Origin of the sequence: Chitinophaga sp. CC14 (assembly GCF_048957795.1) — a bacterium.
In the GTDB taxonomy this organism is placed as follows: Bacteria; Bacteroidota; Bacteroidia; order Chitinophagales; family Chitinophagaceae; genus Chitinophaga; species Chitinophaga ginsengisegetis.
Map to the genome: position 1 here is coordinate 519,043 of NZ_JARBFY010000006.1, position 57,671 is coordinate 576,713.

General features: G+C 48.3%; 45 protein-coding genes (2 of these 45 only partly in view). 29 read left to right on the top strand and 16 right to left on the bottom strand.

The genetic code is table 11. The features are described 5' to 3' along the window. From PV783_RS32585 to PV783_RS32650, 14 genes are all read left to right on the top strand, one after another. A protein-coding gene (locus tag PV783_RS32585; protein ID WP_363436620.1) for a RagB/SusD family nutrient uptake outer membrane protein crosses the window boundary here: on the top strand, positions 1-848 show its end. The gene continues 1,051 nt to the left of window position 1, outside the view; the window shows 848 of its 1,899 coding nt (coding positions 1,052-1,899); its start codon lies off the left edge, out of view; its stop codon occupies positions 846-848. A gap of 24 nt (positions 849-872) precedes the next feature. Then, positions 873-1,880 (top strand): DUF5017 domain-containing protein, encoded by a 1,008-nt coding sequence (locus PV783_RS32590; RefSeq protein WP_420990929.1) that lies wholly within the window; start codon positions 873-875, stop codon positions 1,878-1,880. An 8-nt stretch (positions 1,881-1,888) separates the two neighbouring features. Further along, a complete protein-coding gene (locus PV783_RS32595) occupies positions 1,889-4,525 on the top strand; it encodes a glycoside hydrolase family 2 protein (protein WP_420990930.1) in 2,637 nt (878 codons plus the stop codon). Between the two features lie 3 nt (positions 4,526-4,528). Next, complete coding sequence (locus PV783_RS32600; RefSeq protein WP_420990931.1) at positions 4,529-6,403, top strand: hypothetical protein; 1,875 nt, start codon at positions 4,529-4,531, stop codon at positions 6,401-6,403. Continuing rightward, positions 6,400-8,325, top strand: coding sequence for a beta-L-arabinofuranosidase domain-containing protein (locus PV783_RS32605; protein WP_420990932.1), 1,926 nt, complete (start codon positions 6,400-6,402; stop codon positions 8,323-8,325). Before PV783_RS32600 ends, PV783_RS32605 begins: the two co-directional genes overlap by 4 nt. A 19-nt stretch (positions 8,326-8,344) precedes the next feature. Then, positions 8,345-10,579, top strand: coding sequence for a glycosyl hydrolase family 28-related protein (locus PV783_RS32610; protein WP_420990933.1), 2,235 nt, complete (start codon positions 8,345-8,347; stop codon positions 10,577-10,579). A 119-nt stretch (positions 10,580-10,698) separates the two neighbouring features. After that, a complete protein-coding gene (locus tag PV783_RS32615) occupies positions 10,699-12,096 on the top strand; it encodes an alpha-L-fucosidase (RefSeq protein ID WP_363436638.1) in 1,398 nt (465 codons plus the stop codon). Between the two features lie 10 nt (positions 12,097-12,106). Further along, entirely contained in the window at positions 12,107-13,369 is a 1,263-nt protein-coding gene (locus PV783_RS32620; protein ID WP_420990934.1) for an SGNH/GDSL hydrolase family protein, read from the top strand. Then, positions 13,369-15,378 carry an FAD-dependent oxidoreductase gene (locus PV783_RS32625; protein WP_420990935.1) on the top strand — a complete coding sequence of 670 codons (2,010 nt, stop codon included), beginning with the start codon at positions 13,369-13,371 and terminating at the stop codon, positions 15,376-15,378. Before PV783_RS32620 ends, PV783_RS32625 begins: the two co-directional genes overlap by 1 nt. A 79-nt stretch (positions 15,379-15,457) precedes the next feature. Continuing rightward, positions 15,458-15,997 carry a sigma-70 family RNA polymerase sigma factor gene (locus PV783_RS32630; protein ID WP_079472223.1) on the top strand — a complete coding sequence of 180 codons (540 nt, stop codon included), beginning with the start codon at positions 15,458-15,460 and terminating at the stop codon, positions 15,995-15,997. 41 nt (positions 15,998-16,038) lie between these two features. Beyond that, complete coding sequence (locus PV783_RS32635) at positions 16,039-17,169, top strand: FecR family protein (RefSeq protein WP_420990936.1); 1,131 nt, start codon at positions 16,039-16,041, stop codon at positions 17,167-17,169. Between the two features lie 82 nt (positions 17,170-17,251). Then, a complete protein-coding gene (locus tag PV783_RS32640; RefSeq protein WP_420990937.1) occupies positions 17,252-21,322 on the top strand; it encodes a glycoside hydrolase family 2 TIM barrel-domain containing protein in 4,071 nt (1,356 codons plus the stop codon). A 40-nt stretch (positions 21,323-21,362) separates the two neighbouring features. Beyond that, positions 21,363-22,130, top strand: coding sequence for a hypothetical protein (locus tag PV783_RS32645; RefSeq protein WP_420990938.1), 768 nt, complete (start codon positions 21,363-21,365; stop codon positions 22,128-22,130). 62 nt (positions 22,131-22,192) lie between these two features. Next, complete coding sequence (locus PV783_RS32650; protein WP_420990939.1) at positions 22,193-22,936, top strand: hypothetical protein; 744 nt, start codon at positions 22,193-22,195, stop codon at positions 22,934-22,936. A gap of 76 nt (positions 22,937-23,012) precedes the next feature. Here the strand turns inward: PV783_RS32650 and PV783_RS32655 are convergent, their stop codons facing one another. The 5 genes from PV783_RS32655 to PV783_RS32675 all read right to left on the bottom strand — a co-directional run bounded on the left by PV783_RS32655 (position 23,013) and on the right by PV783_RS32675 (position 25,288). Then, positions 23,013-23,390, bottom strand: coding sequence for a DoxX family membrane protein (locus tag PV783_RS32655; protein ID WP_079472230.1), 378 nt, complete (start codon positions 23,388-23,390; stop codon positions 23,013-23,015). A 73-nt stretch (positions 23,391-23,463) separates the two neighbouring features. Next, positions 23,464-23,967, bottom strand: a complete 504-nt coding sequence (locus tag PV783_RS32660) for an SRPBCC family protein (protein ID WP_420990940.1) — start codon at positions 23,965-23,967, stop codon at positions 23,464-23,466. Next, the gene (locus tag PV783_RS32665; protein ID WP_079472232.1) at positions 23,964-24,284 is read right to left on the bottom strand and encodes an ArsR/SmtB family transcription factor; all 321 of its coding nucleotides are present in this window, start codon (positions 24,282-24,284) and stop codon (positions 23,964-23,966) included. Before PV783_RS32665 ends, PV783_RS32660 begins: the two co-directional genes overlap by 4 nt. Positions 24,285-24,413: 129 nt before the next feature. After that, complete coding sequence (locus tag PV783_RS32670; RefSeq protein ID WP_420990941.1) at positions 24,414-24,845, bottom strand: SRPBCC family protein; 432 nt, start codon at positions 24,843-24,845, stop codon at positions 24,414-24,416. Positions 24,846-24,916: 71 nt separating this feature from the next. Continuing rightward, positions 24,917-25,288, bottom strand: coding sequence for a hypothetical protein (locus PV783_RS32675; protein WP_336388318.1), 372 nt, complete (start codon positions 25,286-25,288; stop codon positions 24,917-24,919). Positions 25,289-25,349: 61 nt separating this feature from the next. Here PV783_RS32675 and PV783_RS32680 point away from each other — a divergent pair, with 61 nt between their 5' ends. Beyond that, a complete protein-coding gene (locus PV783_RS32680; protein ID WP_111578423.1) occupies positions 25,350-25,664 on the top strand; it encodes a hypothetical protein in 315 nt (104 codons plus the stop codon). 8 nt (positions 25,665-25,672) lie between these two features. Here the strand turns inward: PV783_RS32680 and PV783_RS32685 are convergent, their stop codons facing one another. After that, positions 25,673-26,425 (bottom strand): SDR family NAD(P)-dependent oxidoreductase, encoded by a 753-nt coding sequence (locus PV783_RS32685; RefSeq protein WP_079472236.1) that lies wholly within the window; start codon positions 26,423-26,425, stop codon positions 25,673-25,675. A 140-nt stretch (positions 26,426-26,565) separates the two neighbouring features. Here PV783_RS32685 and PV783_RS32690 point away from each other — a divergent pair, with 140 nt between their 5' ends. From PV783_RS32690 to PV783_RS32710, 5 genes are all read left to right on the top strand, one after another. Beyond that, on the top strand, positions 26,566-26,934 hold the full coding sequence (locus PV783_RS32690) for a winged helix-turn-helix transcriptional regulator (RefSeq protein WP_079472237.1): 369 nt from the start codon (positions 26,566-26,568) through the stop codon (positions 26,932-26,934). Positions 26,935-27,275: 341 nt separating this feature from the next. Continuing rightward, entirely contained in the window at positions 27,276-27,665 is a 390-nt protein-coding gene (locus PV783_RS32695) for a hypothetical protein (RefSeq protein ID WP_420990942.1), read from the top strand. Between the two features lie 159 nt (positions 27,666-27,824). Next, positions 27,825-28,907: an efflux RND transporter periplasmic adaptor subunit gene (locus PV783_RS32700; protein ID WP_079472240.1), complete on the top strand. Its 1,083-nt coding sequence runs from the start codon at positions 27,825-27,827 to the stop codon at positions 28,905-28,907. A 21-nt stretch (positions 28,908-28,928) separates the two neighbouring features. Further along, positions 28,929-32,096, top strand: coding sequence for an efflux RND transporter permease subunit (locus tag PV783_RS32705; RefSeq protein ID WP_420990943.1), 3,168 nt, complete (start codon positions 28,929-28,931; stop codon positions 32,094-32,096). Then, positions 32,089-33,522, top strand: a complete 1,434-nt coding sequence (locus PV783_RS32710; RefSeq protein WP_420990944.1) for a TolC family protein — start codon at positions 32,089-32,091, stop codon at positions 33,520-33,522. Before PV783_RS32705 ends, PV783_RS32710 begins: the two co-directional genes overlap by 8 nt. A 342-nt stretch (positions 33,523-33,864) precedes the next feature. On the opposite strand, the gene PV783_RS32715 is transcribed toward PV783_RS32710, so the two are convergent. After that, positions 33,865-34,245, bottom strand: coding sequence for a DUF7674 family protein (locus PV783_RS32715; protein ID WP_420990945.1), 381 nt, complete (start codon positions 34,243-34,245; stop codon positions 33,865-33,867). Between the two features lie 391 nt (positions 34,246-34,636). Here PV783_RS32715 and PV783_RS32720 point away from each other — a divergent pair, with 391 nt between their 5' ends. Next, complete coding sequence (locus PV783_RS32720; protein WP_420990946.1) at positions 34,637-35,491, top strand: hypothetical protein; 855 nt, start codon at positions 34,637-34,639, stop codon at positions 35,489-35,491. A 188-nt stretch (positions 35,492-35,679) separates the two neighbouring features. On the opposite strand, the gene PV783_RS32725 is transcribed toward PV783_RS32720, so the two are convergent. Then, a complete protein-coding gene (locus PV783_RS32725; protein ID WP_420990947.1) occupies positions 35,680-36,075 on the bottom strand; it encodes a barstar family protein in 396 nt (131 codons plus the stop codon). A gap of 98 nt (positions 36,076-36,173) precedes the next feature. Between PV783_RS32725 and PV783_RS32730 the strand changes: the two genes are divergently transcribed. The 5 genes from PV783_RS32730 (at position 36,174) to PV783_RS32750 (ending at position 40,253) form a co-directional block, all read left to right on the top strand. Further along, positions 36,174-36,758: a Crp/Fnr family transcriptional regulator gene (locus PV783_RS32730; RefSeq protein WP_420990948.1), complete on the top strand. Its 585-nt coding sequence runs from the start codon at positions 36,174-36,176 to the stop codon at positions 36,756-36,758. A 71-nt stretch (positions 36,759-36,829) separates the two neighbouring features. Further along, positions 36,830-37,384: a cysteine hydrolase family protein gene (locus PV783_RS32735; RefSeq protein ID WP_420990949.1), complete on the top strand. Its 555-nt coding sequence runs from the start codon at positions 36,830-36,832 to the stop codon at positions 37,382-37,384. Between the two features lie 113 nt (positions 37,385-37,497). Beyond that, positions 37,498-38,403, top strand: a complete 906-nt coding sequence (locus tag PV783_RS32740) for an NAD(P)H-binding protein (RefSeq protein WP_420990950.1) — start codon at positions 37,498-37,500, stop codon at positions 38,401-38,403. Positions 38,404-38,469: 66 nt separating this feature from the next. Continuing rightward, complete coding sequence (locus tag PV783_RS32745; RefSeq protein WP_420990951.1) at positions 38,470-39,384, top strand: helix-turn-helix domain-containing protein; 915 nt, start codon at positions 38,470-38,472, stop codon at positions 39,382-39,384. Between the two features lie 17 nt (positions 39,385-39,401). Beyond that, a complete protein-coding gene (locus PV783_RS32750; RefSeq protein ID WP_420990952.1) occupies positions 39,402-40,253 on the top strand; it encodes a hypothetical protein in 852 nt (283 codons plus the stop codon). A gap of 4 nt (positions 40,254-40,257) precedes the next feature. Here PV783_RS32750 and PV783_RS32755 read toward each other — a convergent pair whose 3' ends face one another. The 8 genes from PV783_RS32755 to PV783_RS32790 all read right to left on the bottom strand — a co-directional run bounded on the left by PV783_RS32755 (position 40,258) and on the right by PV783_RS32790 (position 54,571). Beyond that, positions 40,258-43,791, bottom strand: coding sequence for a hypothetical protein (locus tag PV783_RS32755; RefSeq protein WP_420990953.1), 3,534 nt, complete (start codon positions 43,789-43,791; stop codon positions 40,258-40,260). 3 nt (positions 43,792-43,794) lie between these two features. After that, the gene (locus PV783_RS32760; protein WP_420990954.1) at positions 43,795-45,951 is read right to left on the bottom strand and encodes a T9SS type A sorting domain-containing protein; all 2,157 of its coding nucleotides are present in this window, start codon (positions 45,949-45,951) and stop codon (positions 43,795-43,797) included. A gap of 18 nt (positions 45,952-45,969) precedes the next feature. Next, positions 45,970-47,358: a RagB/SusD family nutrient uptake outer membrane protein gene (locus PV783_RS32765; RefSeq protein WP_420990955.1), complete on the bottom strand. Its 1,389-nt coding sequence runs from the start codon at positions 47,356-47,358 to the stop codon at positions 45,970-45,972. Positions 47,359-47,369: 11 nt separating this feature from the next. Continuing rightward, complete coding sequence (locus PV783_RS32770) at positions 47,370-50,705, bottom strand: TonB-dependent receptor (RefSeq protein WP_420990956.1); 3,336 nt, start codon at positions 50,703-50,705, stop codon at positions 47,370-47,372. Between the two features lie 170 nt (positions 50,706-50,875). Next, positions 50,876-52,069 (bottom strand): FecR family protein, encoded by a 1,194-nt coding sequence (locus PV783_RS32775; protein ID WP_420990957.1) that lies wholly within the window; start codon positions 52,067-52,069, stop codon positions 50,876-50,878. Positions 52,070-52,145: 76 nt separating this feature from the next. Beyond that, positions 52,146-52,739 carry an RNA polymerase sigma factor gene (locus PV783_RS32780; protein ID WP_159454418.1) on the bottom strand — a complete coding sequence of 198 codons (594 nt, stop codon included), beginning with the start codon at positions 52,737-52,739 and terminating at the stop codon, positions 52,146-52,148. 97 nt (positions 52,740-52,836) lie between these two features. Further along, positions 52,837-53,757 (bottom strand): helix-turn-helix domain-containing protein, encoded by a 921-nt coding sequence (locus tag PV783_RS32785; protein ID WP_079472256.1) that lies wholly within the window; start codon positions 53,755-53,757, stop codon positions 52,837-52,839. A gap of 16 nt (positions 53,758-53,773) precedes the next feature. After that, a complete protein-coding gene (locus PV783_RS32790) occupies positions 53,774-54,571 on the bottom strand; it encodes an SDR family oxidoreductase (protein WP_420990958.1) in 798 nt (265 codons plus the stop codon). Between the two features lie 205 nt (positions 54,572-54,776). Here PV783_RS32790 and PV783_RS32795 point away from each other — a divergent pair, with 205 nt between their 5' ends. The 3 genes from PV783_RS32795 to PV783_RS32805 form a co-directional block, all read left to right on the top strand. Further along, positions 54,777-55,331 (top strand): RNA polymerase sigma factor, encoded by a 555-nt coding sequence (locus tag PV783_RS32795; RefSeq protein ID WP_159454419.1) that lies wholly within the window; start codon positions 54,777-54,779, stop codon positions 55,329-55,331. 41 nt (positions 55,332-55,372) lie between these two features. Continuing rightward, complete coding sequence (locus PV783_RS32800; protein ID WP_420990959.1) at positions 55,373-56,539, top strand: FecR family protein; 1,167 nt, start codon at positions 55,373-55,375, stop codon at positions 56,537-56,539. 232 nt (positions 56,540-56,771) lie between these two features. Next, positions 56,772-57,671, top strand: the start of a protein-coding gene (locus PV783_RS32805; RefSeq protein WP_420990960.1) for a SusC/RagA family TonB-linked outer membrane protein. 2,487 nt of this gene lie beyond the right edge of the window; 900 of the gene's 3,387 nt are visible here — the first part of the coding sequence; the start codon lies at positions 56,772-56,774; the stop codon falls past the right edge of the window.

The window sequence follows — 57,671 nt, forward strand, 5'->3', positions numbered from 1 at the left end:
GGGATTGGGCCGTTGCGCCTTATGTGTATAAAAGCGCCGCCACTACCCGGTATTACACACTCACCGTAAACATCAGCGGCGATGGTACCGGCGCTACCGCCACCGCCTATACGAATGCACAGGGCGCTATCACATCTGTGGTGATAGACAATCCCGGCAGTGGCTACACTTCGGCGCCAACTATCAGCTTTACTTCTTACGGCACCAATTCATCTACCAACCCATCTGTTACTGCGCCCAATGAAGCCGTAGCTACCGCCACCGTAAGCGGCGGCAAACTCACCGCTATCAATGTGGTATCCGGTGGAGTGGGTTATCCAACAACCTACGACCGCTGTGTAGGTAAATGGAGAAGGGAATATGAAATTAACCTGCCGCCAAGCCGCCTGCAGAATAATACTTCCTGCAACTTCCCCATCGTGCGTTATGCAGATGTACTATTGATGGCAGCTGAAGCGGAGCTGAAAGCCAATGGCAGCGCAGGCGCTACCGCGCTGGAATATTATAACCAGGTAAGACGACGCGCTTACGGCTACCCGCCCAACACACCTGTGCCGGGCTTTGATGCCACCACGCTCACCATGCAGGATATCATGGATGAACGCTCCCGTGAACTGTGCTTTGAAGGCATACGCCGGCAGGACCTGATACGCTGGGGCAGGATGACGCAGGCCATGCAACAGGTGCTTACCAACAACGACAACTACGCGCCCACCAACTACGTTACGCCCGCAGGCGTGGCTGCTACCAATTTCCTGGTTGATCCTCAAAAGTATTCGCTGTTGCCGATTCCCGGCGGTGAAATAGTACTGGACCAGGTATTAACACAAAACCCCGGATGGCAATAAAAAAAACTGATTAAACAAAATAGTATGAGATCCATTATATATTACTTCCTCGCTGCTGTTATGTTTACCGGCTGCCGCAGAAACGAAGCAACCATGCCGGAGTTCAACGTGAACACCGATCAGCTGGCCTACAAGGCAGGCGACACCATTACATTTTATCTGTCCGGTAACGCCGGCGCTATTGTTTTCTTCTCCGGCGAAGCCGGTAAAGCATATGAGAACCGTAACCGGAAGTCGATGCCCGGAGTGGAACGCCTCGTATTCCAAACATCCATGCAGCAAGGCCCGGTGCCGCCAAAGCCTTGCCCGGATTCCCTGCAGCTGCTGATTTCTACCAACCTGGAAGGCTATGACGCGGAACATATCAGCAAAGCTACCTGGACAAATATCTCCAGCCGCAACAGCAAATGGCCCAAGTCGCTGGCCACCAGCTTTACCACCTCCGACTCTATCGATATATCAGATTTCAATAAGGCAGATAAAGTGAACATCGCCTTCCGCGTGCTGAATAAAAAAACCGGCGTGATGCCGCAAAGAAAATGGGTGATACAAAGCTTTTCCCTCTATAATTTCTTACCCGACAGCACCAGCACACCATTGTTTACAAATTTTGCCAACACCGGCTGGGTACAGGCCAGCCTGCTTAACAACAACGAACCGGGAACCGCTGAAAACAACTATGTAGGCTTCAACGCCTGGAACGTAGGCACCTGGGGCGTTTCTGCGGCCGACAGCGTACGGAACAGTAATGGCATTCCTATCAGGAACGGCTACCCGGTTACGTTCAATCCCGGTACTAATATTGATAATGATGATAACGACGACTGGCTCATTACTTCGTCTATCGACTTAAAAACTACCAAACCTGATGTGGGTGTGGTAGTGCAGAATGAAGTAGCACTGAAATCGGCCACCTACAAATATGCTTTCAAAAAAGCAGGTACGTACCAGGTGACCTTTGTTGCTACTAATAACAGCCTGGAAGACAGTAAGAGCCAGGTGAAACAGCTGACATTAAAAATTCTACCCTGACAGAAAATATGAACCGATCTTTTCTCCCGGCCATCGTGGCGCTGCTGCTTTTTTCGCAAACACTCTTTGCACAGGTAACACCCACTGCCAACTGGCAGCTGCAGGACGCTTCAAAAGTGCCGCAGCCGGGCGCAGCAATAGCACAACCCGGTTTCTCCACCAATGGCTGGTATCCTGCTGTGGTACCCGGAACGGTACTCACCACGCTGGTACATAACAACGTATACCCGGAGCCGTTATATGGCGAAAACAACCGCCCTGGCAGGATTCCGGAAAGCCTTTGTCGCACTAACTGGTGGTACCGCACGGAAATAAAAATACCGTCATCTTACAAAAACAAAAACAGCTGGCTGCACTTCAATGGTATTAACTATACCGCACGGGTATGGGTAAACGGAAAAGATATCGGGGAGATACGTGGCGCCTTTGCCCGGGGCATCTTTGATATTACAAGCGCCGTAAAGCCCGGAGAAACGGCCGCCATAGCGGTATTAGTATCGCCGCAACCCAATCCCGGCGAGCCACACGAGCACACCATTGCGCAAGGCATGGGTAAAAATGGCGGCATTACCGCAATGGATGGCCCCACGTTCCTGTGTTCTATGGGCTGGGACTGGATTCCCGCCATCCGCGACCGGAACACCGGCATTTGGCAATCCGTATATCTTAACGCTACCGGTCCGGTACTTGTAAAAGATCCGCTGGTAACTACCGATCTTCCACTACCAGCATTGAATACGGCAGATGTAAAAATTGCTGCCACCGTACAAAATATAACCGGCCAGCCGCAGCAAGGCATATTAAAAGGCGCCTTTGGCAACGTTGCTTTCAGTGAACCCGTGCAGCTGCCTCCTCACAGCAGCAAGCGGATCACCTTCGACCCCGCCACACTGCCACAGTTAAAAGTAAAGCAACCCAAACTCTGGTGGCCCAATGGCTATGGCCCGCAAAATTTATACACCCTGCAATTACAGTTTAATATCCAGGACAAAGTATCAGATGAACAACAACTTGATTTTGGTATCCGTGAAATCAGCTACACCACGCCCTCTTCAGAAGATCTTACTATTTCAGTAAATGGCGTAAAGGTTTTCTGTAAAGGCGGCAACTGGGGCATGGATGAAGCCATGAAACGTATTCCAAAAGAAAGACTGGAAACACAGATCCGCATGCATCAGCAGGCGCATTACAATATCATCCGCAACTGGGTAGGCCAGAGCACCAGCGAAGACCTGTATGCACTCTGTGATAAATATGGCCTCATGATATGGGATGAGTTCTTCCAGCCCAATCCCTCTGATGGCCCCAACCCGGCGGATATCAATTTATACCTCGCCAACGTAAGGGAAAAAATACTGCGCTTCCGCAATCATCCGTCTATTATACTCTGGTGCGCACGTAACGAAGGCAACCCGCCTAAAGTAATAGATGATTCATTGCGCAATATCATGGCCGAACTGGAGCCGCTGCGGCTGTACCAGCCCAGTTCTACCTCCGGGCGCGGCGTACACTCCGGCGGTCCGTATTATACCCGTAAACCGGCGGAGTATTATGTTTTCACGGAGTCGTTCAAAACAGAGATCGGCAGCTTTTCTATTCCAACACTGGAATCGGTGCAGGGCATGATGCCGCAGCAGGACTGGGAAGTGATCAACGACGACTGGGCCGAACACGACCTGGCTACAAAATATTACCGTAACATGATCGCCAAACGCTTTGGCGAAGTAGCCAACCTGGCCGACTTTGTAAGAAAATCACAACTCGCTAATTATGAGTCGTACCGCGCTATGTACGAAGGCCGTAACGCAAAAATGTTTAACCCCTCCACCGGGGTTATTACCTGGATGAGCAATCCCGCACAGCCCAGCTTTGTATGGCAGCTTTATCACCACGACCTGGAGCCTAATGCTGCGCTGTTTGCCGTTCAAAAAGCCTGCGAGCCCATACATATCCAGCTGAACGAAAAAGAAGGAAATATACAGGTGATTAATAACGGGCCAGCCACCTTAAAAAACGCACGCGCACATCTTACTATATTCAATACAGATGGTACAGCAGTGCTCAAACAGGATTATAACGTTACGGCCTTACCAGCCGTGGCAACGGATCTTGGGCTGGTGAAATGGCCCGCGGATTTATCACCGGTGCATTTTGCGAAGCTAACGCTGCACGATGCCACCGGCACGCTGCTTTCTGATAACTTCTACTGGAACACGCTTCCGTTAGGATCAGACCAGTTAACAGGACTCGAAAAGATACCCGTGGTAACCCTCACGGCAACGGTTAAACGCCGGCAGGTACAAAACAACTGTTTGCTGGAGGTGAGCCTCCATAACCCATCTACGCACATCGCGGTAATGGCGCACCTGCAGCTGCACCGGCAAGGTGGTGACCGGGTACTGCCCGTTTTCTATTCAGATAATTATGTTTCGCTGACTCCCAATGAAACAAAAACAATTACGATAGAAGCCAGCGAAGCAGCCCTGCAAGGCAGCAAGCCACTGGTTTTAGTAGATGGCTTCAATGTAAATATAAAAGCACACAACGATCCGGATGCAGCCATTGCGCTGAATGAAAACGCACAGGTAAGCCATTGGCCCATCACACATTTACCCAGGCCCGACAGCACCACACAAAAAAAATAACCCATGTTTACATCGAGGCGCGACTTCCTGAAAATAACCACCCTCGGCAGTGCAGGCTTGCTGTTACCGCCTGTCAGCGCATGGGCGGGCGTTTATAAAGATGAACTGACTACATTGAGTGAGCAATTGCTGGAACAATGGGGCGAAAGTTTACTGGCGCTACAGGTAAACCAGCCGCAGGTAAAAGGATTGCATGGCGGCATACTGTGCCCCGCCTGCGCCACCATACATGGCCGCTGCGGCGATGCTATCTTCCCGCTATTATATCTTGCCAACAAAAGAAAAGAACAACAGTATGCAGATGCGGCCATCCGCTTGTACAACTGGATGGAAAACATGGTGAGCACGCCCGACGGCGCCTGGGTAAACGAAGTAAGCGTAAGCGACTGGAAAGGCATCACGGTGTTTGGCGCTACCAGCCTGGCAGAAGCGCTGATCCACTTTGAACAGCTGCTGGATAAGCCTACACAACAGCAATGGAAAAACCGTTTACAAAAAGCAGGTGATTATCTCTATAAAAATTTTACGATCAACACCGGCAATATCAATTACCCCATCGCCGGCAGTTATGCTTTGTGCCTGATAGGTACCTATCTCCAACAACCCCATTTTATTACCAAAGGTAAAAACCTCGCAAAGGAATGCCTCGCCTGGTTTACTGCCAATGGCCTGATATATGGCGAAGGAAAACCGGTGCCGGAGAAAAGTGCAAAAGGCTGTTATTCCGTGGACCTCGGCTACAACGTGGAGGAATCCCTTCCTTCACTGGTGCTGTATGCAAAACTAATGAATGACACTCCCCTGCTGGACAAGCTGACGCACTCCTTAAAAGCGCACCTGGAATTTATGCTGCCCGACGGCGGCTGGGATAACAGCTGGGGAACCAGGAATTTTAAATGGACATACTGGGGCAGCAGAACCAGCGATGGTTGTCAGCCGGCCTATGCCCTGATGGCTGACACTGACCCTGCCTTTTACAAAGCAGCCCTGCAAAATACCCGGCTGCTGGCACAATGCACGCACAACAAGTTATTACATGGCGGTCCTCATTATGTGCAACACGGGGTATTGCCCTGTGTAAGTCATTCGCTGGCGCATAGCAAAGCATTAGCCACGGTTTTGCTTCAGGCTCCGGCTATAAAAGAGCGTACCGGGTCGCTCCCACGGGAAGGTATATACGGTGTAAAGTCGTTTCCTGAAATCAATACCTGGCTGATCTCCACTTATAAATGGCGGGGCACCATCACCGGGTACGACCAGGAGTATTCCATGAAAGGCGGCCATGCTACCGGCGGCGCTTTATCCATGCTCTGGCATGAAGATACCGGTCCCCTGCTTGTTGCAAGCATGAACCGGTATCAGATGGTAGAGAGCTTCAACATGCAGCGGGATAACGATCCGCAATCTGTTTGCTTTACACCTGGCTTTAACATAGTGTCAGGTACGCAGCTGTACCAGCACACCAATGATCTGAAAGCAACCGTTGATTATAAGGAAAACAACGGGCAGATAATGTTTAACACGCATTCATTACTGGTAGATGAAAACCAGTTGCCCGCTGCTTCGCCGGAATGTACGATCAGTTATATTTTTGAGAAAGAGGTGTTTCATATTCACGCTACCGCGAAAAACGAAAAGGCCGTTTATAGTTTACCCGTTATCAGTACGCACAACGAACCCGTTACACTTCTCTCTGAAAACAAACTGGAAATACGCAAAGCGGGTAGTATTGTGGAGATAAGCAGCAGCGCTCCCATAAAAATAACCCGGGCATTAACGGATCGTGCTTTCAATTTTGTACCCGGGCTCGAAGCCATTCCACTACTATTTGAAACGAATAATATCGACATAAAAATTTCCGTAAGACCACGCACATGAAAAAAGTATGCTTACTCATCAGCGCTGCCTTGTATGTTGTTATGCCCGCAATGGCACAGCAAGGCCCTGCCAGGTTCGATAAATTCAGGGAACAGGCCATCACGGATGTTCGTCCGCAGGGCTGGCTGAAAGAATTCCTGCTCCGGCAGCGTAGCGGTCTTACCGGGCATCCGGAAGTATTATCGTATCCGTTCAACTCCTCTTTATGGGCAGGCGTTATTGACCGGGTAGGCGAACAACACGGCGCCAACTGGTGGCGATATGAACAAACCGCTTACTACAGTGATGGCATCCTGCGGTTGGGTTATTTATTAAATGATACGGCACTCGTAAATAAAGCGCGCGCAGGTATTCACTATACACTGGCGCATGTACAATCCAATGGCCGCCTGGGCCCGGAACTATTCGCCAGTCAGTGGCCTATCGCTGTTTACTTCCGGGTGTTGCAGGCGGAATATGCCGCTACCGGTGATCAGCGGATTATTGCTGCCCTGCACAAACATTACCTCAGCTATACGCCCGAAGAAATAGGCAATGCCAAACGCGCCATTGTAAACATTGAAGGTATGCTGTGGACCTATGGTAAAACCAACGATCCCCGCCTGCTGGCGCTTGCGGAAGCAGCTTATGCCAAAGGCAGTTTTGAACTGAATATGCAAACGGCTTCTTCGCCGGATACCCTGGTGCTGCACGGCGTTACCTATATGGAAATGGCGAAGCTGCCTGCCATCCTGTACACTTACACCGGTAAAAAAGTATATCTCGATGCAGCGTTGAATGCCCTGTACAAACTGGATCGTGATCATATGCTGCCGGATGGCATCCCCAGCTCCAACGAATTCCTAGCGGGCAAAGATCCGTTGCAGAGTCATGAAACCTGCGATATCACCGACTATACCTGGGCAGTGGGTTACCTGCTGATGGCCACCGGCGATGGCCGCTGGGCCGATAAACTGGAAAAGGCCATCTTCAATGCCGGTCCGGGCGCGGTGTCCAAAGATTTTAAAAATCTCCAGTATTTCTCCAGCGTTAACCAGGTAATCGCCACGGGACAATCCAACCACAACAAATTTGCGCATGGCTCTACCTGGATGGCTTACTGGCCCTGTCATGAAACGGAATGCTGCGCCGGTAATGTACATCGCTTTATGCCCAACTATGCCGCGCGCATGTGGCTGCGCGATACCGCGGGAGGCCCCGTGGCAGCGCTTTACGGGCCATCCGTTGAAACGCTTGACTACAAAGGAAACCAACTCACCATTACCGAAAGTACCCGATACCCTTTTGCAGATCAGTTGCAGTTTACCTTTCAGATGCAGCAGGACATCACCATGCCTTTCACCTTCCGCATCCCCGGCTGGTGTACATCAGCTATCGTGAGCATCAATGGAAAAAGATACAATGGCGCATTAACGCCTGGTTCCTTTGTAACCCTGCATCGCAAATTCCGTAACAACGACCAGATCAATATACAATTCCCTATGCAGCCTCAGCTCGTACAATGGGGCCAGTGGGGCGTTACCGTGGAACGCGGCCCTTTACTATACGCTTATCCCGTTCCGGAAAAAGTAACCACAGATACCGCCACTTATGCAAATCTCGGTGGCAAAAAGTCAGCAGATCCTGGTTTTCCCGCATTGGATATCCGCCCTGCGGGCGACTGGAACTATGCGCTGCTGGCGCATCCCGCGCAATGGCAGGTAACAGAAAACAACAGCAATACTTATCCCTTTGAAACAGCCGCTGTTACCATTAAGGTACCGGCCAGGAAAATTAACGACTGGCATTTATCAGAGAACCGTTACACGCCCCCTTTACCAATACCAGGTTCCTTCCACTATGAAACAACAACCGATACCATCACCCTGGTGCCGTATGGCATTACCAGGCTACGCATGACGGTATTCCCGGTGATCCCTTAATACATTAAACCCTTTAACTATGACTATCACAAACATCTCCCTTTTAGAAACTACAGCGGGTACTACCGCCAATGAACTTTGCAATCTGCTGGGATATTATACGCCGGGCGACGGCGGCGGCGGAGACTTTTACTGGCAACCCACCAATACTACCGGCGACAACCGCGGTACCATCATCGTAGTGGCCGGCGCCGGCAGATGGCTCCGGGTAGACACCAATCTCTTCAACGTAAAATGGTTTGGTGCAAAAGGCAATGCCTCCACGGATGATACCGTAGCCATTCAGAAGTGCATTGACACCGCCGCCACCGGCAGGACCATTTATTTCCCAAAAGGTAATTACAAAGTAACCGCGCAGATCAATCTTAAAACAGGACAAACCTACACCGGCGAACAAGGCGACTACGGCATTGTAGATTCCCCTACTCCTACCATCCTGGACTTTACCACCGCCACCGGCAACATTCATTGTCTCAACTTCGACGCCACCATCGGCGCTACTGGTCCCACTATCAGGAACCTCACCCTCAATTGTGGCGAAGCACTTACCGGCATCCGCTATTACAGTACCAACTATTCCAACTGCTACCGCCCTACCCTGCAAAATGTAGATATACGGCTGAAAGAAATTGCCGATCCTGCACAAACCTGCATATGGTGGGAACCAGTGTATCTCGGTACCATCGACAGATGCCTGCTCCGCGGCGGCAGGATAGGCATAAAGCTGATCGGCTGTTTTATGAACCGCATCATCAATGTAACCACGCAGCAAGGTATTTATAACAACGGCAATCCGCCGGTAGCAGCCATCTATACCAGGCAAACCAGGGCCGGCAAAACAGGCTCCTATATAGGCGGCAGGAACTTAATAGAAACATCCGAACCACTCATCATTTCGCCCGATGCCAACAGCGTGATGATTGATACCGACGGCGGCCTGATCATCCGCGACACCGCACTGGAAGTAAACAATGGCAGCAGCACCGGCACCGCAGCCAAAGCATTGATATGGATGCATAAAGATGGTACACAGTCGCCCTTCCGGTCGGACCTCCTGCTGGAAAGAGGCGCTGTACTGAATACCGCCGCCGCTACCGGCGCCAACAACGGCAGGGCGCAATACGGCATCCTCGTGGAAGCGGGCATGTTTACGCGGATCGTGGCCAGGGGCGTTTCGTTTAAAGATAACCCCGTGGTGATCACGAACGCCGGCAACACCGGGCTTGCTACCTCCGGCACCGACTTCCAGCGACTCGATGTACAAGGCAACGATTTCGCTACGGCATATTATTCGGAGTATACCGGGTGGAAGCCTGCTACTGCTTATGTTGTGGGGCAAACCGCACAAAACGGGTTGAATGTATACATCGTAACAACCGCCGGTACTTCTGATGTTGCGGGCGGCCCCACCGGAACAGGCGCTGGCATCACCGACGGTACCGTGATCTGGAATTTTGTAAAAGAGAACACCGGCCCCTTCCCGTTAAAACGTTACCGCGAAACCAACAACGACGTATACATTGTTGGAGATGCCAGGGGCGTGAAAGATAACCAGTTCATTAACGCCAACGGCTCTACGGAAAGATTCGGCGCCGCCTGGGGATTTTTCAAAGCAACCGTTGATCCCGGCAGCATCAGCGATAACCAGTCGTGCATAAAACTGCGGTACGACAACGCCCCGCCTTATAACACCCCCATGAAAGCCACGGTGGTATTACGCCGGCTGGCAGCAGGCGCTTCTGCAGGCAGGTTCAGCATGCAGTGTTCTTCCAGCGGTGGTACTAATTTGTTAGGGAGATGGGACTTCAGTAACATCCCGCTTAACGAAGATAAACAGTACGTGGTAACCGGCTTTGCCATTCCTTCCACTATGCCGGTGGCAGACTTTTCCGCCTGGTTCCGCGACAATGCCAATCAGCCGCTATGGGACAACATTGCCGTAAGGTCCGTACGCGTGGAAAAAGCCACTACCTTTTCCGGTACCGTTACCATCAGTGATATGGACACCTTTGCAGATGTTACCGCATCCAGTTTTCAGAGCAACGATGTAACGCTGGTCAGCTACCCTAACTTTTTACTGCCCGGCACCGCTATCATCTCCCTGGGACTGCCCGTGGTAACAGCCGGTATGCCGCTGCTGCTCATCAATACTCCTTATATCAGTAACAGAACTACCAGCGGTTTTACTATCAACCTGTTTCTGAAACCGGGTACCGGCAATAGTGTTACGATACCCTATACCATTACCTATTAAACCATTCACCACAGGCGAACCCTGCCTGTGGTGGATAATTTTCCGGGCATTCACCCGTTTTAAGAAAGAATCTGTCTATAAGATTTATATACCAGCGTGCAGGAAAAAAGAAAACAATAATGGGGAAGCTATCAATTATCCGGAATACGCTGTTAGTCATGTTTGGGTGCAGCAGTTATTTATCCGCCAGCAGTCAGGGTACACAGGCATATGACCCTGAAAAAACCTATGCCGCGCCAACCGAAGAAGCCGTGAAAGCCAATTTATCACATTGGCAGGATCTGAAGTTTGGCCTGTTTATGCATTGGGGTACCTACAGCCAGTGGGGTATCGTGGAATCATGGTCGCTTTCCCCGGAAGACTATCCCTTTACCAAACGTACAGGCCCCTACGCAGCAAACTGGTTTCAATACAAACAGGCATACGAAAACCTGCAAACCACTTTCAATCCCATCCACTTTAATCCCGATAAATGGGCCGACGCCGCAAAAGCAGCCGGGATGCGCTATGTAGTGTTTACCACCAAACATCATGATGGCTTCTGTATGTTTGATACGAAGTACACCGACTATAAAATTACCAGCGCCAAAACACCATTTTCATCCAATCCACGCAGCAATATTTCCCTGGAAATTTTCAACGCCTTCCGTAAAAAAGATTTTATGGCCGGCGCCTACTTTTCAAAACCCGACTGGCACTCGGAAGATTACTGGTGGTCTTACTTCCCGCCGAAAGACCGCCACCAGAGCTATGATAAGAAGGCATATCCCGAACGCTGGCAACGGTTCTGCGATTTCACCTATAACCAGATCGAAGAACTGATGACCAACTACGGCAAACTGGATCTCCTCTGGCTGGACGGCAGCTGGGCGGGCATGGATATGAAGCCCATTGTAACAATGGCGCGCAAACACCAGCCCGGCCTGATTGTGGTAGACCGCCACGGCGCAGCAGCATATGTAAACTATCTCACCCCGGAACAAAAAATCCCGGACCATTATATCCCCGTTCCGTGGGAAACCTGTATGACGCTGGGCCGCTCCTGGTCGTACATCGTAAAAGAAAATTATAAACCATCGCGGCAGCTGATACAAATGCTGGTAGACATTGTAGCCAAAAACGGTAACCTGCTGCTCAACATCGGCCCCGGTCCTGATGGCGACTGGCACGCAGAAGCCTATCAGCGGTTAGCCGATATCGGTAAATGGATGAAAACAAACAGCGAATCTATTTACGGCACCAAACCTGTTGCTCCTTACCGCCAGGATAAATGGGCTTTTACAAAAAGTGAGAAAGCCCTTTATCTTTCCTATCTCCCGGCAGAAAAAGAAAATACTTTACCAGCCGCTATCAGCGTGCCTTTGAAAGAAGTGAACCAGAAAGCAGTCGTCACTTTGCTGGGCGTTAAAAAACAACTGACATGGAAACAAACGGGCGATTCCATCACCATCAGCATTCCGGAAGCCGCGCGTGAACAGCTGGCCGGGGAGGCAGTATGGGTTTTTAAAATGAATTAACTATATAGATATGCCGCTAAGATTGACAGGTGTAGTGTTGCTTTTTTTTGTATCACTATCATTGCATGCACAAACAGATTCGCTTAATTCCATGCAGGAATACCGCATCCGCCAGGGCTTACCCAACTTTTTTGCGAAGTTGAAATCCGGCGGACCGCTCACCATCGCTTACTTTGGCGGCAGTATCACCGCCGCTTCCGGTGGCTGGCGCGACCAATCCGTAAAATGGTTTCAACAGCAATACCCGCAGGCGCAAATAAAACAGATCAATGCCGGCGTAGGCGGCACCGGTTCCGACCTCGGCGTTTTCCGCGTGCGCCGCGATGTGTTGTCGCAACAACCCGATCTTGTGTTCGTGGAATTCGCTGTAAACGACGGCGGCCCCTATGTACATCAAACAATGGAAGGAATTGTGCGGCAGATCTGGAAAGCCAATCCATCCACAGACATTTGCTTTGTATACACCGTGGCCGGTAATATGCTGCCGGTGCTGCAACAGGGACAACTATGGCCCACCATGCTGGCAATGGAACATATTGCACAGCACTATGGCATTCCTTCGGTACAACTGGGCATGCAGGTATTGGCGCTGCTGAAGGAAAACAAACTGGTGTTCCAGGGCAAACCGGATCAGTACCCGGACAAACTCGTTTTCTCCGGCGACAACATTCACCCCAACACCACCACCGGCCACCGCCTGTACACCGAAGCGCTGGTGCGCGCCATGCAGCAGCTAAGGAACAATGATCAGCCTTTTAAACACCCCCTTATTGATCCCTATACCAAAGATAACTGGGAAGATGCACAGCTGGTTGCTGTGAAAGACCTGCCCCGGACCGGGCAGTGGACTGATCTTTCCAACAGTAACGACTCCGTAGCGGTTCAATTCCGCCAACGCTTTCCATTGCTTGTTAAAGCCACACAACCCGGATCATCGCTGCAGATAAGATTCAATGGGCGCCTGGCAGGTTTATACGACCTGGTAGGCCCCGGTTGTGGGCAGTACGACGTAACGATAGATGGACAGGCGGCCAAATCATATCCCCGCTTCGACCGTCACGCCGTGTACTACCGCTCACACTACTTTTTCCTGCCCCTGCTCGATGCCGGACCACACACTATTAACCTGGAAGTATCCGCAAAAAAATTAGACAAAATGGCCATCCTGAAAACAGGCGACAACCAGCCCGGCAACCTGGATAAATATAAAGAAGATGCCTGCTATGCAGGCTGGCTGCTGCTATTGGGCAGCCTGACAAACCAAAACAAATGATGAAAAAGATTTTAGTGCTGCTATTTCCGTTCTTTAATACAGTACATGCCGCACCACCGGCATACGATATCTGCGTATATGGCGGCACTTCCGCGGGGGTTATAGCTGCCTACACCGCAAAGATGCTGGGGAAGTCTGTATTGCTGATTGAGCCGGGGAAACATGTAGGCGGACTATCGGCCGGCGGACTCGGATATACTGATATCGGCAATAAATACGCGGTTACCGGTCTTGGCCTTAACTTCTACCGCCGCACCGGCAACTACTACGGTAAATTTGAATCGTGGATCTTTGAACCGCATGTAGCGGAAAATATTTTCCTGCAATACCTGCGCTCCGCCAATGTGCCGGTGCTGTATGAAAACAGGCTGACTGCCGTAAAGAAAGAAAAAGGATTTATAAAAGAAATAACGGTTGAGTATAACGGCAACCCACATACGAATACTTTGATCCGGGCAAAGCTGTTTATTGATTGCTCCTACGAAGGCGACCTGATGGCAAAAGCAGGCGTGTCCTATGTAGTAGGCCGCGAAGCCAACAGCGTTTACAGGGAAACATTCAACGGGGTGCAGGTAAAAGAATCGCAAACGCCACAGCGGGGCAACCAGATCCCCGACGGCATCGATCCCTATAAGATACCCGGAGATTCCACCAGCGGCCTGCTCTGGGGTATCAGTAACGCCAGCCTGCCACCCACCGGCAGCGGCGACAACAAAGTGCAGGCGTATAACTTCAGGATTTGTCTTACCAACGATCCGGCTAACCGTATTCCTATCACAAGGCCCGCCCGGTACGATTCCACGAAGTATGAACTGTTGCTTCGCTATATCAGCAAGCTACCCAATGCATCCGTGCGCGACTTTATGAAATTTGACAGGATGCCTAACCATAAAACAGATATCAATAATAACGGTGGTTTCTCTACCGATATGATCGGCATGAATTACGACTACCCCGACGGAGATGCAAATACCCGCCGGCTAATTATACAGGCGCATGAAGATTACGACAAGGGATTGTTATATTTTCTGAGTCAGGACCCGCGGGTGCCGGCATCTATGCACCAGTTCATGGCGGAATGGGGGTATCCTGCGGATGAATACCCCGACAACGGCCACTGGAGCCCGCAGCTATATATCAGGGAAGCCCGCAGGATGACCGGCGAATATATCATGACACAAGCCAACTGCCAGGGGAAAACAACCGTAAACGATGGCATTGCGATGGCGGCTTATGGCATGGATTCCCACAACACACAGCGGCTGGTGATCAATGGCATGGCTAAAAATGAAGGAGATGTGCAAAGAGGCGTGGCCGGCCCCTATCCCATTTCCTACCGGGCTATGATACCCAAAGCCCGTGACTGTAAAAACCTGCTGGTACCGGTTTGTTTATCGGCCAGTCATATTGCCTATGGGTCTATCCGTATGGAACCGGTATTTATGGTGCTGGCACAATCTGCCGCTACCGCCGCGGTGGTGGCGATAGACGGGAATAAGGCCGTGCAGGACATTCCCGTTGACAAGGTACAGCAAATGCTGAAAGACAACCCGCTGGCAGATGGCAGTACCCCGGAAATACTGGTAGACAATGCTGATAGTACGCACGTGGTAAAAACAGGCGCATGGCAACTTCAAAAGGGGGAGCATTATGGCCCCGATGCGTATATCAACCGGGCTGGCAGCGACGGGGCTGCAGCAACGGTCCGTTTTATCCCGCAGGTAAAGGAACCCGGCGACTACCAGGTGTATACCTATGTTTCTGCCAGGGAAAAAGGGATTTCAGCCAAAACATCCATCACTGTGTTTAACGGCACAGCCAGCGAAGTGCAACTGGAAACAGCCGGTATTGCCGTACAGGGGCAAACCGGCGGGGAATGGCTCCCGCTGGGAACCTATCAATTCCGGGAAGGAACCGGCGGATACGTGGAATTCAGTAACAAGGGAGCTAACGGCGCCATAGTAGCGGATGCCGTGGTTTTTGTACCCGTATCCGGAAATAAAAAATAAATGAGGGAAACTTAACAAAGAGATATTAACTTTAAGTACACGTTATAGAGATTTTTACCACGTTAATAAGTATCTCTTCATGAATAATAATGACGACGGGCTTTTATTGCACCAACTCAAGGAGGGTGATATAAAAGCGTATGAACAGTTATTTAAGAAATACTACAAATCGCTGAATGTTGACGCTTACTACCTGTTAAAAGATGAAACAGAAGCGGAAGATCAGGTACAATCCCTTTTCATCGAAATATGGGATAAACAACTGTATCTTAACATTACCTATTCCGTTAAATCTTACCTCCACACTGCTATCCGTAATAAATGCCTCAGCTTTATTGAGAAGGGAAAAAATGAGCATAAAAGATTTCACGCGTATGCCAACACACTGGAAGATAAGATCAATGAAAATATTGTCGAGAATAAAGAGACTGCACAACAGATAGACCTTCTCCTGAATGAGCTTCCCAACCAGCGCTTAAGGGCTTTCAGCCTGGTGTACCTGGAAGATAAAAAGTATAAAGAAGCAGCGGAAGAAATGGGCATCACCATTAACTCTGTTAAAACGCACCTGAAGCTGGCACTAAAAATCTTACAAAAAAAGTTTGCGGGCTACAAATAACGATCACCCGTTTTTGCGCAAAAATCGTCTTTAAGTTACAGATGGAAGTAAACAGAGAACATATAAGAGCACTACTCTTTGAGAAAATAACCGGATCTATCAGTGAAGAAGATGACCGGCTGGTGACCACTGCCATTGAAAATGATGCGGCCGTAGCTGCTATGTGGCATAACATCCGGCAGGAACTGGACAATGATAAAGGCCGGCGCTTCATAGCCGGTATTGATGAAACACGCGGCTGGAACAACGTAAAACCTCAACTGCAACCCCGTTCAAAAATATTCCCCCTGCGGAAATGGCGTATGGCCGCAGCCGTTGCATTGCTGATAATAGCTGCCGGCGGGGCCTGGTATTTTTCCGGCAGAAATATTTCTCCCGGGCCACCAGCTTTACCGCTTGCCAAAAACACACTGCAGCTAAGGTTATCGGATGGGAAGGATATTCCGCTGTCCTCGTCTGCCAGTAATATTATTACGGCCGGTTCCATGAAACTGGTTACCAATGGCGACAGTCTTACCTATACCGCGCCCGAAAACACCACAGATGAATGGGCCACGCTGATGGTACCGGGAAAACTGGATTATAAAATAGTATTGAAAGACGGCACAGAAGTATGGTTAAACTCACTGTCCAGCCTCCGCTTCCCCTATGCTTTCAGGGGTAGTAACCGGGAGGTATATCTATCTGGCGAAGCCTATTTTAAAGTAGCAAAAAATGAGCACCAACCTTTTATTGTGCATGCCGGGGAAACAACGGTGGAGGTATTGGGCACCTCTTTCAACATCCAGGCATATGAGCCCGGCAGCGTCACCACATCGCTCGTGGAGGGAGCTGTAGTAAGCAGCAGAAAGGATGTCAAAGTGAAATTATCCCCCGGTTACCAGTCGGTATATGAAGATGGGAAATTTACTACCACTTCTTTTGATGCATACAATACCCTGTCGTGGATGGACGGCACCACCCATTTCCGTGATGAAAAACTAAGCAGCATTGCCGTGATCATTTCCCGCTGGTTTGAAGTGCCGGTTATATTCGATAACCCGGCCCTGGCCAACGAAACGCTGTCCGGCGCCATAGATAAGCGTAAACCATTGGATGTATTCCTTACCAACATTGCTATTTCTTCCGGTGTTCAATATTATTACAAGGGCAATGTGCTGCACCTGAAGTAATTCATTTTTTACCGTTCACCCATATCCGTAGAATTTAAGTCCTAAAGATGCGTTGTATATTCAGCACTTAAGTTTTACTATTTTGAAGAACCGTATCATTGCCTCTTTTACCGCCCTCCTGATCACCCTTGCAGCATATGCACAGGATACCCTCCGCCTGAACGGACCCTGGAAGGTACAGCCCGCACAATCACAGGCGATAGCTCCCGATAGCAGCCAGTGGGGCTCCATCACCGCTACAGACTGGAGAAGGATCACCACCGGGAAAAACAGCGCCTGGGCAAACACGCCGCAGGATAAAGTGAACAGCCTCTGGTATGAACAACAGGTAAACGTTCCGGCTGACTGGCAGTCCAAAAATGTGATCGCTGACTTCAGGCGGATAGAAGGCGATGCGGTCATCTTTCTTAATGATCAACGTGTAGGAGAACTGCTCAGGCCCGGTGGTGAAATAAACCTGAGTCCCTTCCTGCGTTACGGCGCACCAAACACGCTTCGCGTTTTTATTACCAGGGATTATAACGGTATCTCCCGGGGTTTTACAGCAGATCCGCTTCGTTATCAGTCGAGGCACGGCAGCGGGAACATCATCCCCGTATCAGATTGGCCGATGGGCATTACAGCGCCTGTTACCATTATTGCCCGGGCGCCGCAAGCCATCACAGATGTGTTCTGCATTCCTTCTTTCAGGAATAAATCGCTCACCCTCGAAGTGGAAGTGAACGCAAAAAATATCACCGGCACTTATGATTTGCAGGCAGAGATCATTGATCAACACCATACCCGTGTGCTTACTCTTTCCAGTAAAGCATTGCAGCTGGTGAACGGGAAACAGGTGTATCGTGTAACCGCAAACTGGCAAAACCCCATCTGTTGGGAACTGGACAGTCCTTACCTCTACCAGGCAAAGGTGGTATTAATGCAGGAGGGCAAAACGCTTTGCCGCTACCCCGATGTAACGTTCGGGTTCAGGGAAATATGGACCGCCGGCAACCAGCTATTGATGAACGGTCACCTCTCCCGCTGGCGGCTTACCGATGTGTATGGCGCCAATCAATATGGCTTGTCGCTTTACCGGCTGATCGGCTACAACGTAGGACAGTTCCAGCCTCATCACAAACTGTGGTGGCTAAACGATGCAGAAACGCCGCTTCTTAATGAAGACATGCTCAATGAAATGGACCGCACGGGAATGGGCTGTACTGTGCCAGGGCCCTCGGTTTCCGTGATACGGGATAAACTGCTGCATGATCCAAAACTGCAAAACGACTACCAAAAAGAAGCCGCCTACTTTACACGGCATTACCGTAACCATCCCAGTATCCTCGCCTGGGTGATTGCCATGAACAGCGCCAACCCAAAGTCAAATATCGATCCCGCCAGGATGGGGAAACGCGATTCCGTTTACTCCACGCAGGGCAAAGTGATAGACCTTGCGTGTACCATCGTGAAAAAGGAAGATCCCACCCGGCTGGTGTTTGCCCATGCCGATGGCAGCGTGGGCGATATCTCTTCCGCCAACGTATACCTGAATTTTGTACCCCTTCAGGAAAGGGAGGAATGGCCGATGGCCTGGGCAAAAGAAGGGAATATGCCCTATTCTGCCGTTGAATTCGGGCCTCCTTACTGGAACAATTTCTGGAAAGGAAAGCAGTTCCTGCTTACGGAATATTTATCCATGTACCTCGGTGATGCTGCCTATGCCACCGAAGGAGAGAACGGATTACGGCAAACGATCGCAAAAAGCAATGCTGCCGGCAGCGCCACCTGGGAGCAAATGGACTTTCAGCAGTATCCCGGCTTCTGGCGTTTCCAGGAATTGTTTACCCGCAATACCAACCGCGCATGGCGTACCTGGGGCGTAAACGGAGGCTGGCTATACTGGCTGCTGGAAGGCTACGGCAACCCCAACGGGGAAAAGTTGAAAAGCTTTACGCAACGCTACAAATCACTCACCGCCCCGCTAACCGGCAAGCCCGCATGGGCCAATCCGCGTTACGATATTTTCCAAGAAGCTAATCAGCCATTGCTTGTTTACCTCGCCGGATCGCCGGTCCATACCGATAAAACACATACCTTCTTTGCCGGCGAAACTTTTGAAAAACAGGTAGCCGTGGTATGGGACGGTCCGCATAAGATAGCGCCACAGGCAAAATGGATGCTCAAACAAGGCGATAAAGTATTTCAGCAGGGATCAATGTCGCTGGCAGTAAACGGCGGCGAAATAAAGCTGTTCCCGCTGTCCCTGAAAGCGCCGCAGGTAACTACCCGAACAGATATGCAACTGGTGCTTACCGTTGCCGGGGCAGGCAACGATACTTTTCCGCTCACGGTTTTCCCGCGGCCCGCAGTTGCGGCTGTGAAAGTGCCGGTGTGGCTGTATGATCCCGCGGGAAAATCGGCTGCTTCACTGAAGCAGCTGGGCATACAATATTCCGCATGGAAAAAAGGCAGCCACATTTCCCCGGACGCTGTATTAGTGATAGGCCGTGAGGCCCTGCAGCCGGGCGATACGCTGCCTTATACGGAGAAGGATGTGGCCGCAGGATTACGTGTGGTGATCCTGGAACAACAACCCACTGTATGGGAAGGTATGGGTTTTGAAACGATAGAAACGATGCCGCGCTATACGTTTATCCGTGACCGGGAGAGCCCCCTCCTCGCAGGGTTGCAGCCAGCAGATATGATCAACTGGCGGGGCAGTCCCGATCTGCTGCCGGAAGGCAAACAGGCGAAGAGCTATGATACACAACATGCGCCTAAATGGACCAATCGCCACGCCGTTGCCTCCGTAGCGCTGAAAACCCCTGAGGTGGCCGGTTTCACGCCCATCCTGCAAACTGAATTTGACATGGCGTATACGCCTTTGCTGGAATGGCGCTATGGTAAAGGCAAAGTAACTTTCTGTTCACTGGACCTCACCGGCCGCGTGGGCGTTGATCCCGCTGCCACCCTGCTGGCGAAAAACCTGTTCACTTCACAACAGCCATCCCTTCCCGGGTTACGTGATGTATATTATACCGGCGACAGCACCGGCAGGCAGCTGCTCCTCAACGCAGGGGTCGCCTTCCGCGATGGACCGGCTACCGGTAATGCTATATGGGTACTGGGCCCGGATCAAACCACCACACCACCACAGCTCAATACATTTGTTGCCGCAGGAGGCATTGCATTTTATCTTCCGCAAAAACAATCATTGCTCGCCGGGCAGGGACTAAATACAGCAGCTAAAACCATGATACAGGCGCACCCCGGGAAAGGAACTCCCTTACTCCGGGCTATCGGACCTAACCTGCTGCGGTGGCGGGATACGCTACAAGTAACGGCATTTACTTCTTCCCCGTTACTCGACGGACTTCTTTCTGAAGTAAACACCCGCAAAGGGAAAAGCATCTATCTGCAACTTACTCCCGGTCAACTGGCACAACGTTATACAGCAGCCCCGGAAAAACAGGAAGCCATCCAGTTAAGCGTGATCCGCATACACCAACTGATAGCGCAACTGCTTACCAACGCAGGCGCTGCGCCTTCCCCTGCAATGGCCCGCAAGCTCTGTAAGGTGAACCGCCCGCTTTCTTTCCGCACACTCAGCTCCTGGAAAGTGCTGGGGCCTTATACTGCATCAGGCGGGGCAAAGGCGCTGGCCACCACTTTTCCCGGGCAAGAAGATGCTATTGCCGGTGCTGAAAACCCGAACCTCACCTATAAAACGGATGAGGGCAAAGTGCTGGACTGGCGGCAAACAGCAGATGCCGGTCATAATGGCTTTGTGGACCTCAGTAAAGTCTTCGGTGGCAAAGATGATAATGCCGTAGCGTATGTAACCAAAAGCGTGAACAGCCCGTCGGCACAGAAAGCCATTCTTCGTATGGGCGTCGACTACTGGATGGAAGTATGGTTGAATGGCAAATCCATCCTTCGCATAGATGCCAACCACCAGAAGCGGGAAAATGAATTTATCGTGCCCGTTACGCTTTCCGCAGGTGAAAATATGCTCACCATCAAAGTAGTCTCGGGTAAAGGAGGATTCGGTTTCTGGGCTAATATAGCATACCCCGAAGCCGGCGAGGCCCAAAGCAATGCATCGGACAAGAATAATTTTTACCCGGTGGCATATAAATTTTTTGATCCCTACCAGTTTACGTACTGGTAGGCCGGAGTTCTGTATATTTGGAAACCCAAATGCGGCAACCATGACAGAACAGCTATTTATCATTGATACCGATACAAAACTCCGGGACGTAGACACAAACAGCTACGGCAACTATATAGCGATTACTGAAAAAAATGAAATAATAGCTCCCTTCTTCCGCACCCAACTACCGGAAAACTATTTGTCTTTCAGGGTCCGGCGGCTAACGGATAACTTGTTTTTAGTGCTTTCAATACCTGCCAAAGGGGAACACAATGCCCTGATTTATGACTGCGAAGGCAAACTGCAGTTATCATTTTTTGCAGGTACCGGTATTGAAGAGGTGCTGGTTTTTAAAGACAAAATTGTATTCACTTATTTTGACGAAGGCGTTTTCGGCGACGACGGTCCTAACCTGGAAGGCTTAGCCGTTTTCAATTTCCGGGGGGAAATGTTGTATGGCTTTAACTCCAATGCCAACTGGTTAATCGCCGACTGCTACTGTGCCTGTAAGCTGGATCAAAACACCGTGTTATTTTATCCGTACACCGATTTCCAGGTGATAGCGCTGAACCTTAAAACCTTCGCCTGGAAACAATACGAAACACCGGCCGATTTTCGGGGCGCCCATTCAATGGTGTATAACCGCGGACAGGTAATTTTACATGGCACTTATGAAAACAAAACGAACTTCTTCCTGTGGAATATCGCAGGAAAAGAGGTCACAAAGTTCGGTACCTTTGACGGCGGATTGAAAGGACTTGAAGAGGGGAAATTTATGACCCTGAAAAGCAATGGCTTTAGCATCATCAATCCGCTTGAAGAATAATGATTCTTTTGACGGAATCTCGGTTAGTCATTATGTTTGAAACATTAAAACCAAGCCTATATATGTACCTCAGAACTTTAACGATAGCAGCAAGTGCCAGTGTACTTTTTGCCTGCAATTCTTCCAAAAAACAATCTAATACAGAAGATAGTACTGCTTCTCCCCAGGTAACCGGCACAACACAGGCAACTACAGCCCCACCGGCTGATACAAAAACATTTGACATTACTGCCATCCCGGTATCAGATAAACCACTTGGCGCATTCCCATATTTCAGTCTGCCGGATGGTTACCAGAACTTTTCAAATAATAAGGTATCAGACTTTGATGTTGCTTTCTTCTGGGTGAAAGATCACTTTGAAAGACCCGAAGGAAAAATATTCTATAACCGGGTCACTGCCAAAGAGGGAAAATCGTACAGCGACCTTGAATTGGCCAGAAACCTGGAAGAAGTTATTACAGGCGTTGGCGGAGTGAAAGTTTCCGAGGCCAAAGTGCCGGGGGATTCCTCTGCTGTGATTCCGGAAAACAATAAGCTGAAATATATACAGGGTTATGGTTTCCTGGGAAATGCAGTTACTACTACTTTCCTGATCCGTCGTGCCGACAGGAACATCTGGGTACAGCTTACGCCAACAGATGACGGCGCTTCTGCCGGATGGATGATCCTCGAAACAATACCTTTTAAAGCCACTGCCTCCCTTATCAAAGCAGATGAAATAAAAAAGGAGCTTGACACAAAAGGACATAACAGTAGTGAAGCCGGTAAAGCGAAAAACCGGAGAGTGGAGATCCTAAAAATATAACGGCGATAAAATCTTTAAATAAAAAGCCTCCAGGTTGTACAACCTGGAGGCTTTTTATTTATCTCAATACACCACACTAGCTTACCATCGGCAAATACTTCTTCCGGTTTTCAATAATTACCCAGATATTAATTACCAGCATCACAAGTGCAATAGGCAACCCTGATGGAGCGTTGAAAATGTTAGTTAAAACAACTCCTACCATTACCGGGAGAATAACTATTGCGCCGAGCGCCCTTGTTTTATTTGGAATAAAAAGCGCGCCGCCAACTACTTCTATTACTCCAACAAGTGGCATTAACCAGCTGATCTGCATGAAGGCGCCCATTAATTTCATCAGGCTTTCAGGCATGTCTTTGGGTACCGGCATGTAGTTAAAGAATTTGTTCAGTCCCGCGTTAATGAACATAAGTCCGAAAAGCAGACTTACTACGAATAGGATTTTGTTTTTCATAGTGTTTAATTTCCGTAAAGATACATTTCATTTTTATTTGCAGTATATCTGCAGTATCAGTTGTGAAGAAATTCTATTTTTTCAATGATGGCAGCAGTTCGTCCAATCCTTCCATAGCCATTGCCAGTCCTTCTTTGAAGCCCATTTGGATAGTGGCTTCCAGTTGAGCCAGATCCGCATAGGAAATGTGTAATTCCACCAAAGTGACCTCTCCTTTGTCAACAAAGGTGACGTTCCATTCCGCCTGTGGCAACTCTTTATTTACATTTCCGTCGGCATCTGCAAAAGCGTCAAGAACGGTGAATTTTTGCTGCGCCTGGATGTTTTTGTAGTTGGCCAGTGCCCAGTGTTCTTCACCTTCCGGGCCTACCATTGCATAGTGCCAACGTCCGCCTTCCCTGAAGTCCATCGTTTTTGTTTTTGCCTTCCAGGGCTTTGGCGCCCACCACAGATCCAGGATTTCGCTTTTCGTATAGGCGTCCCAAACCAGGGGAAGTTCTGCTGCAAATTCCCGTTTAATTGTGATGGTTTTGTTTTCCTTGTTTACAGAAAAATCAAAAGCTAAGTTCATACTCATTTCTTTTTGCTTTTTATAGTTAACAATACTTTGTCAAGTTCGTTAAATCTCCCCTCCCACAACTTCCTGAATTGTTCCAGCCATTTGTCAATCTCCTGCATTTTATTTCCATTAAGCTGATAAAAAATTTCCCTGCCCGACTGCTCCTGTTTAACCAGTTCGCATTCCGTGAGGATGCGCAGATGTTTTGAAACGGCCTGCCGGCTCATATCAAAATGTTCAGCAATGGCGTTGGGTGTCATTGCCTGTACGGCAATAAGTAATATAATGGCCCGCCTGGTCGGGTCGGCAATAGCCTGAAAAACATCTCTTCTCATTTCTCCGTTAATTTATTCGCGCAACCGTTCAGTTGCAAATATAAGCAACTAATTGGTTGCACAAAATATTTTGTGTGTTTTTTTAAGGGGGAAGCAAATATTATCTCCGGTAATCTGATAAGAAGAAGATCAACTTTCTATCATCTTTTTCATGATCCCCAGCGTACCGTTCCAATAGAAATTGAGATGCTGGTATATAGTATCCGTGGGGAAGTTAGTGAGTGTTAACGTCAACAAGGTATGCTCCTCCTGTGGCGTCAGTGCAAACCTGATAACCGTGTAGTTCTCTTTGCTATCAGGCAACCGGGATAACGAACTTAGAAAATCATAGCTCACTGCATGATCCGGTGAATACTCCAGCACCGTTCCTTTGTTCTCAAACCTTGCATGATGGAAACCGCTGATGACTAAAGGAGCACCCACCTCCCAGGTAGTAACAACGCGGAGATCCAGCGCTGCTTCTCCCATCCATTGCGTCATTAACTCAACGTCTGTAATTGCGTTCCATACTTCCGCCACAGGCGCATTGATCATTATTTTTCTCTCTATTATCTTTTCCATTCTCTGCGCTTGATAATTTTTTAAAAGCTAATCTGTTTTTTTCAGATCCGGTGACAGCGCCGTATAATCGTTTACGTTATATGCCGCCCTTCGAGATAGGCCAGCATTCCTGCCACCACTACCTGTAAAATTAAAAACGCTGTACCAAATAATGTTGTCCCGGAAATATAAAAGATCAGCAGCACCACGCTGGTGATAGTCCACAGCCAATTTGCGTAAACAAGCGCCCTGAGCTGCAATACAGAAGGCTGGCGTTGCAGCGCCAGGCTCACCGCCAGTAACGCATATGCCAGCGTAACAACCGCGATCATCGCAACAATATTCACGGGCAAACCGAGGAAAACAGCTAAGGTCCGGAACCACAATAAGCCCACTACCGCAGTACTGCCACCCAGCAGGCTATCGGCCCAGAGTATTTTTTTCAGCAAGGGCAAATCTTTCATCCTATGAATTTAGCTAAACTTTAAACGCAAATTGAATAGCTTTAAATAATAATTACGCCTTATGATGGGAGACGAAGACTACAAAGAATCATATACCCAGAAGGAAACCTTCCGGGGCACCATACGTTATTTAAAAGAAAAGGCAAAAGAGAAGGGCGCCATCGTTACTCATGCCCAGATCGCAGACCGGCTGAATTTATCCGTAGAACAGTTCAACACTTACTATGTGAGTGATGAGGTGCCCACCGAACTGTTCACGTTGCTACGCTCACAGTACGTGGATCTCGTCGGCAACGTACGGGTGCAGCGCATTATCATCACTGAAATTGTCTACCCTCCTGATCCGGAAACGCCCCCGCTTCCGGATGCAGAATAAGATAGTGATCAGAACGCATGATAACGCATTCCCCCATCCACGGTGGCAACGGAGCCAGTGATGTACCCCGCACGGGGCGATACCAGGAAAACAGCCATATTAGCCATATCCTGTGGCTGGCCAAAATCACCCAGCGGAATCTCTCGTTCTGCAAATTTCCGGCGTTCGTCGCCTGGGAAATAAGGCCGTATATTTTCCGTGTCTATCAACCCTGGCTGCAGGCAGTTCACCCGGATACCGTACTGCCCCAATTGTCCCGCAAGCTGTTTGGACCAGGCTACTACTGCTGCTTTGGCTACCGCCGACACATTGATGGTGCGCAACTCATACGTGCTGATAAGGTTCAGAATAGCCCCCTGCCTGCGTGCTATAAAATGAGGCAACAGCTGTTGGGTCAGTTGCCGCTGCCGGTCGAAGTCCAGCGTCATCGACTCCACCCACGGCTCTTCCGGCCCCACCACATCCACCGGGCGGCTACGGCCCGCATTGTTGATAAGTATATCCACCTGTCCCAGGATAGACAACGCTGCTGCTGCAATCTTTTGCGGCCCGTCCGGCGCAACCAGGTCCTGGATAAAAGTGACCGGCTCCACGCCACCTGCACCGGCTACTTCCGCTTTAAGGCTATCCAGTAAGGCTTCGTTTCTCCCTACGGCAAGGACTTTCACTCCTTCTGCAGCCAGTTCTTTTGCAATTGCCCGGCCAATGCCCTGGCTGGCGCCCGTTACTACGGCAGTTTTCCCGTTTAAATACAGATCCATACTTTTAAATTAATGCTTTGTAAAAACTGGATTTCATACCTCAAAAAACAAGGCTGAAAATTTCTTTGTAAAAGTAGCGGGCAGCATCTAATTTTACAGGCTATACAACCAATTGTACGGTACTAACAAACGTGTAAGTAATGGCAACCAGAAAGAAAAACTCCACTTATAGCCGCAACGAAAACATCATTATTGAATGTGATCTTACCTATGCGGTTAATAAAATCGGGGGCAGATGGAAAATCCTGATCCTGAGTAAACTGGAAGAGAAAAAAATGAGGTTCAGTGAACTGAAGAAGGAGTTTGACTACATTACGGAACGCATGTTAACCCTCCAGCTCCGGGCACTGGAACAGGACGGACTGGTTAAACGAACCGTGTATGCAGAAGTTCCCCCACGGGTGGAATATGAACTCACGGAAATGGCGCTGGAGTTCGGCCCCATCTTTAAACAGCTAAGCGCCTGGGGAGGCAAACACCGGAACTCAGCAAAAAAAGATGTCGCATAATGGGACTGGACAGCGTTGACCTACGCCGCCAATTTTCAAACCCTGATCGATAAAAATAATATCAAAAGCAAATATGAAGTATATGTTATCATAATGGGTATTACCGTTGCCCAAACAGGTGTTGACTACTACGACATAACCCCTGATAAATCTTTTACAAGTGATTTGGGGATCGATTAAGATCCAGCCCACCAACAGTTTCCAGACATCCCGGCAAACACATTTACATATTTAAACATATTTACAAAAAGGGCGCTGAACTAAAAATAACACTTTCTTCACAAGCCAAACGGGATGTTTTTTTCATTTGCTCTCAAACTTTTATTACTTTTGGCCCCCGAATGAGAGTAGCTATATTTTTCGCATATTTGTGTTTCCTCCTGCTCAGGGGGGAGGGCTATGCTTTTACGGCTACTCATCATAACGATGTTTCCAACTCTTTCGCCAGGAACATTGAACACAAACACCGGATTAAATTTACAGACACCAACCAGGATTATTCTGTTGTCAGCAATTTGGATAATGAAGAAGAATGCCTGATAAGTGATGACATTGAAGAGGACGATGCGGATAATTGTCTTGCCAGAAAATATAAACTGCTCACCAGGTACTATCTTGCACTCGCCGGCCCCGACGTTTTAAGTTATCTCCATAAATGCTTTAAAGCCCCCACACCTTACCTGGGGCATCTTTCCAACAGATACATTACACAAAGTGTTTTAAGGATCTGATCAATAGTGTACATCAGTCACCGAAGGTATGATCATATATGCCTGGCGGATGTATATTAATATTACTTCCTCCGGGCTCCTGCCCGGCGACTGATCCTTTTGCGTCCATAGGCATCCCTGCCTTACAAGCATCCCATCGCTTAATATCCATTTAATATCATGAGTAGAATTGTCATGTTTACGGGCTTGTTTGTCATGTTGTGCCATACAAGCTGTACATCAAAAAAAGAAGTAAAGGAAGAAGCGGGCAAGTATACGGTTACCAGCCCGGTAAGAATTGATACTTCATTTACCAACGAATATGTTTCGCAGATAAAATCTGTCAGGAACATTGAGATCAGGGTCCAGGAACGGGGTTACCTCCAGAACATCTATGTGGATGAGGGCCAGTTTGTAAAAGCAGGTCAGTTGCTGTTCAGGATCATGCCGAAAATTTATGAGGCAGAACTCCAGAAGGCAGAAGCAGAAGCCAAAGCAGCAGAGATAGAACTGCAGAATACAAAAACCCTGGTCGATAAAAATGTGGTATCAAAAAATGAGCAGGCTATGGCGCAAGCCAAACTGGATCAGGCAAAAGCCGAAATGGCCCTGGCAAAGCTCCACCTCTCGTTCACAGAAATCAGGGCGCCGTTCGATGGCACCATCGACCGTATTCCGTTTAAACTGGGAAGCGTTATCGATGAAGGCGGCCTGCTGACCAGCCTTTCAGACAACAGCCAGATGTTCGCCTATTTCAATGTATCTGAGCCGGAATACCTCGATTATGCCACCAACGCAAAAGGCCGCGGAAGCAACAAGGTAAGCCTGCTGCTGGCCAATAATCAGCCCCTCCAGTATAAAGGAGATGTGGAAACCATCGAAAGTGAATTCAACAATGAAACCGGCAACATTGCCTTCAGGGCAAGATTCCCAAACCCGGATAAGCTTTTAAAGAATGGGGAAACGGGCAAAGTCCTGATGACCATTCCGCTTAAAAACGCATTAGTCATTCCGCAAAAAGCAACCTACGAAATACAGGATAAGGTATATGTTTTTGTGGTGGACAACAGGAATGTGGTAAGATCCCGGAACATTGCCATCCGTGGCCAGATGCCCGACATGTATGTAGTTGAAAATGGCATTTCAGAAACTGATAAGATACTGCTCGAAGGTGTTCAGAAGGTAAAAGATGATGATAAGATCAGCTATGAATACCGGAAACCCGAGGAAGTTATTTCCCATCTGCGATTAAAAGCGGAATAGTTCATCTAATAGTGTAGATCAATGCTAAATAAGTTTATACAGCGACCGGTTCTGTCCATAGTAATATCGCTCATTATCGTCTTCCTCGGAGTTTTGGCCATATCTCAGCTGCCCGTAACACAATTCCCTTCCATATCGCCGCCAAAGGTGAATGTAACAGCGGAATATCCCGGCGCGAACGGTGAATTAATGATCAAATCAGTGATCATTCCGCTGGAAAGAGCCATCAACGGCGTTCCGGGAATGAAATACATTGCTTCCGATGCGGGTAACGACGGAGAGGCGTCTATCCAGGTAGTATTTAACCTGGGCACCGATCCCAACCAGGCATCGTTAAATGTTCAAAACCGTGTGGCATCCGTGGTGAATAAACTGCCGCCACTGGTAGTACGTGAAGGTGTAAAGATCACCCGTGAGGAATCCAACATGCTCATGTACATCAACCTTTACAGTGACGATCCCCAAACGGACCAGAAATTCCTTTTCAATTTCGCGGATATCAACATCTTGCCGGAATTAAAAAGAGTAGATGGCGTTGGCTTCGCAGATATTCTCGGTAACCGGGAATATGCCATGAGGATCTGGCTGAAACCGGACCGGATGCTGGCCTACAAGATCTCTGCGGATGAAGTGATGAAGGCGCTGGGCGAACAAAGCCTGGAAGCATCTCCCGGTAAAACCGGCGAAAGCTCCGGTAAAAGATCCCAGACGTTTGAATATGTATTGAAATATCCCGGAAGGTTTACGAATAAAGAAGGATACGAAAATGTTATCCTGAGATCCAGTCCGAATGGTGAAATATTACGCCTGAAAGATGTAGCCGACGTGGAGTTCGGCAGTTCAATGTATGATATCTACTCCAACCTGAATGGTAAACCTTCAGCGGCCATTGTACTGAAGCAATCGTATGGAAGTAATGCCAGCCAGGTAATCAAGGACGTAAAGGCGAAGATGAAGGAGATCAAAGCCAATTCATTTCCAAAAGGAATGGATTATGAAATCAGTTATGATGTATCCAAATTCCTCGACGCCTCCATTGAAAAGGTAATTCATACCCTGCTGGAAGCCTTTATACTGGTGGGTTTAGTGGTATTCCTGTTTCTCGGCGACTGGCGCTCTACCCTCATCCCTGCTATGGCCGTACCGGTGTCTCTCATCGGAACATTTGTATTCATGCAGTTTTTGGGTATCACGCTTAACCTCATCACGCTGTTTGCGCTGGTGCTGGCTATCGGCGTGGTGGTAGATGATGCCATCGTGGTAATTGAAGCGGTGCATGCAAAAATGGAAGAAGAACACCTCTCTCCGCTGAAGGCCACCAAAAAAGCCATGCATGAAATCGCCGGCGCTATTGTGGCCATCACCTTTTTAATGGCCGCGGTATTTGTGCCGGTAGCATTTATGTCGGGCCCGGTGGGTATCTTCTACCGCCAGTTTTCCATCACAATGGCAACCGCCATTATTTTGTCGGGTGTGGTGGCGCTTACGCTTACACCAGCGCTGTGCGCCATGATCCTGAAGAATACGCATGGAAAACCCAAAAAGAAAAACGCGCTGGCCAAATTCCTGGATGGCTTTAATAATTCATTCAACCGCACTTCCGGGAAGTATCAGAAAATACTGGGCGTCATCGTTAACAGGCGGGCCCTCACCTTTGGTATACTGGTGGCTTTCTGCGCCGGGATATGGGTCATGAATAAAACCGTTCCTTCGGGCTTTATTCCCAACGAAGACCAGGGAATGTTTTATGCCATCATCCAAACGCCTCCGGGATCATCCCTGGAAAGAACCAACCAGATAGCCGAAAAGCTGCAGAAAATTGCGGAAGGCGTGGAAGGCGTACAATCCGTTTCTTCCCTGGCAGGTTATGAAATTCTTACAGAAGGAACCGGTTCCAATTCCGGTACCTGTCTTATTAACCTGAAAAGCTGGGAAGACCGGAAACATTCTGTCCAGGAAATCATTAGTGAACTGGAAGAAAAATCCAAAGACATCACAGGCGCCACTATCGAATTTTTCCAGCCGCCCGCCGTACCGGGCTACGGAGCCGCCGGTGGCTTTGAATTACGTTTGCTTGATAAAGCCGGATCAGGTGATTATAAAAAGATGGAAACGGTGAGCAGGGACTTTGTAAAGGAACTGAGCAAACGTCCGGAACTATCCTCCGTATTCACTTTTTACAGCGCCAGCTTCCCCCAGTATATGCTGCGGGTGGATAATGATATCGCGCAGCAAAAAGGCGTGAGCATCGATAATGCCATGAACACGCTTTCCACACTTGTGGGCAGTAACTACGAAATCAGCTTTATCAAATTCGACCGGCAGTATAAAGTGATTGTGCAGGCATCGCCGCAGTACAGGGCCTTGCCTGACGATATCCTGAAGCTGTATGTGAAGAATGATCATGATCAGATGGTGCCGTTTTCAGACTTCATGAAAATGGAAAAGGTGTATGGCTTATCAGAGATCACGCGGCATAATATGTACAACGCCTCGGAAATAAGCGGCGCCGCCGCACCCGGATATAGCAGCGGCGAGGCCATTAAGGTGATCAATGAAGTGGCGCAAAAGAGCCTCCCGAGAGGGTTTGGGATCGACTGGGCCGGTATCTCGAAAGACGAGGTAGCCCAGGGCAACCAGGCTATCTATATCTTCCTGATCTGTCTTGGTTTCGTATACCTGATCCTGGCAGCGCAATACGAAAGCTTTATCCTGCCGCTGGCAGTCATTCTCTCCTTACCTCCCGGAATTTTCGGTGCATTTTTCTTATTGAAATGCTTAGGGCTGGAGAATAACATTTATGCACAGGTAGCCATGGTAATGCTCATTGGTTTGCTGGGTAAAAACGCGGTGCTGATCGTGGAGTTTGCCGTGCAGAAACACCGGGCGGGAGAAACCGTGCTGAAAGCGGCAATGGAAGGTTCTAAGGTAAGGTTCCGTCCTATCCTCATGACCTCTTTCGCATTTATTGCAGGGCTGATCCCATTGGTGATGGCCTCCGGGCCGGGCAGGGTTGGTAACCGTACCATTGGTACCGCCGCTGCCGGAGGTATGCTTTTCGGAACTATTTTCGGCGTGCTGATCATACCCGGACTGTACTACATATTCGGCAAACTTGCAGAAGGACATGCGCTTGTGAAAGACGAAGAAGAGAATCCTTTAACAGAAGAAATTGATCACAATGTATAAATTGAGGATACATAGCAGCATCGGCCTGCTTGGCATTTGCCTGGCTATTGCCAGCTGCAGGGTGCCGGCCAGCATGCCGTTGGCTGAAAACAGGCCGGTTCCCGGGTCGTATAACGGCAACGGGGATACGACGAATATGTCGGCCATTGAGTGGAGAACCTTTTTTACAGATAAACACCTGGTGGACCTGGTAGATACCGCGCTGAAAAACAACCAGGAGCTGATGCTGACGCTCCAGGAAGTTGAAATCGCCAGGAATGACATCCGCTTCAGGCAGGGGGCATTACTTCCCACCGTTACTGCAAGAGCCGGCGCCGGCGTGGAAAAAGTAGGAAGATATACCAGTCAGGGCGCCGGCGACGCCTCTACGGAGATCACTCCCGGCAAGGAAATGCCGGATCCGCTCACGGATTTGTCCATAGGCGCCTATGCCAATTGGGAAGTGGATATCTGGAAAAAACTGCATAACGCTAAAAAGGCTGCAGTAACCAGGTACCTATCAACCGTGGAAGGCAAAAACTTTGTGCTGACCAACCTCGTGGCCGAAATAGCCAATTCTTATTACGAACTGCTGGCGCTCGACAACCAGCTATTGATAGTAAAACAAAACATTGATCTGCAAAAAAATGCCCTTGAAATTGTAAAGGTGCAGAAAGAAGCCACCAGGGTAACCGAACTGGCAGTGCAGAAATTCCAGGCTGAAGTACTGAAGTCCCAAAGCCTGGAGTTCGACATTCTTCAAAATATAAAAGAAACAGAAAACAAGATCAACTTCCTGCTGGGCCGCTATCCGCAGGAGATTATCCGGGATAAAGGTAATTTCTTAAGTGCAGTACCTCCGGTGGTGAGCGCCGGCATTCCTTCACAGTTACTGGCCAATCGCCCGGATATTAAGAAGGCAGAACTGGAACTGACTGCGGCAAAGCTGGATGTAAAAGTTGCCCGTGCAGAATTCTATCCTTCCCTGGGCATTTCCGCAGGAGCAGGATTCCAGGCTTTTAAGCCATCTTACCTGTTTAAGCTGCCTGAATCATTATTGTACTCCCTCGCCGGCGACCTTGCAGGACCGCTTATTAACCGGAATGCTATTAAAGCCGAGTTTAATAACGCCAATGCACGGCAACTTCAGGCTATATACAATTATGAGCGTACTATTTTAAATGCATACTTCGAGGTGTCCAATCAACTTTCCAGCATCAGCAACCTGGAAAAGAGCTATGATCTGAAGTCGCAGCAAGTGGATGCCCTCACCCGTTCGATCAACATTTCCAACGACCTGTTCAAATCGGCCAGGGCCGATTACCTGGAAGTGCTGATGACGCAACGGGATGCACTGGAATCTAAACTCGACCTGATAGAAACAAAAAAGCAACAGCTGAATGCCGTGATTAATGTTTACAGGGATCTGGGAGGCGGCTGGAAATAAAATAAGCATCTTCATTAAAAAAAGCCGGCTGTAATAAGCCGGCTTTTTTATGTTCTAAAGAAATTGGATTACAGCTACTATTATATATAAAATCTATTATGTAACCCCGGCTCGGGGGATAGTCCCTCATAAGGTCGTTATCACCATCATTCATACTCCACTCATTACAGGGATAGTGATAAGCCATAGATAAGCCGTCTCTTTAATAGGTACAAGTTATCTACGGCTTATATACGGGTTATATACGGCTTATCTACGGCTTATCCTATAATGGGGTATGGCTGGGCCTGGTATAGGCATAGCCCTGATATGGATTTACAGACGCAAATCAGATATGATTTTTTACACTTTGTGGAAACCGTAACGGTTATCTATGATTTTTAGTGAGGAGTTATCGAGTCGTTGTTCTAAAAGCGGCCTTATTTGGTTATAGATATCACGGCTCACCCATTGGGGCATTGCATCCCTTGTTTCTATGTTATCTCCCAAATGCTCATAAAAAGCTACTCCCGCGGCGTTCCATAAATTCTTTGCCTTCTGCTTAAAACACCACTCAGCAAAATCGTAGTTCTTTTCAAGCTGCTCAATATCATTATTTCTATGTGCTGTTATAGTTGCCGGCAATAATTCAATAAAAACGCTATAGATAGAAGCGTGAGGATTCTCAAACTCTTTTTTTAGTTGTGGAAGACATGCGATCGCCTTTTTTCTCCAGGCACTCATAAACCGATATTATTAAACGGTATTAAGGATTGCGGCAGATAATTTTCCCGCCGCACTGCGGAATTACCCGTCAAACAATACAAGTTACCTGGGCAACATAACATCCAACGATGCCAACCGGTTCACATCGTAATTAAACGGCTCCGGCGCTGTATAACTCCAAAAAATATACGGTTGCGACGGCCCTGCCGGAGAAAGAAAGAATTGTATACTATGACTGCTGGCATCTACCGTAATATGAGTAACGTTTTCAAGATTAACAAACTGATAGATCTGCTCCTGGGAACATTTGAAAAGGAAAGTCATGTTGATATTTTGATACAAAATACAAAAAAAGATAACTATTTATATATATTAGCTGCATTACACCCTAAAAAACAGTACAACTCAAATGGATAAAAAAACACTGACAATATTAAAAAAAGTTTACGCCAATGAAAATGGATCTTATAACCCCACGCTTAATAGACACGAACATAAAATCCCCGCAACCGTAACACAGGCCGACCTGGAAATATTAAACAGTAAAGGACTCCAGCCCAATAATTTTGAAACATTTGATCACGACAATGCGCTGGAAAGATTACTGAAAATTAAAGAAGATAAAAAGCTCACACCCGGCTTTGCTACTTCGATGTTTTTAAAAGGATTGACGGGAGAAATGCCCCGGGCAAGACAAACCCTGATGAGTTATTTGTATCTCCGGCATTTATACAAACATGATTTTACAGGCAAAGATACCTGCGAAATTTGCGGACTGCCAAAAGTGGAAACGGAAGACAAAACACATCAGCTCTACACCTATTACCTGGGACATTCGTGGAATGAACTGCCGCTGCACTATTTAATTGAACTCGAAGAAGCACTGACGTTTGATAAACCGGAAATAACCCAGGCCGATAGAAAAAAACTAACCGAACTATTGGACTTCATTGCGCAGGCAGACAAAAAAGAAACGCCTGGAAAGTTGGAACAAAGAATTGCTTCACACAAAATTTTAAACCAAACCGACAAGTATAAGCGCTACGGAATTTTACAAACGCTGGCTGAATGCGGTATCTTACCAAATGCTTTTATAAAGCCCAGGTACGAAGCATTCCCCACGCAAAAAGATTTATGGGAAGCAGGTAAAAAATTAACCACCTCCTTCCGCTCTGACATCATTTTGCCATTAGGCGGATGGAAAGGAGAAAACGGTGTTGACCAAGAACGCTGCAAAGAGATATTCGGTGCGATACAAAACTGAAACTATCTCGCAAACTTCCTTGATCCGGCCACACAAAGAATGACCCCAACGGTCACACCAGGCATACCAATGCTCACCCGTTCATGAAGTAAAGTAGCCGCGAGGGCCAATCCCAAAAATGGCTGCAACAATTGTATCTGCCCTACTGCTGCAATGCCTCCCTGCGCCAGGCCACGGTAAGGCAGCCTTCAGGAAATTGACTGCAGCGTAATATTGGGATGAGCTGCAATGATCTCCAATAGTATGTCGAAATAAGTTTGACCTGTGCCGTTGTTCAGTGCGTCCAGCTTTTCGCGGAAATGTTCCTTATTGAATGGCGAGTCAGGCAGCAGCTTCTCTTCGTAATACCGTTTGGTAACTGCATAGCCCAAAGCGGTTCTGCTTCTTTCTATATTTTTCCATAGCAGCACGACTGGTTCGTTATTCCTGATTACCCCAAATCCTCCGTAAAGCAGATCATTAAAGGCGTCCAGGCTATTGCCCAGCTGCCAGTCTTCACCAGCCATGAATACACGGTTTATTTCCCTGTAAAAAGAAGGGATATCGCTGATAACATCTCCGTTAATGATTATTTGTTGTTCCATTGCTGATTTCTTTTATAAAGATAGTGGCTCCACTCCCATTTTGGCGTGCATCCCATAAAAGTCATACCTTTAATTTTTATCCGGACGCAGGATTTAGTATGACCGATCTTGAATTACTCAGAAACCATATCGAACAATACATTCAAATTACGGATGCGGAATTTGAACAGTTTATTGTCAATTTTCATCACAGGAAGATAAAGAAAAAAGATTTTCTCCTGCGTGAAGGCGACACCTGTAAATATGAGGCGTTTGTAACCAAAGGCTGTTTCCGTATTTATTATTCTGATGAAAAAGGTGATGCACAAATCCTGTACTTCGCCGTAGAAAGCTGGTGGGCAACGGATATAGACAGCTTTATTAACCAGCGGCCATCTATCCTGAATATTGAAGCATTGGAAGACAGTGAGGTACTCCTCATCAACAAACCCCATAAAGATCTCCTGTATGAAACGCTGCCCAAAGTAGAAAAGATGTTTCGTATCATGAACCAGAAATCGTTGGTTACCTTTCAACGCAGGGTAATTTCTTCATTAGGTAAAACTGCCGACAAGCGCTACCTGGAGTTTATTGAGAAATATCCCGACCTGGAACAACGCCTCAACCAGCAACAGCTGGCTGCATATCTCGGTATATCCCACGAGTTTCTGAGTAAAATCAGGAAGAAGCTCTCCGGTAAATAGTGCATTTTTTGAACTAGTTCAAATTTTGGGAGATAGAAGCCTGCTACTTTTATGGCCTAAAAGATCAGAAAATGAAAAAAGCACTATTGATTATTGATGTACAAAATGATTATTTTGATGGCGGCAACCATACGCTGGTAAATGCTGCGGAAGCCGGTCAACGCGCGCAACAGGTATTACACACGGCGCGGAAACAACACATACCCGTTGTTCATATACAACACCTTGCCATGAATGAGGGAGCTGATTTCTTCCTGCCCGATACCCGCGGCGCCGCTATTCATGCGGGTGTAAGTCCTGCTGCAGATGAAAAAATAATCATCAAAAATCATCCGAATAGTTTCCGGGAAACAACACTGCTGGAACACCTGCAGGAAAACGGTATTACCAGCCTCGTTATTTGCGGTATGATGACAGATGTATGTGTAGACGCCACCGTAAGGGCTGCAATGGACCTGGGATTTGCTACTACGGTTATCGGTGATGCCTGCGCTACCCGGAACCGTGAACTGTATGGTAAAACAATAAAGGCAGAAGAAATAAACGATGCCTACCTCGCCGGGATGACTGCCCTCGGCGGACTTTATGCCCATGTAATCACAGCAGCGGAATTTATGGCGCATTAGTATATACCGGCTTTCGTGGAAGGCTTCCCATCCTTTTGACTACAACAATAGGTACTTTGACTACATCCGTTTTGTGATGGTTGCAGACCTTTGCAATAACAACAAAACAAATTATGAACATCGTACTTACAGGCTCATTAGGGCATATCGGAAAACCGCTCACACAGGAGCTGGTACAAAAAGGACATTCTGTTACCGTTATCAGCAGCAAAACTGAAAGACAAAAAGACATTGAAGCACTGGGCGCCACAGCTGCCATCGGCACAATGGAAGACGTTGATTTTTTATCGGCTACATTCAAAGGCGCAGATGTAGTATACCTGATGGAAACACTCGATGCTGCCGGTGGTTTCTTTAACCCAAACGTTGACTTCATTGCCACCATCAGCCGGATAGGCCATAATTACAAGCAGGCCATTCAGCAGTCGGGTGTAAAGCAGGTGGTGCATCTCAGCAGCGTTGGCGCTCACATGAGCACAGGAAATGGTATCCTGATTTTTCATCACAACGTAGAAAACATTTTAAAGCAACTGCCGGACGATGTGTCTATTAAATTCATGCGTCCCGTTGGTTTCTATACCAACCTGTTTTCATCTATACGAACCATAAAAACACAAGGCGCCATTGTGCAGAATTATGGAGGTGATAACAAAGAGCCCTGGGTTTCGCCGTTGGATATCGCTGCTGTTATTACCGAAGAAATGGAGCAACCTTTTGAGGGCAGAACCATCCGTTACATTGCAAGTGATGAGTTTTCTCCCAACGAAATAGCCTGTTTCCTGGGCGAAGCAATCGGAAAGCCTGATCTGAAATGGCTGGTAGTTCCGGATGAACAACTCCTGGATGGCTGGCTGGCTGCGGGAATGAACCCGCAAATTGCCAAAGGCTTTATAGAAATGCAGGCAAGCATGCGCGACGGTATATTGTATGAAGATTACTACCGGAATAAACCAATACCGGGAAAGATTAAGCTCTCAGATTTTGCAAAGGAGTTTGCTATGGTTTATAATCAATCATAAAATGGCTATCTTTAATCATCAAAAAATTAAAACCATTAAGGAGGTTCCTTAATGGTTTAATACATTATGAGAGGTACAAAAACACACAGAGTTAAAACGATCAGCGAATATCATCAGCTCCGGGATTTACCCAGGCCTGAACATCCGCTGATCAGTGTGATAGATTATGCGGCTATGCCACATAACTTTCAAAAAACCGGTATAAATTGGGTGTATGATTTCTACTTTATCTCCCTGAAACGGGGATTATGCGGTAAAATAGTGTACGGACAACAGGAATATGATTTTGATGAGGGCGTTATGTTCTTTATTTCGCCCAACCAGGTTTTCAGAATTGAAGTTGATCCCAACCTGACAATAAAACGCTCCGGCTGGATGCTCCTCATCCATCCTGATTTTTTGTGGAACACCCCGCTGGCGAAAACCATTAAGCAATATGAATATTTTGATTATTCAATAAACGAAGCATTATTTCTTTCCGAAAAAGAAGAAACAACGGTCAACAACATCATTCAAAATATTCAACAGGAATATCATTCCAATATTGATAAGTTCAGTCAGCAAATCATCATCTCACAAATAGAAACGCTGCTAAATTATGCGGAGCGGTTCTATCATCGCCAGTTTATCACAAGAAAAATCAGCCATCACAAAACGCTGAGCCGTTTGGAAGAGCTGTTGGCAGATTATTTCAGCAACGATGATTTAAAAGGACTACCTACCGTTCAATACATTGCCAGCGCGTTAAACGTGTCGCCTAAATATTTAAGCAGTTTATTAAAAGTGTTGACAGGCCAAACTGCCCAACAACACATCCACGAAAAGCTGATTGAAAAAGCCAAAGAGAAATTATCTACCACAGATTTATCGGTCAGTGAAATTGCTTATGAACTGGGCTTTGAACATTCTCAATCATTCAGTAAATTGTTCAAAAGTAAAACCAACTTTTCACCTTTGGAGTTCAGGCAGTCGTTTAAATAACAGGAACAATCCGCATGATGAACAAATACTTAATACTGGCGTTGGGAATCATTGCCTGCAACACCCCGGCAAAAGAAAAACTCCACACCATCGATTATGTTACCGTCGGTAAAATGATGGATACCATCAGGCCGCCCTATGTGATTGACCTCACCAATAAAAACAAACGGCTTGTGTTTATCGGATGCGACCACAACAGGGATTCTACCCATCCGCAGTTTAAAGCCATAGAAAAATACTTTAATGGCCTCCGGCCGGAAATCACCTTTAATGAAGGCGGGCAAATGCCCGACAGCACACATTTCAGCTCTCTTAACCAGGCAGCTTCTACAAGAGGCGAACCCGGGTGCCTGAAATACCTGAGCGACAAAGCCGGCATCCGCATGATGAACGGCGACACGGAAGACAGCCTTGAGTTTTCCATCACCCTGAAAAAATATCCGCAGGATCAGCTGTTGCTTTATTACCTGATGGAGCGCCTGGTAATACCCTACCTATACGGCGCCTACGGCAGCGAGCCTTTTGAAAAGGTATATAACAAAGCCATCGAAAACTGGTTTATAAAAGAAGGCTTCCCGGTATCTGCCAGCCAAAAAACATTTGATGGATTTAAACAATTATACCAACACTACACCGGGGTACCCTTTGAAGCAAAACTGACACCGGAGATCGAAAAATTTGATTACATAAACGGGGGCGATTGCCGGTTCTGCGCCATTGGCCGTACCTCCAAAATGGTGAGGGACAGTATACTGCTCGATAAAATAGACCAGGCATTCAATAAATACGATCGCGTAATGGTCACCTTCGGACACGGCCATGCCATAGCGCTGAAACCGGCGTTAAAACAAATCGTGGATAGAAAATAAATAGTTACTCTGTTCTGAACTTTACCTCATTGGCCCAGTGTGCTTTCCAATCCGGATGAAACGCCCTCGCATTTAATTTTGACACGCTCCGCTCCTTTGCCAGCTCCATACAGCTGCCCGGCGCACCATTATCATTCACTCTGAAAGACAGCTTAACCGGCAATCCTTTGTCGATGGCTGCCTTTACATCCGGCAGCTCCGACCAGGGGATGGCGCACTCTGTGATCAGGGTATTCCCCTCCCTGCGCACCACCAGTTTGCCATTTTTCACCGGTCCTTCCCCTTCCGACCTGGGCTGCCTCGGGAAGAAGTGTTTCCGGTTTAAGCCCGGCGCCAACAGCCGCCATATTTCGGTGCCACCACCATATTCCGGCGATACCTGGTTGAGCGCGTATTCGTAATCCGTACACTTATACCCGGTGTAACGCGGCATAGTTCCGGGCGGATAAGCCAGCATACCATCCTTTCCTTCAGGCAGTACATTAAATGCCAGCAGCACATTATCATAAGCGTATCCCAGACCGGAATTATCCGGTGTTACCGGGTTTTTACGGTAAGTATAACGCCGCACCCCGGAAGGCCATATCAGCGGAAATTTCACTTCTTTATGCACCAGCGACAAAGCAACACCAGCAGGCAATTGCGGCGAAACGCCCACTATATGGTACCCCGCTTTACCGTATACGTTTTTCCAGTTGCCCCTGGTATCAAAATCCTCTTTTACAAAAATACCAGTGGCAGCAGATGGCGTGTCAAACAACAGTGCCGCCAGTTTGGGTGTATACCACCAGCCGTTGCTGTGCAATACAATCCGTACTTTTCCTGAAAGCTGCAACACTTCCCAGGCGCCGCTCCAAAGGTTAGTAATATTGCGTTGCAACACCTGCGCGCCGTTACTGTATACTTCCAATACCACACCCGGCACACGCAGTGCAGGCAGGTACAACGCTACCTGCGTGAGCGAATCCAATTGCAGGTCCACGCCGAAAGAGTTGGTATTATCGCCGCTTTCCAGGTAATGCAGGATGCGGCCTTCACCGGCTGGAAGCTGCAATGCGGCGTCTCCTTCTGCAGGTGCACTGTTCTCTTTGCTGATCAGTGTCTCTTTCATATCCATTGCGTAAGCCGTATCGGGATAAAAGAACCCATCGTCGGGGCGCTGCTCAAAACGGTAAGTGCCCGGATGCGGCGTACTGTCGGCTGTTTTAGCCGCAAAATAAAAGTAATGGTCGTCGCATGCGAAATAGCCATTAGCGTAACCATTGGCACGGGTATCAAAATTGCTGAAAGGATACCAGGCTGCTTCTGTTAAACTTACCGCTGCAACACCCTGGCTGCTCACGGTTTGCGGCAACGCTGTTTTCCAGTCGTCCAGTTCTCCATCTACGTGTATACTTAACCGGGAGATGAGGTTCACATGCATATCCTCATAATGCACCGCCATCCCATCTGCTCCGGCATCAAAATGAACCGACAGCGGATAGGTGTTGTTCACGGAGGCCGTACCACTTTTGATTTTTACAGGAATAGTGATGGTTTCATGGGGCGCCAGCTTCACCGTAGCCGGAGCATCAATATGCAGATCGCCCAGGCTGATTTGTAAACGGCCTTCTACCGGGCGGTTAAGGATATTGGTAACCTGCAGCGGCATCACCGGCGATTGCTCAATATGTGCAGTCATATCTTCCGCAAGGATTTCTACCGGTTCATAACCTTCTATCCGCGCAGTTTTCAGCGCGTTTATCATAGCCGCAAAGGAACCTTTCGTTCCGTTTGTACGGAGATAATATCCCTGGCTGTTCAGCGGAATTTCGAGTTTGCCGGCTACAGGTAAAACAGGATTGCCATAAAAATCGAATAACTTAAAAGTTGCAGGCAGGATCATCCGGCCGCCCGACAAGGGTTCATAAGGGATTGGCTTTCCGGATGCCCTCAGCTTTTCAGCAGCGGCCGTTTGCGCCAGTCCGCGTACTTCCCTGAAAAGTACCTGCTCCGGGCCAAACGCCTCGCCTATATCACCACATATCACTACGGTGCCGTCGTCGGGGTTCTTTTTAAGCCCATCAAACACCATTATCCAGGGGAGTCCTTTGGTAAACAGCAACTCCCTGAAATCCCGCTCTCCTACCAGGTGCTGCACGGCGCCGAGGGCTGCGGCCTGCGACCAGGTATCCGGAATACGGGTTATTTCTTTCATACCGCCGGGCGTATTTATTTTACGGGTAAAATGTTCGTTACCTCTGCCACCGGTATACATATAACCTGCGTAAATACCCATAGAACGGTCGTAACCTGCGGAACGGTTAGTGGCTACGGTGAGGCCTATACGATCATCGGTATTGCCCACCCAGCTTTCTGTATCCCAGATCTTCACCCGGCCATGGGGCGATTTGCGGTTCACCCATTCGGGATAAATTGCCGGCGACTCCATCCCCTGGTAGTGGATCGAGCAGAAATCGAAGATGGGCAGAAACGTCATTTTACCATCTGCAAAAAGTTTATCCCATGCGTTGGAATTGGAATCGCCACCACCTACGAGCACGTCTGCGCCTTTTTTACGGGCATCCAGTACCGCCCGGGCCATAACAGTATATATTTCCCGGTAACGCAGAATATCCGACTGCCAGCCGGAAATAGACAGTCCTTCCCAGGGTTCATTCCATAGGGAAACGGCCGTCACCGGCCCTTTGGGCCAGCCGTATTTCACACAAAGCCGGTGTACAAATTCCTGGAAGTCATGATCCGCTGAAGGCATCCAAACCATGTCCTGCTTTGTTTTTTTCATCACACCGGCGGAGTCCAGGAAAGAGCGGAACCTGTCCAGTGGCTGGTCTGCCGATCCCGCTCCAAACATCAGCAGCACGGTGATATTCTTCTCCCTGTACTCTTTTAATTTCCGGTCAATCTCCTCCATTTTTGCCGTATAGTCTTTGGCGTTAGCAGGCGTATAATCCACCCCCATACGAATGGCCTGCACGCCTACCCGTTGCAGGAAATCAGCGCCCATATCATCAAGCGATTGCTTTGGATACTGTATCCGCTGCGGATCTGCAGCAAAGGTGCGTACCAGGCTGGTAATAAAACGGCGGCCATATTTACCGAGGTCCATCACCAGCGCATAACCGCCAAAACGCGGAGGAATTACCGGGAGATGATCAATGTTGGCATATCCTTTCGGGGAGATGTTCACTTTCACCGGTGTAGTACTGATGGTGGCAAACTTCACCATCTCCGGTTGCCACACATCACCCGGGCGGCCTTTAGTACCATAGCTGATCAGTTCTATTTTTCCTTCGGTGTTAATGGGTTCGTTCAGCTGATTCACCACCTGTATCGTATAAGAGGGTTGTTCACCGGGCCAAAGCACATTTGTGGTATTGGAAGCGCCTGCCAGCACCACGTCGTAATTATAATGACGCTGGCTATTTCGTACACCCATCACCGTTTCATAATTCACCCATTCTTCCGGTGCTTTCATCTGGGCCATGCCGCTCTGTGCGCTGATCAGCATCAGCACAGGTATCCATATATATTTCATCTGTTATTGCTTTATAAACTTACGCTGACCGATCATCTGACCATTGCCGGCGTCTGAAACCACCAGTATATAGGTGCTTTGTGGTAAACTGCTTACATCTATCTTCCACGGCCCGTTAGTTTTTGCAGCTATTGTTTTTACTATTTTTCCGGAGAGATCATAAATGCTGACCGTACATATTTTTGGCTTTGTTAACCGGATGTCTGCATTCAATATATTTACTACCGGGTTCGGATATACGTTTAAACCGGAAGCCATTGTATTCAGCTTGCCGGCCGCAAGAGGGCTGCTGCTGCTATCCACAGCTGCCGGCGGTGTCCAGAGATATAACACTATCTTATTGGCGTTGTAATCATCTTTGGTGATCATGTATTCGCCGGTGGACCTGTGATATGCTTTGATGCCATATTGTGAATCCACATCGTTGCCCACGTATATATTGGGGTTGCTGCTGTTCATGGTAAGCACCAATGCGCCGGTAGTGAGATCAAAAACATCGATATCAGGAATGGCGTAGTAGCCTACAAAAAGATAATTTCCTGCAGCCGACATTGACTTGGCCTGGGCCCGGCTCAGTGTAATAACGGTATCGGGCGTACGATTTCCGGCTACCCAGCCGTGATATACTTCTATGCGGTTGCCGATCAGCGTCCAGTCGGTGTTACCACCGGCCAACACCATTACATCACTGGCGGGGATATACTGCAGCTGGTTTAACCGGGCAATAGTAGCGGGTACGGGTGTGGATATCACCGGTCCCCAGATGGGCTTTCCGTTGCCCGCAAAGCCCGTTAGAGGATAATGCTGGATGGCATTGGTTTTATCCTGGGAGATCCAGATATCTCCCAGAGAATCCAGGCAAAACCCATTCCTGACCTTAGAGATGGTATCACCGGGAATGGCGATGTACCCATCTGTAGCAGGATTGAAATAATACGTATAAAATATATCTGCATTCTGGTTATTGGCCACCAGGATACGGTGCCCGCCTACATTAGCCAGGTGACCAAAATGTTGTCCCCTGGCACGGTCGCTCATCTGTATCCGCGCATCCCAGGGATAGCGGTACGGATCAACGGTATTGGCTACATAGGCGCCACCATCCACACCGGTATAGGAATAAATGATATTACCGCTGTAAAGCAATTCACCATCGGTGCCGGCATCTGCTGCAGCGCAGCCTTCAAAGTTCAGCGCCTGCAGCGTCCACAGCAACGAACCGGCAGTGCTGTAACAATGAATATCGGTAGCGCCGTTCCGGCCCAGGTCCCAGGTGCCGCCCCAGGGATTATTGAGTACATACAACTTACCGGAAGCATCGCGGCCAATGCCCACTACCCGCGTAAAGCGCTTGTCGCCCGCAGCCCCGCGGATACCACCTGTTTCATTGAGATAACCGCCCAATGCGCCAAAGGTACTGCTCAGTACAGGCGTTCCCGTTAGGTTAGTATACACTTTGATGTTCATGTCCGGTCCCTGATCGCCTACCAGTAGTTGTCCGCTTACACTATCTGCATATAAAGCAGACGGACGCGCCGTGGCGCCAATATTCAACACGGTACCTGCCACACCGGTAGAATCGAAACGGCGGATGGTACCATCACCCAGCTGCACTACCCAAACGGCGCCCGAGCTATCGATAGCGATAGGCCCCGGCGAAGTAACAGCCCATTGTCTTATCAGTACCCCTCCTGTGGTGAATACTGTTACCCGGTTGCCACTGGAATCGCTTACATATACGCGGCCGGCGGAAACGGCAATACCCCGGATGGCATCTCCGGTACCTGCACTGGCAGTAAACAACAGGTCGCGCAGTTTGGTGCTGCGGTTGTAACGCCCTATTTTACCGCTGTTGGGCGCCTGCTGCGCGGTAAAAATATGCGTGGCATTGCCGCCAATAGCGCTGCCCTGCGATTCTTTTGTGCCACCCATACGACCCACAGTAGCCCCGTTCTGATAAATGCCGATATTGCGTCCCTTTTCATCCCATAATGAGGCAGTATACACCACTCCTTCCGGCGATACCCACATAGAGCGGGCGCAGTTGCCTACATAATTAGTTACATCAGAAAAGTTATTGCCTACCCAGGTGGTGGTATATTGCGCATAACTGAAACAGGCTGTTAATATCAGCCATAACGTGGAAATAGTTTTTTTCATCTTTATAAATTTAAGATGTTAGTATCCGTGATTCTGTACAAGCCGCGGGTTACGGCCTATCTCTCTCAAAGGCACCGGCCACAAAGTCTGATCTGTGGTAATCCCTAATACTGCGTCCGCCCTGCCGGTACGCACCAGGTCGTAAAACCGGTGGCCTTCAAAAGCCAGTTCCTTAAACCGCTCGTTTTCTATAGCCAGTGTAAGATTTGTTTCACTGCCATAAGGAAAATCATGTGCGCCCGGCGAGGTCAACGGCTCTGCAAAAGCCCTGCGGCGGATGATATTCAATGCTTCCGTGGCTTCGGCAGTTTTACCCAGGCTGTTCAACGCTTCCGCCCCTACAAGAATAATATCTGCCAGCCGCAACGCAATAATATCGGGCTCTGTGCCACTGGTTAAACGGGTGTATTTATTTACATATGGCAATGCAGGATCTGAAGTTGTGAGGCCCAATGCAGCATTCTTCCTGATATCACCGGTTTCATAAGCGCCAATGATCTTTGCAGTGGGCGTTATCTGGTAACTGCCCTGTTGTATACCGGCGGGAATACCATTCACCGGCACATATAAACTGAACAGGCCGTTGGCCTGTGAAGAAGAACTTACAAACTGTATTTCAAATATCGCTTCGGTACTGTTTTTACCACCGGTAGAAAACATGCTGCTATAGGCTGCAGCACCGCTCACCAGCGTATACACCGGGCTATTCATTACTTCCAGCGCTTTGGCCGCTGCGGAATCATAGTTTTTCACGCTCAGGTATGCCTTTGCCAGCAAGGCTTTGGCAGCGCCCTGGCTGGCCCTGCCCCGGGTAGATGCCGCCGCTGCAAACGTGGGAGGCAACGTAGCTTCAGCTGCTTTCAGATCTGAAATGATCAGCCGGAAAACACTGTCGGCCGGTGAACGTGGAATAGTAAAATCCGCGTTGAAAGATGTATAAGGCTCGAGCACCAGCGGCACGGCACCATAAGCCTTTACCAGGTTGAAATAAAAATACGCCCGCAGGAAATGTGCTTCCCCCAGCAACTGTTCTTTCCTTCCACCTGCAAACAAGCTATCTTTCATAAGCGGAACATGTTTCAGCAAATCGTTGGCGCGGCCGATGCCGGCGTAGTTATTTTGCCAGTAGCTTGCTACAATGGCGTTATCTACCGGGATGCCGTGATTGGTAAAAGGGCTGTAATTGATCAGCAATGCCGTAGTAGCGTCAGACGCGGCGTCGAAAGCAACCGGGAACTGCATCGACATACTTTGTATGGCCGGGTAAATGCCCACTGCCGCACTTTCTGCATCGTTGGCTGTTTGCCAGAAGTTTTCATCTGCAATGGTATACTCAGGCACCTGGTCCAGCACTTTGGTACAGGAAGCAAATGCGATGAGGAGATATATGAGTCGTAATTTCTTCATGGTGGCTGCTTTTAAAAGTTTACATTTAATCCAAGCAGGAAGGTGCGTGGCTGCGGTTGTACTGCCCAGTCGATACCGAGCTGCGAATTCTTCACCGACTGGTTCTGCGATTCAGGGTCCAGACCGGAATAGCTGGTGATCAGGAAAAGATTCTGCGCACTGGCGTATATCCGGGCGCTGCTGATCCGTACCTTTTTCAGTAGCTCTTGCCGGAAAGTATATCCCAGCGTCACATTCTTCATCCTGATAAACGACCCGTCTTCCACGAAGCGCTGCGATACTTCACCATTGGTTAAACTGTTGGGCGTGGCAGGATCATTGAACACGGCCCTGGGCACATCGGTGATGGTATTCTCCGGCGTCCAGCGGTTCAGCGTACGTACGTCGCCGTTATTATAGCCGCTCATACGCTCCAGCATGTTGCGGGTTTGGTTGTATACTTTATTGCCGTACGACCAGTACAGGAAAAAGCTCAGGTCTACTCCCCTGTAACCGAAAGTATTGGTAATACCGCCGGTGTAATCCGGCAACGCATTGCCCAGGATCACGCGGTCGGCAGCCGTTATTCTTCCATCAGCATTAATATCGTCATAGATCATGTTCCCGGTTTTAGCATCTACTCCTTTGCTGCGGTAGCCAAAGAAGGAGCCAACGGGCTGGCCTACACGAAAAATACTGGTGGGTAAACTGGTACCGAATGAACCAGGCAAACTTTCTGTAAAGTCGGAACTGGAAGGGTCGCCGGCCACGGTTTCAGGCAAACTGGTAATTTTATTCCTGTTGAAATACAGGTTGAAATTAGTACTCCAGGTGAACTTGCCGCGGATATTGTCCGTATTGATTCCTATCTCCAGTCCTTTATTCACCATCTGCCCGATGTTGGCGCCATTGGTACGGTTAAAACCAGAAGTATAGGGCAGATCCAGTTTAAAGATCAAACGGTTGGTGAGTTTGCGGTAGGCATCTACGGTAACACTGATCCTGCTGTCCCAGAAACTCAGGTCCAGACCGAGATTGGTGGCAGTAGTTGCTTCCCAGCTAAGATCCACATTTGATAAAGAGGTAGCGGCAATACCAGCTTCTGACCCATAATTATAACCGGTGGAATAAGTGGCGAGCGCGGGAAAGTCGCTTCCAAGCCCCTCATTATTACCTGTAACGCCAATGCTTGCACGCAGTTTCAGTTCATTAATAAAACGCTGCTGTTTCATAAAGGCTTCATTGGTTACCCGCCAGCCTGCGGCCACAGAAGGAAAGAAGCCATATTTTTTATTCTCGCCAAAACGGGAGGAACCATCCGTACGCAGTACCCCTTCCAGCAGGTAGCGATCGTCGTAGTTATAACTTAAACGGCCGAAATAAGATACCAGCCCCCATTGCGAGCGGTAGTCCAGCGGTGCAGAAAGCGAGGTAAAACCGGTTACTGCCTGTATGATATCGGTTGAATTGGTGTTGCCGGAAACGCTGATCCTTCTCACATTAGCCTCCTGCGCACTCTGACCGAGCAAGGCCGTTAATTTGTGTTTGCCTTTTAACACCGGTGCGTATGATAACGTATTTTCATTGACCCATAAGAACTGCGTGAATACAGACACAAAGCCACTCGCTGCGGAACCGTTGTTCACGAGTTTCGACTGGTAGCGGTCGTCGGTTACCTGCTGATTATCGAAGCCAAAACTGGTTTTAAATTTCAGACCGGGAAGGATGGTGTACTCACCATATACATTTCCGATATAGCTGTTTACGATCGATTGAAACCGCAGGTTATTGGCGATCATCACGGGATTGGTCCAACGGCGGTTTCTATCGGTGTAATAAGTGCCATTAGGATTGTAAACAGGATCATTGGGGTTTTCTATCAGCGCGAGCGCCAGTACAGATTGTCCTGAGAAGCTGTTGTCCATGCGGTTGTTGGTAGACCTTACTCCTGTTAAATTTACGCCGATCTTTAATTTATCGCTTGCCGCAAAATCAAAGTTCACGCGTCCGTTAAAACGCTTGTAGTGTTGCAATCCTACAATAGTACCTGTTTGATCCAGGTAGCCGAGGGATACGTAGTGTGATGTTTTACCGGTACCGCCGGAGATAGATAAATTATAGTTAGATACCGGCGCCGATCTGAAAATAGCATCCTGCCAGTCGGTATTACGACCAGTGTTCACTACAGCAGAATCTACCGGTAACCCTGCATTAACGCGGGATTCTTTGAACAGCTCCACAAACTGTTCGCCGTTCAGCAGCGGCAAACGTTTGGGGATATCCGCCACGCCGGTGTACATATTGAAATTAAAACGGGATTTACCTTCCGCACCTCTTTTTGTGGTGATGAGGATAACGCCGTTGGCGCCCCTGGAACCATAGATAGCGGTGGCGGCGGCATCTTTCAGTATTTCCACCGACTGTATATCGTTGGGGTTAATATTATTGGTAGTGGCAATCCGTTGCCCATCGCCGGAAACGCCATATTGCGCCGCAGGAAGATTGCTCATGGGTACACCGTCTATTACATACAGCGGGCGGTTTTCGCCAAACAGTGAGCCGTTACCACGGATACGGATATACGTTTCATCACCGGGAGCGCCGGAGTTTTGTACAACCTGCATGCCTGCAGCTTTTCCCTGTAATGCCGCATCCAGGCTGGTTACCGCAACACCGGCCAGCTCGCTGCCTTTAATGGAACTCACTGAAGAGGTCAGGTTCTTTTTCTGCTGGGTGCCATAGCCAATTACCACGAGATCATTCAGCGAAGCGCTTTGCAGCTTTAACACAATATTGATGGAAGACTGCCCGTTTACGCTCACCTCTTTGGATTCAAACCCCACATAGGAACAAACCAGGATGCTGTTGTTGTCCGGCACTGCGAGGGAGAAGCTACCCTGGCTATCGGTAGTAATACCAAGCGAAGTGCCTTTTACGCGAATGCTCACACCTGGCAGCGGCGATCCTTTTTCGTCCGATATTTTCCCGGATATAGTGATCCTGTCCAGCTCCTTCCCGGCAGGCAGCGGCGTTGTTTTTTTAGTGATCACTACTATTTTATCCGTTATTTCGTATTGCAGGGAAAGGTTGCCCAGAAAGGATTTCAGCACTTGTTCCAGTGGCTGGTTTTTACATTCGAGCGACACCTTATTGAGTGCACTGGGCGGCTGATCGTGCCAGATAAAAGAATAACCTGTTTGCTGTTTTAACAGAACAAGCACTTTCTCCATCGGCACATTTTTTACGGAAATTGTTACATGCTGTGCATAGGCGTTCAGATGCAGCAGCAGGATGGTCATAAAGATCCATAGCGGTTTGGCGGGCCATCTCTTTACAGCCGGGAGAATGCCTGTGGCAAGGAATTTCATATTTTTCAGTCGTGGATTTTAAATATTAGCAATCATAAACGTGGAAATTTAATCGTGTACACACAGCTTACCTTACCGAGGGCCCTCAGCAAAAGGTTTTCAGCAGATGTGCATACTACGTGTGATCCGTGCAGCAATCAGGTCATGACATATTTATTTAAAAAGATGATTTAATTGGCCTCCTGGTAAGGCATCACGGTAATAGTTCTTCCCTGTATCTTAAAACGTACGATTTTGGTTAGTTCAAGTGCTTTCAATAACTGTGATATCTTTGCTGTCCTGGAAACAATGCCGGATAGCTTAATGCCGGACATGTCTCCTTCATATTTTATCTCTATATCATACCATCGTGCTACCTGTCGCATGATGGCACTGATATCGGTATTCCTGAAATAAAACTCACCGTTTTTCCAGCCCAGTATTTCTTCCATGTCGGGCCTGGTTATGCTTAGCTCACCGGAAGCGTGTTGCAGTACTGCCTGTTCACCGGGATGCAATATCCTGGCAGCGTTTACTCTCACTGCGCCCTGTACCAGCGTGGTTTTCACGGTAGCTTCATCGGTGTAGGCCATGATGTTAAATGCCGTACCCAATACCTGTATCTCCATGCCTTTGGCGGTCACAATAAATGGTTTCCTGTCATCTTTGGCAATATCGAAGTATGCTTCTCCCGAAACCTCCACGGTTCTCTTATCATCCGGGAAAGCGGCGGGATACCGGATAGAGGAAGCGGCGTTGAGCCAAACATGTGAGCCGTCCGGTAATATAAGCTGGTACAGGCAGCCGGTGGGTGTTTGCATGGTATTGTATACCAGGCCGGTGTTCTTCTGTGAAAATTGTTTATATGCCAACTGCCCGTTGGCCAGCTTAATTACCTGTGCGGAGCCCTGCCGGGCGATGGCGCCGTTAGCGGCGCTGTCGAGCGCAATGCGGGTGCCATCTCCCAGGATCAGTACCGGGCGTGCTGTTCCTTGCGGTATCTGCGCCTGTTGCGCTATGAAACCTGTCGTTGTTTTTTTATAGGTACTCCATTCCCAGCTTCCTGCCAGCAGCAATAAAAAGATGGCTGCCGCAGCGGCGTATTTAAACCAGGGACGGGCAATAATGGATGGCCTGGTTCGGTGTAAAACAGGTACAGCCTCACTTTGCCGCGCTTTCATCATGATCTCCTCCGCCATTTCACCGGCATCAAAATCTGCATTTTCGGCATAGGCAGGGTCATTAAAGGCATCCTGCAATAATTGGGAGAGCAGCGCCCTATTTTCCGGCTGCAGGGCCATGCTCCTGAACAACCGGATTTCTTCGGCGTTCAGCGCTCCGCTCATGTATCCTTTAAATAGTTCTTCAAACGTAATTTCAGACATATGCTGATGCAGATTTAATATCTCCCGTTATAAGGACGGAAAACAAAGAAGGGGTAAGACAGTAACCCTGAAAATTTCATAAAAAATAATTGGAAGTCAGTAACAGTAAGGCAAAAATACTTTCGGAATGCCGGTTTAAATATTCCCGGATGCTGCGCAACGCCCTGACAATATAGGTTTGTGAGCTCACTACAGAGATATTCAGTTTCCGGGAGATCTGTACATGACTTAGCCCGTTAAAACGATGCAATACAAAAACGGTCTTTACTTTTTCCGGGAGATGCTCAATGGCCAGCAGCAGGATCTTTTCCAATTCCTTGTATTCCATACCGGATTGGGCGTCGCTGAAAGGAGCATCGGAGAGATGATCGGCCAGGAATTCAATATTATCGGTGTGCAGCACTTTCTTTTCCAGGTGATCCATGATAAGATTGCGGGCACATACATATATAAACGTTCCCACCTTCTCCACACCAGGAAGCTTTTCCCGGTTGTTCCATAATTTGAGGAAGATATCCTGTGAGAGATCTTTTGCCTGTTCAGGAGAGCGTGTCAGGCGCAGTGCTGTACCATATACCTGTGGCCAGTATTGTTTAACGAGAACCTGGAAGCTCCGCTCATCTCCTTTTGCAACGGAGAGCAACAATTCCTGTTCATTGACGTGGATCACGGATGGTATCAGTGTTAATTATAACGGGTAGTGATGCATGAAAATAATACAACCTGTTCTAATTTACAAAACAATACCACCAGGCGGGCCTTAAAAACTACGATTGGTGAAATGACTGCTTAAATTCTACCGGGGTTAAACTGGTTTTACGTTTGAATAATTTATTAAAGGACTGAGGATGCTCAAACCCCAACTGGTAAGCAATTTCGGCCACCGACAAATGAGTGGACATCAAGTATTCCTTTGCCTTTTCAATCAACTTTTCATGAATATGCTGCTGTGCATTTTGCCCGGTGAGCGAACGAAGCATATCACTCAGGTATCGCGGAGAAACATGCAGGTTATCTGCCAGGAACTCAACTGTCGGAAGCCCTTTCTGCAGGCCATCTTCCTTATCAAAATAACTATTAAGCAGATCTTCCATGCCGGTCAGCAGATCATGATTCACAGATTTGCGGGTAATGAACTGGCGCTTATAAAAACGGTTGCTGTAGTTGAGCAATACTTCAATATACGATACAATAAGATCCTGGCTGAATGCATCAATGGCATTATTGAGTTCGTCTTTTATACTTTCGACGACAGTAAAAATCTGCTGTCTTTCTTTTTCCGATAAATGCAGGGCTTCATTGGTATCATAAGAAAAAAATCCGTATTGTTTGATCTTCTGCCCGAGGGGATAATTCCTGATAAAATCGGGATGAAAGAGCAGGGAAAACCCTTCATACACTGCTTCATTCGGAATGATGATCAGTTGATTGGGGGCCGTAAACACCATTCCGCCTTCGTCGAAATCATAATATCCCTGCCCATATCCCATTCTTCCCTGCTGATTAACTTTGTATGATATCTTGTAAAAATTCAACAGCAAAGATTCAGGTAGCTGACTGATGTCAACCTTGATACTGGTGTTGTCGAAAAAACCAATCAAAGGATGCACCGGTTTTGGCAAATCCATTAACCTGTTCAATTCAGAAATGGAATCTATTTTTGCAGGGATATTATTTGATTTCTTCATTTATCAAAATTAAGACTTAATTGCCTAATATACTTTTACCCAACTCAATCCGGGCGGCTTCTTTACCAATTTCCAAGCGTCTGTTGTATAGAGCATTCGCATACTCACCCCCAACATAGGTGATTTTATTTTGTCCGTCGGTAGCGGCTTCGTATACAAGTTCAGCTATTTCTTCTGCTGAAGAGAAACTTTCAGGCGTGAATAATGCAAAAACCTTTTGCATCATTTCGTCGTAAGCCGGGTGATTGCCTACATCCAGCGACCTGCCTCCAAAATCTGTAACAATGCCACCCGGTGCAACGGTTTTGATACCGATATTGTCCTGAGCCAGTTCATAGGATAAAGATTCGCTCCAGCCTTCCAGCGCCCATTTGGTGGCATGATAAGTAGAACCCAGCGGGAAACCAACTAACCCTCCGATGGAAGTAATAGTGATAAATAAACCTTTTTTCTTCTCCCTGAAAAAGGGAATAAATGCTCTTGTAACCTTCATAACGCCGAGTAAATTGGTATCCAGTTGTTTCTCAATCTGCTCATCGCTCAGCGCTTCCAAAGCTCCCATTAATCCGTATCCTGCGTTGTTGAGTACCACGTCCACATCATATTTCCCGGTAACACTTTTTACGCAATCGTTAATTTGTGCAGCATTGGTTACGTCGAGCGGTAACAGCACCACATTCTTCAATTGTGAAAGTTCTGTTTCGTTTTCCGGTTTACGCATGGTGGCAATTACCTGCCATCCTTTGCTTTGAAATAATTTGGCAGTTGCTTTGCCCAGGCCTGTTGATGCTCCTGTAATGAATATCGTTTTCATTTGTTGATGTATTTAATTTTACATCTCAAAGGTCTGATAGTGCAGGAAGCCGGATGTTGCCAAATTGAGTTTTGATGTAGCCGAAATGACCAATCAATTACACGAATCACTACTTTCTTATTATTTTTTGCCCTAGTTTGCAAAATAATCCGGCCTTAAAAGATAATTGTCATCTGATCAAACATATACTGAGAAGGAACTGCTTTTGCGCATTGCTGAGGGGGACGAAGCCGCATTTGCAGCGTTGTTTAACCTTTATTCCACTCCATTGGCGTCACTCGCCTTACGGATGCTCCACAGCGAAACAGCCAAACAGGAGGTGTTACAGGAAGTTTTTATTAAGATATGGCTGAACAGGGACCGGCTGAAAGACGTACAGCTCCCGGGCCCCTGGCTCAGGAAAATCACCGTTCACGAATGTTTGCAATATCTCCGCAAAACGTCCTTATATAATGCCAAGCTGGGCAACCTTAACCTGGAAGGCGCCAGTTTTAACCAGGCGCTGAGCACCATTTCAGTGAAAGAAATTCAACTTGCCGTGAAACGCGCGCTCCGGGTGATGTCGCCCCAGCGCAGAACCATTTATGAGCTGAGCAGGGAAAAAGGCATGACCACCAAAGAAATAGCCGCTCATCTCGGTCTTTCCGACGGCTATGTACGCAATGCCCTTAGTGCCGCACTCCAGGCTATCCGGAGCTTCCTGCCGGAATCCGTTCGCCTGCCCGCCATTATTATTTTTTTACTTTTTTTTAGAAAGTGATAGTGACAACGCTCTCTCTCCCGCATCTTATTATATAGCGCATGGAAAATACACGCATATATTACCTGGCAGGGCAATACCTGAAGAAAAGCCTGAGCAGCACAGAGCAGGCGGAGTTTCAGCAGTTATTGCAGTCGCCGGACCACCAGGAGACACTACAGGCCGCTTTTGAGGAGCTGGCAGGCGAGCTGGATACAACGGCCCCGCAGGATGAAGCGCTGTTGCCGTTGCTGCAACGGGCGTTGAACAGCGACAAGCCCGCACGCCGTATTCATTTCCTGCCCCGCAGAAGCTGGGCAGCGGCGTCCATCATCCTCCTGGTACTGGCCGCCGGCACTTACTTCCTGGTCACCCATAAAAAAAATACACCGCCGCCTGTTATAGCCGCTAAACCTGTGGACATTGCCCCCGGCAGGGAGGGCGCCATCCTTACCCTGGCCGATGGCTCGAAGGTAGCGCTGGATAGCCTCAGCAATGGCGTAATCGCCAAACAGAACGGCACTCAGCTGGTGCTCGCAAACGGCCAGCTGGCTTACGATCCGGCGGGAGCACCCACCGGGGAAGCTGTATATAATACGATGTCTACCCCAAAGGGGCGGCAGTTCCGGATCGCTTTACCGGATGGTACACAGGTATGGCTCAATGCGGCCAGCTCCATACGGTACCCTACCCTGTTTTCAGGTAAGGAAAGGATAGTGGAGGTTACCGGTGAAGCATATTTTGAAGTGGCAAAAAATCCAGCCATGCCTTTCCGCGTGCGCGTGAACAATAAAGCGGAAATAGCCGTGCTGGGTACGCATTTTAATGTGAATGCCTATGACAACGAGCAATCTATCACCGCTACCCTGCTGGAAGGATCGGTACGTGTGGCGGCCCTCGCAGGCGGACATAAACCGGGAGATGTAATCCTCCGGCCGGGCCAGCAGGCGCAAATCGAAACAAAGATCAGGGTTATTGAAAATGCCAACATCGATAAAGTGATTGCCTGGAAAAATGGCCTGTTCTATTTTGATGGCGTCAGCCTGGCTGAAATCATGCGCCAGATGGAGCGATGGTACGATATCGAAGTGGTGTATGAAAAAGGGATTCCGGATATTGAATTTGAAGGAGAGATGACCAAAGATGTTTCGCTAAACGGATTGTTGGTGATGCTCAGAAGAACCGATATCCACTTTCGCCTGGAAGGCAGGAAGCTGATTGTGCAATAATACAGTTATCATAAAAAAACCGTCACAGCGCTAACTGTGACGGTGGATGAATTTAATTAGTCAAAAAAACGGTCTACCAACCACTTTTATTAACAACCAAATCTGCTGCAAATCTATGCAAAAAAAATGCTATTGCCCCCCTGTTCGTGCGGGGCAGCACCGGGGCATTGCCAGATCCGCCAACGACGGATTCAGCAAGTCCTTTAGAATAAGAACCAAAATCATGAGGGCTATGAAATTAACGACCTTCTTATTAACTGCCGCCTTTATTCATGCCCATGCCGCCAGTATGGCTCAAAATGTTACCATCTCCGGCAGGAACCTGACGCTGAAACAGGTATTCACCGCTATTAAAAAGCAAACGGGCTACGTGTTGCTGAATCAGAAAGGGGTACTGGCCGATGCCAAACCAGTGACGCTTGCTGCCGATAACCTGCCCCTGCGGGACCTCTTAAACGACGTCTTTAAAAATCAACCTTTAGAATATGTGATCGAGGGCAAGACGATTCTTGTTTCCCGAAAACTCCTGCCTGCGCCTTCCGGCCAGCAGGCTTCTCCTTCCGCCCCTCCTGTTGCCACATTCATTCCTGTTAAAGGTTTTATCCGTTCTCCCAACGGACAACCTTTGGCGGGAGTGAACCTGGTAATTTCAGGAACCAATAAAGGCGCTATCTCTGTTGCCAATGGCTCTTTTTCTTTTGATGTGAATACGGGAGATATTATTAAAGTATCTGCCATCGGGTTCGCTCCGCTTACCCTCCGTTTTACCGGCAACAACTTCCAGGTAGTGTCATCTGAACTGCCTGCCAAACGGAAGTCTTCCGGTGGAGAAAGCGCTTCTTCAGAAGGCGTTTCAAAACTCATTTCCGGGAATCCTGCTGCGCTCATTATCCAGCTTGCGTTAAGTACTTCACCCATAGATGAAGTACAAATAACGGCCTATGGTACTACGACTAAAAGATTTAATGCCGGTAACATTACTACGGTTACATCTAAAGAAATAGCGAAAAACCCGGTAAACAATGTACTGGAAGCGCTGCAGGGAAAAGTGCCCGGGTTGTTTATCCAGCAGGTAACCGGTCAGCCGGGAGGCGCCTTTACCGTAAGGATGCGCGGCTCCGCAAATCTGACC

Excerpts from the sequence above, each read along its gene's own strand:
- PV783_RS32590 (WP_420990929.1), top strand. The coding sequence starts at position 873 with ATGAGATCCATTATATATTACTTCCTCGCTGCTGTTATGTTTACCGGC.
- PV783_RS32595 (WP_420990930.1), top strand. The coding sequence starts at position 1,889 with ATGAACCGATCTTTTCTCCCGGCCATCGTGGCGCTGCTGCTTTTTTCG.
- PV783_RS32600 (WP_420990931.1), top strand. The coding sequence starts at position 4,529 with ATGTTTACATCGAGGCGCGACTTCCTGAAAATAACCACCCTCGGCAGT.
- PV783_RS32605 (WP_420990932.1), top strand. The coding sequence starts at position 6,400 with ATGAAAAAAGTATGCTTACTCATCAGCGCTGCCTTGTATGTTGTTATG.
- PV783_RS32610 (WP_420990933.1), top strand. The coding sequence starts at position 8,345 with ATGACTATCACAAACATCTCCCTTTTAGAAACTACAGCGGGTACTACC.
- PV783_RS32615 (WP_363436638.1), top strand. The coding sequence starts at position 10,699 with ATGGGGAAGCTATCAATTATCCGGAATACGCTGTTAGTCATGTTTGGG.
- PV783_RS32620 (WP_420990934.1), top strand. The coding sequence starts at position 12,107 with ATGCCGCTAAGATTGACAGGTGTAGTGTTGCTTTTTTTTGTATCACTA.
- PV783_RS32625 (WP_420990935.1), top strand. The coding sequence starts at position 13,369 with ATGAAAAAGATTTTAGTGCTGCTATTTCCGTTCTTTAATACAGTACAT.
- PV783_RS32630 (WP_079472223.1), top strand. The coding sequence starts at position 15,458 with ATGAATAATAATGACGACGGGCTTTTATTGCACCAACTCAAGGAGGGT.
- PV783_RS32635 (WP_420990936.1), top strand. The coding sequence starts at position 16,039 with ATGGAAGTAAACAGAGAACATATAAGAGCACTACTCTTTGAGAAAATA.
- PV783_RS32645 (WP_420990938.1), top strand. The coding sequence starts at position 21,363 with ATGACAGAACAGCTATTTATCATTGATACCGATACAAAACTCCGGGAC.
- PV783_RS32650 (WP_420990939.1), top strand. The coding sequence starts at position 22,193 with ATGTACCTCAGAACTTTAACGATAGCAGCAAGTGCCAGTGTACTTTTT.
- PV783_RS32655 (WP_079472230.1), bottom strand. The coding sequence starts at position 23,390 with ATGAAAAACAAAATCCTATTCGTAGTAAGTCTGCTTTTCGGACTTATG.
- PV783_RS32660 (WP_420990940.1), bottom strand. The coding sequence starts at position 23,967 with ATGAGTATGAACTTAGCTTTTGATTTTTCTGTAAACAAGGAAAACAAA.
- PV783_RS32665 (WP_079472232.1), bottom strand. The coding sequence starts at position 24,284 with ATGAGAAGAGATGTTTTTCAGGCTATTGCCGACCCGACCAGGCGGGCC.
- PV783_RS32670 (WP_420990941.1), bottom strand. The coding sequence starts at position 24,845 with ATGGAAAAGATAATAGAGAGAAAAATAATGATCAATGCGCCTGTGGCG.
- PV783_RS32675 (WP_336388318.1), bottom strand. The coding sequence starts at position 25,288 with ATGAAAGATTTGCCCTTGCTGAAAAAAATACTCTGGGCCGATAGCCTG.
- PV783_RS32680 (WP_111578423.1), top strand. The coding sequence starts at position 25,350 with ATGATGGGAGACGAAGACTACAAAGAATCATATACCCAGAAGGAAACC.
- PV783_RS32685 (WP_079472236.1), bottom strand. The coding sequence starts at position 26,425 with ATGGATCTGTATTTAAACGGGAAAACTGCCGTAGTAACGGGCGCCAGC.
- PV783_RS32690 (WP_079472237.1), top strand. The coding sequence starts at position 26,566 with ATGGCAACCAGAAAGAAAAACTCCACTTATAGCCGCAACGAAAACATC.
- PV783_RS32695 (WP_420990942.1), top strand. The coding sequence starts at position 27,276 with ATGAGAGTAGCTATATTTTTCGCATATTTGTGTTTCCTCCTGCTCAGG.
- PV783_RS32700 (WP_079472240.1), top strand. The coding sequence starts at position 27,825 with ATGAGTAGAATTGTCATGTTTACGGGCTTGTTTGTCATGTTGTGCCAT.
- PV783_RS32705 (WP_420990943.1), top strand. The coding sequence starts at position 28,929 with ATGCTAAATAAGTTTATACAGCGACCGGTTCTGTCCATAGTAATATCG.
- PV783_RS32710 (WP_420990944.1), top strand. The coding sequence starts at position 32,089 with ATGTATAAATTGAGGATACATAGCAGCATCGGCCTGCTTGGCATTTGC.
- PV783_RS32715 (WP_420990945.1), bottom strand. The coding sequence starts at position 34,245 with ATGAGTGCCTGGAGAAAAAAGGCGATCGCATGTCTTCCACAACTAAAA.
- PV783_RS32720 (WP_420990946.1), top strand. The coding sequence starts at position 34,637 with ATGGATAAAAAAACACTGACAATATTAAAAAAAGTTTACGCCAATGAA.
- PV783_RS32725 (WP_420990947.1), bottom strand. The coding sequence starts at position 36,075 with ATGGAACAACAAATAATCATTAACGGAGATGTTATCAGCGATATCCCT.
- PV783_RS32730 (WP_420990948.1), top strand. The coding sequence starts at position 36,174 with ATGACCGATCTTGAATTACTCAGAAACCATATCGAACAATACATTCAA.
- PV783_RS32735 (WP_420990949.1), top strand. The coding sequence starts at position 36,830 with ATGAAAAAAGCACTATTGATTATTGATGTACAAAATGATTATTTTGAT.
- PV783_RS32740 (WP_420990950.1), top strand. The coding sequence starts at position 37,498 with ATGAACATCGTACTTACAGGCTCATTAGGGCATATCGGAAAACCGCTC.
- PV783_RS32745 (WP_420990951.1), top strand. The coding sequence starts at position 38,470 with ATGAGAGGTACAAAAACACACAGAGTTAAAACGATCAGCGAATATCAT.
- PV783_RS32750 (WP_420990952.1), top strand. The coding sequence starts at position 39,402 with ATGAACAAATACTTAATACTGGCGTTGGGAATCATTGCCTGCAACACC.
- PV783_RS32755 (WP_420990953.1), bottom strand. The coding sequence starts at position 43,791 with ATGAAATATATATGGATACCTGTGCTGATGCTGATCAGCGCACAGAGC.
- PV783_RS32760 (WP_420990954.1), bottom strand. The coding sequence starts at position 45,951 with ATGAAAAAAACTATTTCCACGTTATGGCTGATATTAACAGCCTGTTTC.
- PV783_RS32765 (WP_420990955.1), bottom strand. The coding sequence starts at position 47,358 with ATGAAGAAATTACGACTCATATATCTCCTCATCGCATTTGCTTCCTGT.
- PV783_RS32770 (WP_420990956.1), bottom strand. The coding sequence starts at position 50,705 with ATGAAATTCCTTGCCACAGGCATTCTCCCGGCTGTAAAGAGATGGCCC.
- PV783_RS32775 (WP_420990957.1), bottom strand. The coding sequence starts at position 52,069 with ATGTCTGAAATTACGTTTGAAGAACTATTTAAAGGATACATGAGCGGA.
- PV783_RS32785 (WP_079472256.1), bottom strand. The coding sequence starts at position 53,757 with ATGAAGAAATCAAATAATATCCCTGCAAAAATAGATTCCATTTCTGAA.
- PV783_RS32790 (WP_420990958.1), bottom strand. The coding sequence starts at position 54,571 with ATGAAAACGATATTCATTACAGGAGCATCAACAGGCCTGGGCAAAGCA.
- PV783_RS32800 (WP_420990959.1), top strand. The coding sequence starts at position 55,373 with ATGGAAAATACACGCATATATTACCTGGCAGGGCAATACCTGAAGAAA.